This is a genomic window from Wolbachia endosymbiont (group A) of Urophora cardui (genome assembly GCF_964028435.1).
Lineage (GTDB): Bacteria > Pseudomonadota > Alphaproteobacteria > Rickettsiales > Anaplasmataceae > Wolbachia.
The window spans coordinates 461,373-519,043 of record NZ_OZ034774.1 but is presented as its reverse complement, the minus strand read 5'-3'; the positions used below and the strand labels follow the sequence as shown (position 1 = coordinate 519,043).

The 57,671-nt window shown below is 35.9% G+C and carries 52 protein-coding genes and 10 pseudogenes (2 of these 62 cut by a window edge); 23 read left to right on the top strand and 39 right to left on the bottom strand.

Annotation, left to right across the window (positions count from 1 at the left end):
- Positions 1 to 133, bottom strand: the 5' end (the start) of a protein-coding gene (gene purN / locus ABWU38_RS02530) for a phosphoribosylglycinamide formyltransferase (RefSeq protein ID WP_187297655.1). Its footprint begins 434 nt before the window's first position; the window shows 133 of its 567 coding nt (coding positions 1–133); the start codon lies at positions 131 to 133; the stop codon falls past the left edge of the window.
- A 1,308-nt stretch (positions 134 to 1,441) separates the two neighbouring features.
- On the opposite strand from purN, the gene ABWU38_RS02525 reads away from it, so the two are divergent.
- From ABWU38_RS02525 to pstB, 4 genes and pseudogenes are all read left to right on the top strand, one after another.
- Positions 1,442 to 3,235, top strand: coding sequence for a reverse transcriptase/maturase family protein (locus ABWU38_RS02525; protein ID WP_253309139.1), 1,794 nt, complete (start codon positions 1,442 to 1,444; stop codon positions 3,233 to 3,235).
- Between the two features lie 47 nt (positions 3,236 to 3,282).
- Positions 3,283 to 3,519 (top strand): annotated as a pseudogene (locus tag ABWU38_RS02520) (transposase); the annotation flags it as partial.
- Positions 3,520 to 3,989: 470 nt separating this feature from the next.
- Entirely contained in the window at positions 3,990 to 4,775 is a 786-nt protein-coding gene (gene dapB / locus ABWU38_RS02515; RefSeq protein ID WP_253307334.1) for a 4-hydroxy-tetrahydrodipicolinate reductase, read from the top strand.
- On the top strand, positions 4,772 to 5,530 hold the full coding sequence (gene pstB, locus ABWU38_RS02510) for a phosphate ABC transporter ATP-binding protein PstB (RefSeq protein ID WP_253307333.1): 759 nt from the start codon (positions 4,772 to 4,774) through the stop codon (positions 5,528 to 5,530). Before dapB ends, pstB begins: the two co-directional genes overlap by 4 nt.
- 206 nt (positions 5,531 to 5,736) lie before the next feature.
- On the opposite strand, the pseudogene ABWU38_RS08400 reads toward pstB, so the two are convergent.
- From ABWU38_RS08400 to ABWU38_RS02470, 7 genes and pseudogenes are all read right to left on the bottom strand, one after another.
- Positions 5,737 to 7,139, bottom strand: a pseudogene (locus ABWU38_RS08400) (hypothetical protein).
- A gap of 193 nt (positions 7,140 to 7,332) precedes the next feature.
- The gene (gene rmuC / locus ABWU38_RS02495; RefSeq protein ID WP_353272424.1) at positions 7,333 to 8,664 is read right to left on the bottom strand and encodes a DNA recombination protein RmuC; all 1,332 of its coding nucleotides are present in this window, start codon (positions 8,662 to 8,664) and stop codon (positions 7,333 to 7,335) included.
- A 434-nt stretch (positions 8,665 to 9,098) separates the two neighbouring features.
- Positions 9,099 to 10,298 (bottom strand): phage major capsid protein, encoded by a 1,200-nt coding sequence (locus ABWU38_RS02490; RefSeq protein WP_353272423.1) that lies wholly within the window; start codon positions 10,296 to 10,298, stop codon positions 9,099 to 9,101.
- A 579-nt stretch (positions 10,299 to 10,877) separates the two neighbouring features.
- The gene (gene pyrF, locus ABWU38_RS02485) at positions 10,878 to 11,546 is read right to left on the bottom strand and encodes an orotidine-5'-phosphate decarboxylase (protein ID WP_253307329.1); all 669 of its coding nucleotides are present in this window, start codon (positions 11,544 to 11,546) and stop codon (positions 10,878 to 10,880) included.
- A 36-nt stretch (positions 11,547 to 11,582) separates the two neighbouring features.
- A complete protein-coding gene (locus ABWU38_RS02480) occupies positions 11,583 to 11,723 on the bottom strand; it encodes a hypothetical protein (RefSeq protein WP_353272422.1) in 141 nt (46 codons plus the stop codon).
- Between the two features lie 212 nt (positions 11,724 to 11,935).
- Positions 11,936 to 12,691: a hypothetical protein gene (locus ABWU38_RS02475; RefSeq protein WP_353272421.1), complete on the bottom strand. Its 756-nt coding sequence runs from the start codon at positions 12,689 to 12,691 to the stop codon at positions 11,936 to 11,938.
- 443 nt (positions 12,692 to 13,134) lie between these two features.
- Positions 13,135 to 14,364, bottom strand: coding sequence for a hypothetical protein (locus ABWU38_RS02470; RefSeq protein WP_265017582.1), 1,230 nt, complete (start codon positions 14,362 to 14,364; stop codon positions 13,135 to 13,137).
- A 322-nt stretch (positions 14,365 to 14,686) separates the two neighbouring features.
- On the opposite strand from ABWU38_RS02470, the gene ABWU38_RS02465 reads away from it, so the two are divergent.
- Positions 14,687 to 16,819, top strand: a complete 2,133-nt coding sequence (locus tag ABWU38_RS02465; RefSeq protein WP_353272420.1) for an ankyrin repeat domain-containing protein — start codon at positions 14,687 to 14,689, stop codon at positions 16,817 to 16,819.
- A gap of 73 nt (positions 16,820 to 16,892) precedes the next feature.
- Here the strand turns inward: ABWU38_RS02465 and ABWU38_RS02460 are convergent.
- Positions 16,893 to 17,102: pseudogene (locus tag ABWU38_RS02460) on the bottom strand (IS256 family transposase); the annotation flags it as partial.
- Between the two features lie 111 nt (positions 17,103 to 17,213).
- Here ABWU38_RS02460 and ABWU38_RS02455 point away from each other — a divergent pair.
- Complete coding sequence (locus ABWU38_RS02455; protein ID WP_353272271.1) at positions 17,214 to 18,173, top strand: IS5 family transposase; 960 nt, start codon at positions 17,214 to 17,216, stop codon at positions 18,171 to 18,173.
- Positions 18,174 to 18,203: 30 nt separating this feature from the next.
- On the opposite strand, the pseudogene ABWU38_RS02450 reads toward ABWU38_RS02455, so the two are convergent.
- The 9 genes and pseudogenes from ABWU38_RS02450 to ABWU38_RS02415 all read right to left on the bottom strand — a co-directional run.
- Positions 18,204 to 18,984 (bottom strand): annotated as a pseudogene (locus tag ABWU38_RS02450) (IS256 family transposase); the annotation flags it as partial.
- A gap of 80 nt (positions 18,985 to 19,064) precedes the next feature.
- Positions 19,065 to 19,325 (bottom strand): type II toxin-antitoxin system RelE family toxin, encoded by a 261-nt coding sequence (locus ABWU38_RS02445; RefSeq protein ID WP_253303276.1) that lies wholly within the window; start codon positions 19,323 to 19,325, stop codon positions 19,065 to 19,067.
- On the bottom strand, positions 19,322 to 19,579 hold the full coding sequence (locus tag ABWU38_RS02440) for a hypothetical protein (protein ID WP_264688165.1): 258 nt from the start codon (positions 19,577 to 19,579) through the stop codon (positions 19,322 to 19,324). Before ABWU38_RS02440 ends, ABWU38_RS02445 begins: the two co-directional genes overlap by 4 nt.
- 40 nt (positions 19,580 to 19,619) lie before the next feature.
- Complete coding sequence (locus ABWU38_RS02435) at positions 19,620 to 19,853, bottom strand: hypothetical protein (protein WP_353272265.1); 234 nt, start codon at positions 19,851 to 19,853, stop codon at positions 19,620 to 19,622.
- Positions 19,853 to 20,464, bottom strand: a pseudogene (locus ABWU38_RS02430) (terminase gpA endonuclease subunit); the annotation flags it as partial. The pseudogene ABWU38_RS02430 and the gene ABWU38_RS02435, both read right to left, overlap by 1 nt.
- 304 nt (positions 20,465 to 20,768) lie before the next feature.
- A pseudogene (locus tag ABWU38_RS08395) lies at positions 20,769 to 20,903 on the bottom strand (DNA methylase N-4); the annotation flags it as partial.
- Positions 20,904 to 21,093: 190 nt separating this feature from the next.
- Positions 21,094 to 21,561 carry a crossover junction endodeoxyribonuclease RuvC gene (locus ABWU38_RS02425; RefSeq protein WP_353272419.1) on the bottom strand — a complete coding sequence of 156 codons (468 nt, stop codon included), beginning with the start codon at positions 21,559 to 21,561 and terminating at the stop codon, positions 21,094 to 21,096.
- A 289-nt stretch (positions 21,562 to 21,850) separates the two neighbouring features.
- Entirely contained in the window at positions 21,851 to 22,270 is a 420-nt protein-coding gene (locus ABWU38_RS02420; protein WP_264688160.1) for a hypothetical protein, read from the bottom strand.
- A 1,066-nt stretch (positions 22,271 to 23,336) separates the two neighbouring features.
- Positions 23,337 to 25,442 carry an AAA family ATPase gene (locus ABWU38_RS02415; protein WP_265016579.1) on the bottom strand — a complete coding sequence of 702 codons (2,106 nt, stop codon included), beginning with the start codon at positions 25,440 to 25,442 and terminating at the stop codon, positions 23,337 to 23,339.
- 221 nt (positions 25,443 to 25,663) lie between these two features.
- On the opposite strand from ABWU38_RS02415, the gene ABWU38_RS02410 reads away from it, so the two are divergent.
- From ABWU38_RS02410 to ABWU38_RS02380, 7 genes and pseudogenes are all read left to right on the top strand, one after another.
- Positions 25,664 to 25,807, top strand: a complete 144-nt coding sequence (locus ABWU38_RS02410) for a hypothetical protein (protein WP_353272418.1) — start codon at positions 25,664 to 25,666, stop codon at positions 25,805 to 25,807.
- 84 nt (positions 25,808 to 25,891) lie between these two features.
- Positions 25,892 to 26,179: a hypothetical protein gene (locus ABWU38_RS02405; RefSeq protein WP_353272417.1), complete on the top strand. Its 288-nt coding sequence runs from the start codon at positions 25,892 to 25,894 to the stop codon at positions 26,177 to 26,179.
- 51 nt (positions 26,180 to 26,230) lie between these two features.
- Positions 26,231 to 26,581: an AAA family ATPase gene (locus ABWU38_RS02400; RefSeq protein ID WP_410542150.1), complete on the top strand. Its 351-nt coding sequence runs from the start codon at positions 26,231 to 26,233 to the stop codon at positions 26,579 to 26,581.
- A 224-nt stretch (positions 26,582 to 26,805) separates the two neighbouring features.
- Positions 26,806 to 27,381, top strand: a pseudogene (locus ABWU38_RS02395) (AAA family ATPase); the annotation flags it as partial.
- A 12-nt stretch (positions 27,382 to 27,393) separates the two neighbouring features.
- Positions 27,394 to 28,230 carry an AAA family ATPase gene (locus ABWU38_RS02390; RefSeq protein WP_265016580.1) on the top strand — a complete coding sequence of 279 codons (837 nt, stop codon included), beginning with the start codon at positions 27,394 to 27,396 and terminating at the stop codon, positions 28,228 to 28,230.
- Positions 28,231 to 28,260: 30 nt separating this feature from the next.
- Positions 28,261 to 28,758: a hypothetical protein gene (locus ABWU38_RS02385; RefSeq protein WP_265016581.1), complete on the top strand. Its 498-nt coding sequence runs from the start codon at positions 28,261 to 28,263 to the stop codon at positions 28,756 to 28,758.
- A complete protein-coding gene (locus ABWU38_RS02380; protein ID WP_353272416.1) occupies positions 28,755 to 30,008 on the top strand; it encodes an AAA family ATPase in 1,254 nt (417 codons plus the stop codon). The genes ABWU38_RS02385 and ABWU38_RS02380 overlap by 4 nt, the downstream gene beginning before the upstream one ends.
- On the opposite strand, the gene ABWU38_RS02375 is transcribed toward ABWU38_RS02380, so the two are convergent.
- The 7 genes from ABWU38_RS02375 to ABWU38_RS02345 form a co-directional block, all read right to left on the bottom strand.
- Positions 30,009 to 30,389, bottom strand: a complete 381-nt coding sequence (locus ABWU38_RS02375; protein ID WP_353272415.1) for a hypothetical protein — start codon at positions 30,387 to 30,389, stop codon at positions 30,009 to 30,011. It abuts the gene before it with no gap.
- A complete protein-coding gene (locus tag ABWU38_RS02370) occupies positions 30,340 to 31,974 on the bottom strand; it encodes a recombinase family protein (protein WP_353272414.1) in 1,635 nt (544 codons plus the stop codon). Before ABWU38_RS02370 ends, ABWU38_RS02375 begins: the two co-directional genes overlap by 50 nt.
- Entirely contained in the window at positions 31,961 to 32,179 is a 219-nt protein-coding gene (locus tag ABWU38_RS02365; protein WP_341819653.1) for a hypothetical protein, read from the bottom strand. The genes ABWU38_RS02370 and ABWU38_RS02365 overlap by 14 nt, the downstream gene beginning before the upstream one ends.
- Positions 32,180 to 32,283: 104 nt before the next feature.
- Positions 32,284 to 32,541 carry a hypothetical protein gene (locus tag ABWU38_RS02360; RefSeq protein WP_353272413.1) on the bottom strand — a complete coding sequence of 86 codons (258 nt, stop codon included), beginning with the start codon at positions 32,539 to 32,541 and terminating at the stop codon, positions 32,284 to 32,286.
- A 233-nt stretch (positions 32,542 to 32,774) separates the two neighbouring features.
- The gene (locus ABWU38_RS02355; protein ID WP_353272412.1) at positions 32,775 to 33,425 is read right to left on the bottom strand and encodes a hypothetical protein; all 651 of its coding nucleotides are present in this window, start codon (positions 33,423 to 33,425) and stop codon (positions 32,775 to 32,777) included.
- Positions 33,370 to 34,212 (bottom strand): hypothetical protein, encoded by an 843-nt coding sequence (locus tag ABWU38_RS02350; protein ID WP_353272411.1) that lies wholly within the window; start codon positions 34,210 to 34,212, stop codon positions 33,370 to 33,372. The genes ABWU38_RS02355 and ABWU38_RS02350 overlap by 56 nt, the downstream gene beginning before the upstream one ends.
- A gap of 31 nt (positions 34,213 to 34,243) precedes the next feature.
- On the bottom strand, positions 34,244 to 35,203 hold the full coding sequence (locus tag ABWU38_RS02345; RefSeq protein ID WP_353272271.1) for an IS5 family transposase: 960 nt from the start codon (positions 35,201 to 35,203) through the stop codon (positions 34,244 to 34,246).
- 102 nt (positions 35,204 to 35,305) lie between these two features.
- On the opposite strand from ABWU38_RS02345, the gene ABWU38_RS02340 reads away from it, so the two are divergent.
- Both ABWU38_RS02340 and ABWU38_RS02335 read left to right on the top strand, forming a co-directional pair.
- Positions 35,306 to 35,536, top strand: a complete 231-nt coding sequence (locus ABWU38_RS02340) for a hypothetical protein (protein ID WP_353272410.1) — start codon at positions 35,306 to 35,308, stop codon at positions 35,534 to 35,536.
- A 614-nt stretch (positions 35,537 to 36,150) separates the two neighbouring features.
- Complete coding sequence (locus ABWU38_RS02335) at positions 36,151 to 38,796, top strand: 2-oxoglutarate dehydrogenase E1 component (RefSeq protein ID WP_265016484.1); 2,646 nt, start codon at positions 36,151 to 36,153, stop codon at positions 38,794 to 38,796.
- Here ABWU38_RS02335 and ABWU38_RS02330 read toward each other — a convergent pair.
- On the bottom strand, positions 38,789 to 39,388 hold the full coding sequence (locus ABWU38_RS02330) for a TIGR02217 family protein (RefSeq protein WP_253307282.1): 600 nt from the start codon (positions 39,386 to 39,388) through the stop codon (positions 38,789 to 38,791). The genes ABWU38_RS02335 and ABWU38_RS02330 overlap by 8 nt on opposite strands.
- A 52-nt stretch (positions 39,389 to 39,440) precedes the next feature.
- On the bottom strand, positions 39,441 to 39,686 hold the full coding sequence (locus tag ABWU38_RS02325; RefSeq protein ID WP_253307281.1) for a hypothetical protein: 246 nt from the start codon (positions 39,684 to 39,686) through the stop codon (positions 39,441 to 39,443).
- A 102-nt stretch (positions 39,687 to 39,788) separates the two neighbouring features.
- On the opposite strand from ABWU38_RS02325, the pseudogene ABWU38_RS02320 reads away from it, so the two are divergent.
- Positions 39,789 to 41,019: pseudogene (locus ABWU38_RS02320) on the top strand (IS256 family transposase).
- Positions 41,020 to 41,021: 2 nt separating this feature from the next.
- The gene (locus ABWU38_RS02315) at positions 41,022 to 41,237 is read left to right on the top strand and encodes a transposase (RefSeq protein WP_373457553.1); all 216 of its coding nucleotides are present in this window, start codon (positions 41,022 to 41,024) and stop codon (positions 41,235 to 41,237) included.
- Positions 41,238 to 41,284: 47 nt separating this feature from the next.
- Here the strand turns inward: ABWU38_RS02315 and ABWU38_RS02310 are convergent, their stop codons facing one another.
- The 6 genes from ABWU38_RS02310 to ABWU38_RS02285 form a co-directional block, all read right to left on the bottom strand.
- Positions 41,285 to 41,503 carry a transposase gene (locus ABWU38_RS02310; protein ID WP_353272409.1) on the bottom strand — a complete coding sequence of 73 codons (219 nt, stop codon included), beginning with the start codon at positions 41,501 to 41,503 and terminating at the stop codon, positions 41,285 to 41,287.
- Between the two features lie 382 nt (positions 41,504 to 41,885).
- On the bottom strand, positions 41,886 to 42,764 hold the full coding sequence (folD, locus tag ABWU38_RS02305; RefSeq protein WP_253309370.1) for a bifunctional methylenetetrahydrofolate dehydrogenase/methenyltetrahydrofolate cyclohydrolase FolD: 879 nt from the start codon (positions 42,762 to 42,764) through the stop codon (positions 41,886 to 41,888).
- Positions 42,748 to 43,413 (bottom strand): UbiX family flavin prenyltransferase, encoded by a 666-nt coding sequence (locus ABWU38_RS02300; protein WP_253309371.1) that lies wholly within the window; start codon positions 43,411 to 43,413, stop codon positions 42,748 to 42,750. Before ABWU38_RS02300 ends, folD begins: the two co-directional genes overlap by 17 nt.
- Positions 43,406 to 43,672: a DUF2312 domain-containing protein gene (locus ABWU38_RS02295; RefSeq protein WP_064125346.1), complete on the bottom strand. Its 267-nt coding sequence runs from the start codon at positions 43,670 to 43,672 to the stop codon at positions 43,406 to 43,408. The genes ABWU38_RS02300 and ABWU38_RS02295 overlap by 8 nt, the downstream gene beginning before the upstream one ends.
- 13 nt (positions 43,673 to 43,685) lie before the next feature.
- Positions 43,686 to 44,969 carry an HlyC/CorC family transporter gene (locus ABWU38_RS02290; protein WP_253309372.1) on the bottom strand — a complete coding sequence of 428 codons (1,284 nt, stop codon included), beginning with the start codon at positions 44,967 to 44,969 and terminating at the stop codon, positions 43,686 to 43,688.
- Between the two features lie 88 nt (positions 44,970 to 45,057).
- Entirely contained in the window at positions 45,058 to 46,236 is a 1,179-nt protein-coding gene (locus tag ABWU38_RS02285; protein WP_253309373.1) for an aspartate aminotransferase family protein, read from the bottom strand.
- 274 nt (positions 46,237 to 46,510) lie between these two features.
- Between ABWU38_RS02285 and ABWU38_RS02280 the strand changes: the two genes are divergently transcribed.
- Positions 46,511 to 47,683, top strand: coding sequence for an NADH-quinone oxidoreductase subunit D (locus ABWU38_RS02280; RefSeq protein WP_353272408.1), 1,173 nt, complete (start codon positions 46,511 to 46,513; stop codon positions 47,681 to 47,683).
- 18 nt (positions 47,684 to 47,701) lie between these two features.
- Here the strand turns inward: ABWU38_RS02280 and recJ are convergent, their stop codons facing one another.
- Positions 47,702 to 49,441 carry a single-stranded-DNA-specific exonuclease RecJ gene (gene recJ, locus ABWU38_RS02275; protein ID WP_353272407.1) on the bottom strand — a complete coding sequence of 580 codons (1,740 nt, stop codon included), beginning with the start codon at positions 49,439 to 49,441 and terminating at the stop codon, positions 47,702 to 47,704.
- 127 nt (positions 49,442 to 49,568) lie between these two features.
- Between recJ and ABWU38_RS02270 the strand changes: the two are divergent.
- Together ABWU38_RS02270 and ABWU38_RS02265 are read left to right on the top strand one after the other, a co-directional pair.
- Positions 49,569 to 50,504 (top strand): annotated as a pseudogene (locus ABWU38_RS02270) (IS481 family transposase); the annotation flags it as partial.
- 90 nt (positions 50,505 to 50,594) lie between these two features.
- A complete protein-coding gene (locus ABWU38_RS02265; RefSeq protein ID WP_253309957.1) occupies positions 50,595 to 51,761 on the top strand; it encodes an aspartate kinase in 1,167 nt (388 codons plus the stop codon).
- A gap of 179 nt (positions 51,762 to 51,940) precedes the next feature.
- Here the strand turns inward: ABWU38_RS02265 and ABWU38_RS02260 are convergent, their stop codons facing one another.
- The 5 genes and pseudogenes from ABWU38_RS02260 to ABWU38_RS02235 all read right to left on the bottom strand — a co-directional run bounded on the left by ABWU38_RS02260 (position 51,941) and on the right by ABWU38_RS02235 (position 55,074).
- Positions 51,941 to 52,429, bottom strand: a complete 489-nt coding sequence (locus ABWU38_RS02260) for a transposase (protein ID WP_151807721.1) — start codon at positions 52,427 to 52,429, stop codon at positions 51,941 to 51,943.
- A gap of 212 nt (positions 52,430 to 52,641) precedes the next feature.
- Complete coding sequence (locus ABWU38_RS02255) at positions 52,642 to 52,881, bottom strand: transposase (RefSeq protein ID WP_353272406.1); 240 nt, start codon at positions 52,879 to 52,881, stop codon at positions 52,642 to 52,644.
- Positions 52,866 to 53,033 carry a hypothetical protein gene (locus tag ABWU38_RS02250; protein ID WP_264735643.1) on the bottom strand — a complete coding sequence of 56 codons (168 nt, stop codon included), beginning with the start codon at positions 53,031 to 53,033 and terminating at the stop codon, positions 52,866 to 52,868. Before ABWU38_RS02250 ends, ABWU38_RS02255 begins: the two co-directional genes overlap by 16 nt.
- Before the next feature lie 239 nt (positions 53,034 to 53,272).
- Positions 53,273 to 54,503, bottom strand: a pseudogene (locus tag ABWU38_RS02240) (IS256-like element ISWpi15 family transposase).
- 82 nt (positions 54,504 to 54,585) lie between these two features.
- A complete protein-coding gene (locus tag ABWU38_RS02235; RefSeq protein ID WP_253309502.1) occupies positions 54,586 to 55,074 on the bottom strand; it encodes a hypothetical protein in 489 nt (162 codons plus the stop codon).
- A 142-nt stretch (positions 55,075 to 55,216) separates the two neighbouring features.
- Here ABWU38_RS02235 and ABWU38_RS02230 point away from each other — a divergent pair, with 142 nt between their 5' ends.
- From ABWU38_RS02230 to glyA, 3 genes are all read left to right on the top strand, one after another.
- Entirely contained in the window at positions 55,217 to 55,378 is a 162-nt protein-coding gene (locus ABWU38_RS02230; protein ID WP_264735850.1) for a hypothetical protein, read from the top strand.
- 184 nt (positions 55,379 to 55,562) lie between these two features.
- On the top strand, positions 55,563 to 56,768 hold the full coding sequence (locus ABWU38_RS02225; protein ID WP_253307380.1) for an MFS transporter: 1,206 nt from the start codon (positions 55,563 to 55,565) through the stop codon (positions 56,766 to 56,768).
- 46 nt (positions 56,769 to 56,814) lie between these two features.
- On the top strand, positions 56,815 to 57,671 hold the 5' portion of the coding sequence (gene glyA, locus ABWU38_RS02220; protein ID WP_264688225.1) for a serine hydroxymethyltransferase. Its footprint extends 421 nt past the window's final position; the window shows 857 of its 1,278 coding nt (coding positions 1–857); its start codon is at positions 56,815 to 56,817; the stop codon falls past the right edge of the window.

Genomic DNA, 57,671 nt, shown 5'->3' with positions numbered 1-57,671 from the left:
CAGCAGCTTCGCTATTATTTGTGATAGCGCACACAACTTCTGCAGGAAAATTACGATTTTGACATGCCTCTATCAAGGCCTGCATATTTGATCCCCTGCCTGAAATTAGTATCCCAAGTTTCACCTTTTTCATTTTGTGCAATTGATTTGGTGTAATAATTAATGTTAACAAAATAACTCAAAAAGTAAATCTATACCTAAAGTGACTTAGGTTTACCAACGATTTGAAAAACAACAAATTCGTCATTCCGCTACTTGTTAGCGGAATCTATCCTTGGCGGTATGACGTAGGAAAACCTTTCTTGGGTTAGGTGTGCCGTAGAGACACAAAGAATGTTCAAGTAAGAGCAAACTAAGTGCAAAAGCTACGCAATAGATGAGGGTGGGCCCCTCGGAGCCGGTTTACAAGAGCAGGCTTCAAACAACTATAAGCTGCTTTGGCAAGGTAGTGAGCGTTATGGAAAAGGCACAATTATATGTCATGTAAGGAATGGAGAGATGAACGAAAGTGAACCACTGATGAAGTGTCGAAACCTTTTAAATGACGTCAAAACCAGGGGTCTAACTTAACCTGGGATAAATCTATCGGGAGCTTGTTTACCGGATAGGTGGCGTCCGGCATAGAGGTGGCGTGAATCTATTTTGGGCTATTGCGTGGAACTGCGGGAACCTGTCGTTTCGATGATAAGGGAGAAATCCAAGGAGCTAAACTCCAAGGGTGAGAGTACCGATGCGAAAAACAGGGGCGCGTAGTAGTGAAGAAGTCTCTGTAATGGAAATGGAGCGAAGGGATTTAGTTTTAATTGTTTTGTCAACCAGAAATGGGATGAGCAATTGATTAAAACAGAGTCCTTGATTATGCTATAATTAGTAGCAAGGGCCGAATAATGGGAGCTGTGTGAGTCGAGAGGGTGCGCCGTGGTACGCATTAAGAAATACTTAGCAGAGCTAAGCGGGGTTCAGAATAAATGGCCTCGAGGTGAACAACTAACTTTAACCCGAAAGGGAAGGAGGACAAGAGCATGTATGTAAAGCGAGAGTTATCTGAAGATGTGTAAGATAACGGCTTGCAACACCTGATCAATATGGTTAAAGCTAAACTGCTTGAATTCTAATCTTCAGGGGTGGGACTTCACATCCATGGGTATCGCATTTAAAACCCCATGTCTACGGTAAGCACAGATTAAACTTTCGTTTGTGTGACATTCTGGCTGTAGAACGATAAGTAGTGAACTTATTTAAGAGGATGAATGGAAAACCTAAGTTGATCTAGAACAGTTCTTAGTGACGGAACATGGGATGACCTAAGGAACGCGAGTTCTATGGTTACGGAGTCATCGTAGTAGTCGTGAAAGTAACGAATCACCGGGGAGCGTGGGAAAGCCACATACAGGGCAAAGGGTGACAGATAATTGAATGTTGAAATTGGGAGGTACGCAAGATGCGGAAAGCTGAAACAATACTTAACATTATACGTGAACGTGGACAAAGAAATTTGCCGGTTAAAAACGTATATCGCCTACTTTATCAGCGTGATCTTTACCTTCGAGCGTATGGCAAACTTTGTCGTAATAAAGGTGCTATGACAGAAGGTGTGACAACTGAAACAGTTGATGGTATGTCTTTGGAGAAAATCGATAAAATCATAGAGGATTTACGCTATGAGCGATATCGGTGGACACCAGTAAAACGTATCTATATTTTAAAGAAGAGTGGTAAACGCAGGCCGTTAGGATTGCCAACATGGTCAAATAAGTTACTTCAAGAAGTAATCCGATTAATATTGGAAGCCTACTATGAGCCTAAATTTAGTGAATGTTCACATGGATTTCGACCAAAGCGTGGATGCCACACTGCATTAAGAGCAGTAATGCAAAAAGGCAGAGGTACAAAATGGTTTATAGAGGGAGATCTCAGTGCATGTTATGACTCAATTGATCATACTATGTTGTTGAAAATACTGAGTGAAAGCTTCCAAGATAACCGTTTTATTCAGCTAATCAATCGACTGCTAAAAGCAGGATATATGGAAAATTGGAAGTACAATAAGAGTCATAGTGGGGTACCACAAGGTTCTATTATTGGTCCAATTTTGAGTAACATATTACTCGATCGGTTAGATAAACATGTGGAACATATACTAATACCAGCAAATAACCGAGGTAAGCGAAGAAAGACAAATCCAAAATATTTAAGGTTAACCATGCAAGTATCGATGATGAGAAAACAAGGGAACTGGGATCAAGCAAAACAACTGCGTCAATTAGTGCAGGGTATGCCATCTAAGGATTCTTGTGATCTAAATTATCGACGTCTTTGGTATGTTAGGTATGCTGATGATATTCTGGTAGGGTTTGCAGGACCAAAAAATGAAGCTGAACAAATTAAAAATGAGATTGCTAAATTCCTCAATGAGGAGCTCAAACTTATGCTTAATGAAGATAAAACGCTTATTACACACGCGTGTGATAGCAAAGCCAATTTTTTAGGTTATAAAATACACGTCTTGCATGCAGATGATAAACATGATCATCGGACACAACGATGTATTAACGGTAGTATTGGGTTACGTGTACCACATCATATAAAGCAGAAAAAGTGTTCTGAATATATGCGTTGTGGAAAGCCTATACATTTACCTCAACGTACACTTGATACAGCTTACAGTATTGTTGCTCAGTATCAAACTGAATATCGAGGAATTGTACAATATTACAAAATGGCCTACAACCTTCACACACTAAGTTATTTGAAGTATGTGATGGAAGTATCATTAGTAAAGACTTTAGCATCTAAATACAAAACAACTTGCAGGAAAATTTATAGAAAATTTGGTGCAATGATTGAAAACGACGAAGGTGAAAAACGAAAAGTCATCCAAGTCAGAGTAGATCGTTTACCATCAAAGATACCATTAATTACACACTTTGGTGCTGTGTCACTAAAATGGAATAAATGGGTAAGTATAAGTGATAACCTTATACCAATATGGAATAAGCGTAGTGAAATAGAGCAAAGACTATTGGCACAAACTTGTGAATTATGTAAATCACAAGAGCAGATTGAAGTACATCACGTACGTAAACTTGCTGATTTGCTAGGTAAACGTAATACTGAGCTACCGAAATGGAAAAAGAGAATGATTGAACGACAGAGGAAGACTCTTGTTGTTTGTCATGAATGCCATAAGAAAATCCAATATGGAAAATATGATGGTGACTCCTTAAAACGTTAGATTATTGGAGAGCCACGTGATACGGAAACGATCATGCGTGGTTCGGAGAGGGGTTGTTGGAAAAGTACTTAACAAGTAACTCGCTGGCTGCCCACTCTACTATACAAAAAGGTATAGAGAAAGGAAAAATTGAAGGGAAAATTGAAGGGAAAATTGAAGGGAAAATTGAAGGGAAAATTGAAGTCGCAAAAGCAATGCTGGCTAATAATGTTGATGTCAACACTATTGTCAAGTTTACTGGCCTTTCTATTAGTGAGATTGAAGAATTAAGTGGAAATCTGTGAACGGTTACACTTGGAAAACCTTTGTGGCATAATTTAAGTGGGCAGCGTAGTCTACGATTACCGCATAATTTACTATATAGATATTCCAGAACATATAGACTTCAATTGAACACAGAAAAGATTCTTATCAAAGTTAATTACCCTTATTGTCAATAACTATTAGCTACAGACCAGTTCTTGTTAAGTTACAGTAAAGAAATGAGTCATATATAGCTAAACTGACTTAGATTTACCGACAATTTGAAAAACCGTCATTCCGCTACTAGTTAGCGCCGCGGCGGTATGACGTGTTGCTTGGGTCAGCTATAGCTAAAGTAACTTAGGTTCACCGACAATCTTCATTCCGCTACTAGTTAGCGGAATCTATCCGCAACGGCATGACGTGTTGCTTGGGTCAGCTATAGAATATAGATCAGAAGTGACAGAGCTTGAAAAAAGGCATAACATTCTTAATAAACGTAAAAAGCTTTATGAAAATCAGAGTTGGAGTAATAGGCTGCTTAGGCAGAATGGGCAAGAAAATACTCAATGAATTAATTACAAATGCCGAAGTGGAAATAGCAGGTGCTGTTGCCCGTTCAGGCAGTAAGTACATAGATTCAGATATTGGACCAATTATAGCCAATCTAGGAATCAAGGTTACAAGTTCTATTAGTGGCATATTTGAGTTATCCGACGTTGTAATAGATTTTACAACTAAAGAATGTATGTTAGACTGCCTTAAAGCAGCTGTAAAATTTAAAACACCGCTGGTTAGTGGCACAACTGGAATAGAAGGTGTCGATTTGAAAGAATATGCTGCTGAAGTTCCAATATTATGGTCAGCAAATATGAGTGTTGGGGTTAATGTGTTGCTGAAATTGGTAAAAAAAGCTGCTGAGCTTTTAGGTAATGAATATGACGTTGAGATTTGGGAAATGCATCATAACTTAAAAAAGGATTCACCATCTGGAACAGCTATAGAACTTGGCAAAACAATTGCTAACGCTTCAAAAGTGGATTTTCAGTCCAATCAATATTTACATAGTGGTTCAAACATAAGAAAAAAGGGGGGAATAGGTTTTGCAGTATCTCGTGGAGGTGGAGTAATAGGAGATCACAGCGTGATGTTTGTTAATTCTGATGAACGGATAGAACTAAACCACAAAGCAATTGATCGCACAACATTTGCTAGAGGAGCTGTTCAAGCAGCAGTATGGCTATATGAAAATAAAAGAGAAATTCCGGGGCTCTATTCAATGCAGGATGTGATATGAGCAATACACGTGCCTCTGTTAAAGATTTAAATCTCTGGTATGGCTCTAAGCAAGTTTTATTCGATATAAATTTGAATATTTATAAAAGAAAAGTTACTACTTTTATCGGACCATCCGGGTGCGGTAAATCAACATTTTTGCGTTGTTTTAATCGTATGAATGACTATGTACCTGGATGCAAAACTGTTGGTGAATTAGATATCGATGGGCTGGGTGATATATATTCACGCGATATGGATGTTGTGCTACTCAGAGCAAAAGTTGGCATGGTATTTCAAAAGCCAAATCCTTTTCCAAAATCAATATATGACAATGTTGCTTATGGGCCAAAACTGCATGGTATGGTGAAGGATAAGCAAAAATTGAATGAGATGGTGGAAAATAGTTTAACTAAAGTTGGCTTATGGGAAGAATTAAAAGACAGATTGCAAGATAGTGCACTCGATTTATCCGGTGGCCAACAACAGAGGCTATGCATCGCTCGCGCAATTGCAGTGAAGCCAACTATTTTATTAATGGATGAACCGTGCTCCGCTCTTGATCCAATGGCAACCAATGCAATCGAAAATCTTATACAAGAGCTGAAATTAAGGTTTACTATAATTATGGTAACTCATTCAATGAAGCAAGCTAAAAAGTTATCTGATAGTGTAATTTTCTTTCATAATGGCAGAATTGTTGAGTCTGGAAGCACTCAAGAAATATTCGAAAATGCTCAATCTCCCTTAACAAAGGAGTATATCCTGGATCATTAGGTTTCTGTCATCAAAGTAGCTTGGCTACTTTAAAAAATGTATCCGTATGCCGTATTTGTCATTCAGCATGGTAGCGGTTGGATCATTCAAAAAATACCACTTCATTCTTTTTGCTTCTAACTTTTCTATTTTTTACTGTAAATTTTTGCAGAGTTCTCTCACATTTACTCTCTGATTACCTTTTTGTCTTGCTTTGTTTATCTGTTTTAACGCTCCACTAAACGGATACCCAATTGTTCAACACTGTCTATTTCAATTTGTAAAGTGTCCTTTATAAACTTATCAGCCTGGTCTGTACTCATAAAAACTGTATGTTTATTGGGCATTAATTTTTCTATAGTGGCTCTATCTTTTTCGTCATATGTATATTTAAGAAGCTCATCAATTTCTTTGTCCTTCAGATGAGATGTGCAATTATAGCTATGCTTTTTGAGATCCAGAAATTTAGCAAAGCTATTACAATCGTTCTCATGGTGAAAGGTTACATTTATACCTACTATTTCGTCCGTTTCTTGCAACTTTCCATCTTTAGCTATCTGTGCCTTAGCAAGCGCAACTGTAGGTTTATGGCCATAATTTGCTCCAATAATCCTTCTTATTGAGTGTTCTATTGCCATTTTTTGCACTTTGGGATTTTCATCGAACTCTTTCAAAAAATTAAGGTGTAAGTTAATATATTCAGAGTATTTCAACCTGTGTTTTTTATGTATAGTTGGTTTGCAGGGCAGTTCATTTGTAGGTGACTTATAGCTTGCAAGAAGCAACTTTTGTTCATACTGTTCATTATATTCTTTTACCCCTTTAAAATGTCTTTCATATTGAGTCAATCCATCTTTTCCTTTTTCTCCATCCTTTTCAAGAATTCCTCTGCTGGCTCTTGTTTAGCTGGAATAATTTTGCGTATAAACGGAATTTGTTTTTGCAAGCCAACCCAATATGGTAAGCAGACAACTTTTGCATCTTTCGAAAATAGACCTTCTAATTTTTTCACTGCATTGTATAAGTTTGCTGATTCTGGTTTATAATGCCCACTATTATTGTCTATATAAGTTATTTTACCATTTACCACTTTTATTAAACCAGAACATAAAACTGGCCTACCACCTGCAAGAGTTGAATGACGATAAGCCCACTCGTTTTTATTAACATTAATATGTTCATGAGTTACCAATCTGCCATCAAGCGTGATCACATAAGCTACACAACCTTTTTTACCCTTACTAATTTTATCAGTTGTATCATATAGCTTGCCTTCTAAGTCGTATAACCTTAGTTCCCCATCTTCCTCACCAATAAATTTGCTTTGATCAAACTGTTCATCAGAGTTAAAATACTTAACCTTTGTATTAGTTCTAGGAATTTTTCTTCCTTTAACTCCAACTTCTGAAAATAAATTATAGCGTGGAAAAAAATATGTAAATTTACTTTCTATCCAGTGTAAAATTCTGTTTATAATACCAAAAACTTTTTTGTTACCTAAATCAATAGAGAGTTGCTGTTCTTTTGGTACTGTTTTATGATTGGACTTTGTACCAGATTTGCCAAATTCTTTGGCAGCATATTTAAACTTTTCTAGTAAATATTCCTTACGCTCTTTTGATACTGACATTTTTACCTCACCAACTATTATTTTATTTTATATTATCTTAGACAAAAAGTCAACTTTTTCCTTAATATATTAATAAATAGCTATTTCATTTGCAGCATTGAGCACAATACTATTTGTTTGTGGAGCAGAAGAACTTCCATGTTAGCGCAGGAAAACGCCTATGGTCTGGCTCTTGAATAGTTATGTAAGAAGTCTAATCCACTTTCAGTTCCTCAGTATGTAAATTGCGTGGTAAAGATTCTAATTCCTTTGCAGCACTTAAACTTTTATTTTTTGCATGTATACCAAGCTTATTGAATTCTCGGGCAGCAGGAAACACCCTTGCTTCAAGCGAACCAGCAGTTTTATTATAATGATCGACAGCACTTTTTAAGCTCCTGCGCAAATTATCAAAGTTTTCGCCCATTGTGCAAATGCGCTCATATAAAATATGACCTAGTTCACTGATTTTCTTTGCATTTTCAGCTATCATCTCTTGCTTCCATCCATATGCTATTGCTCTCAGCAATGCAATTAGAGTGATCGGTGTTGCAATGATCACTTTTTTTTCCACTCCAATCTCTATCAAAGCAGGCTCATATTCCAGTGCTGCGCTAAAAACCCCCTCCCCTGTTAAGAAAAGCACCACAAGTTCTGGCGTATTTTCAAATTGATTCCAATACTCTTTTTTACCCAAGTCATTTATGTGTTTTTTTATTGCCAGGGAATGATTCTTTAATTTCTCCTTTTGTATTTGCAAATCATTTTGTGATATAGCATCCATGTAAGAATCAAGCGGCACTTTAGCATCTATTATTATTTGCTTTCCAGATGGCATTTTGATTATTAAATCAGGACGCAATAAATTATCCTCGTTTTTATCAACCACTGACGGCTGAGTAAAAAAATCGCAATATTCAATCATTCCCGCCATTTCTACCACTCTCTTTAACTGCATTTCACCCCATTTTCCTCTAATGTGGGGCTTTCTCAAGGCATTAGCAAGGCTAGAAGTTTGGTTCATCAGCGCTCCAATTTGCTCCTTTAAACCTTCATAGGCCCCTACCCTCTCCTTTTCTAGCTCACGTATTTCGTTATCGAATTTTTCTAATTTTTCTTTTATTGGCGTTACAACTTCGTTGATCGTTGCTTGTCTTTTTTTGAAATCGCTTTCTGTTTCTTTTAATTTACTATCGATTACTTCCTTTGCTAAGTTCAGAAAATTATTGTTATTTGTCTGCAAAGCATCAAGAGAGAGCGCTTTAAAAGTGTTTGTTAATCTCTTCTCTGCTTTTGTTAGTAACTCTATTTCCTTTTTCTTTTCCTCACGTTCTTTTTGCAGAGTTACTTCAAGCTCTGCTCTTTTGACCCTTAAATCAACTATTTCTTCATTCTTTGTAAGTAAAGTTTGCTTTGTTTCTTGAAGCTCACGCTCTAATTTACATAAATTACCCTCAAGGTTTGCTTTCTTTTCGCTCAGTTTTTTTACAATAATGTAGAAAAATAGTAATAGAGAGACAACCAGAGCTATAGAATTGAAAAGCATCAGAATAAAAAAACTGCGTTTACAATTCTATATGATTTTTGTGTGTATAGCTATAAGTAACAACGTCATACCGCACACAACTGTACGAATGTCTAGTTTAGTTATAAAATGTATATAAAATATTAACCGCTGATGTCATCCCAGTGCGTGACACTGGGATCCAAATTTTTTAGACTGGATCTTATGGTCAAGCCCACAGATGTATGAACATTGTCTACCAGGAGGGTGTCATCCCAGTGCTTGACACTGGGATCCAGGAATTTTATTAAGTTGGTAAGCATAAAAGTAGCCGTTTTATGTTAAAATACAACGTTTTGATGATTATGAAAAGGCTGGATTCCAGACTGGAATGACAAGAAGAGGGCATGGGATGACAGGAGCGGAGCTATACAAAAAGAAGTAAAACGGCTCTAAAGATGATGCTATAGAAGTTTTTAGTACTTGCTCGCAACTTTCAACAATTTAATAGCACTGGTGTTTACAACCTCTCCGCCGACACGCTTAGTGACAAAAAACCTCACATAAGGTTTATTCGTATAAGGGTCTCGTAATATTCTTATTCCTCTGTTATCTACAATCTTATAAGCTTGTTTGAAATCTGCCATCGCAATTACCGGTAGCTGATTGTTTGGCACCGGTGGCATATCGGCAGATTGATATACTGGTATTCCCATTAAGGTATCTGGAGCTTCAAGCGACAAACTTGGTTGCCAAAGATATTGACCTGTTTGAGCTTTTAGTAGCCTAACATTCTTCAACGTACTCCTGTTCATCAAAAATGATGCATTTTTGGAATAATATTCATCCAGAGAGTAATACAATATCATTATTGAATCGCTATCCAATTTTTCAGTTTTAACTTGCTCTATTTTATTGTAGCCCTTTCCATCATCATAAGCTAAAATTCCTTTGGGTTGAAAAGTGCCATCACCCTTAATGAAGGCTTCGTTTTCTTTCTTACTAAAAGTCTCGGCAATCTTTTCCACCAGCCAACTCTCAACATCGACAAACGCATCATCGAGTAACTTTTGTGATATCTGTGGTTGAGCATATAACTCGTAAGTCGTGATAGAAATCTTTTGGATTTTAGGCGTGTCCGTATCTTTTGCAAAATCATACTTAGATTTATTGCCACCGTCCTCATCATCTACTGTTTCACTGCTCCAACCTGCACCGGCACGGTCAAAATCTTCTATAATGTAATCCAATGTTTCAGTAGAGATTCTTTGACTGGAGTATATTTGTCGCATTGGGGACGAATCAGTTACGCGCTTGTTTATGCGTTTTACAATATGCGGAGTAACTAGATACCCTCCGATATCATTATCATCTCCACTGAGGGTTTTGTGTGATAAACCGCTTTCCATTCCCTTGCGGATATAATCAGAAAAATATTTATCACTTGTGCTAAAATCTGTATTTACTTCTGGACGTTGAGCTGCAGTTTCGATCAAGTCTAAACGCTCTTTGCAACTATCAATGGCATTATTTACCTTGCATAGCTGCTCAATCGTTGCAGAATCAGCACGCCCTTTGCTCTCAATTTCCTTTAATTTGCGATCATTTATTAATTTAAATTGCTCCCATGATGAAGCGAGTTCATTGATACGGTGAGCGATATCGGTAAGTGACATAATAGCCTCCTTTGAAAATAAAATTAGAATGGAAATAAGGTAATAGGAATGGCACCCATAGATGTTTCCCACAGTTGTACGAATATTGCAATATGGTACATAGTAAACGATGTCATGCCAGTGTCTGGGCACATAACTGTACGAACATTGTAGTTTGGGAGCAATTCCCTACCAGTGGGGTGTCATCCCAGTGCCCAGACACTGGGATCCAGCTTCTATGCAACTTAATTAAAAACGTTTGTTTTAGCGTAAGACAACTACCTTTAGCTCATCAGCTCAGTTATAAGCAAAATTTCTGGATTCCAGACTGGAATGACATCATCTGTTGTGCAATTTATCTTCAAAAATGAATATTCGTACAGTTATGTGCCCAGACACTGGCATGACATCATTTGTTTATCTGTTGAAAATGTAAATCGGAAAATAGCGTGGCACTTTGTACCACGCTTAGTGATGTAAGCTTAATCCAGTAATTAAATTAAGCGAGGTAAAACAAAAGACAACAACAATATATAATGTTCGTTTTTTTATGTCAAGCACTTTTTTTATCTGCTTCAAACTTTTTTTTATCTGCTTCGATTAGATAAGGGATTTCAATATTAATTCTGCACTACTTGCAGTTTTTGTAATGGGTCTGCCAATGACGATATAATCAGCTCCTAAATTTATTGCTTCTCTTGGTGTTGCTGTTCTTTTTTGGTCGTCATGACCTGGATCTATACGAATTCCTGGAGTAATAATTTTAAAGTCTTCACCGCATTCTCGGCGCACTTCTTGAGCTTCTAGTGCAGAACAGACTATTCCATGGAGTCCAATCTTTTTTGCAAGCTTTGCAAGCAAAATTACCTGTGATTTTACCTCTCTTGCTACTCCAAGCTCGTTTAAATCCTCATTGCTCATACTAGTTAGCACTGTCACTCCAATCAGCTTTATTTTTGTGCCTTGCACCACACTTAGCGCTTCTTCAAGCATTTTTGTTCCGCCACTGATGTGCAGAGTTAACATTTCAACACTTAGAACTTTTATTACTTCAACTGTTTTAGCCACAGTGCTCGGAATATCATACAATTTCAGATCTAAAAAAATTGGTACATTGCATTTTGCAACTTCTTGCACTCCAGAGAGACCATGAGCAGCAAAAAATTCTAATCCCAGCTTTACCATGCCAACTTTACCACGCAGAGCATTAGCTAGAGAAATAGCCTTATTTAAGTCTTGTGTATCCAGTGCGCATATTATTGGGTTCATTATCTTGCATAATTTTTTTTATAATAAAGCTAATTATTATGTTTTGCAAATACCTTCACTCTGATTACGTTCATAAGATTCTGTCAATAGTGAATTTGGCAATTTGATCGGGGTGGATGAGCGACTGTTATATCCAGAATCTTCCTCGGATCCATATCCAGGATGGCTTTGTTGCATCGCTAGCTATGATGGATTAAAGATAAAAAAGATGGAGAATATCAGTAGCTTATTATTCTGGTATTTATAACAAGAACGGTCAGTGAATACCTAAATTTGAGTAAAAGAAATTTCACTACCACTCACTAATCCGGCTAAAATTCAAGAATTTCAATGCTTTAGCTATTTTCAATAGAATTAAGTTTATTAATATAAATAATAAATTACTATTCTTAAATTTGATCAGATTGATTGCAAAAAAACAAGATTTTCAATAGGTTGCTTATAATCCTAGCTATAGTTAGCCTTTCATAAGTAGCGATGCAACAAAGCCATCCAGGATCTCCTGCATGTAAAGGAACAGATGTTTCGTCTGGCGATGATGCATATACAAGATCTTCCAGCGAAGAAGAAGGCGTTTTGTCTGGCAAAAGCCGTGCAAATTCTTCTTGTAACGCAAACTTTAATATTTGAATCGTATTTAATATTGCTTTTCCATCATTATTTCTTATAGGTTCTTCTATATTGTCTGTTACGCATCTTATCAACAGTTGCACAAAATTCACTTGTTTTTCTTTCTCTTTCAAAAAATCTTCTATTTGACTGTCTCGTTCTAAAAGTGAATTTCTTAAACTTTTCACTTCGTTATTACAATCTTTTCTTATCCCATCTAACTCAAAAGATTGATTTTTAATTAAATCATCTGCTTTATATAGCTCTTCAAATTTCCTTTTTAATTCTTGAGATAAGTTTTTATTTTTCTGATTAATTTCTTTAAATTTACATTGTAATTCATCTAATTCTACACAAAGTTCTTCTTGTCTTTTATGTAATTCTTCTTTTTTTTCACATAATATATGTTTTTCCTTACACAATTTTTCTATTTCCTTACACAATTCCTCTTTTTCTTTAGATAATTTTTCTATTTCCTTATATAATTCTTCATTTTTTAATTCTGCATGTTTATTATTGTCTATTTTCCTTTTCAATACACAATATTAATAAATTAATAATATAGTCATTTCCAGCAACCGAAACCAGCTAGCGTGAGAACAATTTTGTTGGGAATGTGTTGGTCTACTGCTTGTTCTGTGCGAACTTTTCTATATAATAATTCTACTATATCGTAAAACCAGCTATATTAGCCTACTTTAGCCACATTTATATACGAATTAATTTGCCTAGCTTTGTTGCAATAATTTTACGTTTTTATTTTCACAACGCCGCTTTTGTTTAAATTGTTCTCACAAATATACGTACTTTTTTCGTGTTTTTGAAGAAAGTAAATAATGAAATTTTTTGTGACGCTAAAGTTAGGTGTTTCTTTTAAAGGTATTCTATCCACAAGAAGATATTGCCTTGTTGTGTTTTCCATCTGACAGTTTCACCCTCACACGTTTAAAAGACCATTATAAATAAGCCATAAACTGTATTAGTTGATTGGAGTTTGAGTGATATCTTTATAATTAAAGGCATTACACCCAATAGGATCATTTTCTTTTTTAGCACTATAGTAGTTTCTAATGCCATGGCTTAACTGCTTGGAATAATCAAAATTAAATGCTCCATCATCAAATGATTCTTCCTTTAGATTCCTAAACCAATGTTTTATTTCTTGTTCCTTTGCATGCTCTGGTGGTACTGATGAAGATTTCTCAGGATGTTGTGCTGTACTATGGCATGACAAACATGAAGATTTTTTATTATCTATTGGACCATTAAGTCTACCTAAATATCCTAAAGAACTTTTCATCACATCGGGATTTATCCAACATTCTAATAACCTTTTTCCGATTATATAATCTGCCGTAAAATAATTAGTGTCGTTACCCCAAGCAATACCCATTAACTTCATATTCAACCATGGATTTTTATTATTTATGGTACAATCATAAATAAACGTACCTGCAACCCATCCTGTTTCTTCTGATCTCTTATCTTTGACTAAAAAGTCAATTTGAAATAATCTCAGTTGCTTAAATACCTTTGGAGTTCCTTTTTCAGATTGATTAATATAGCTAGTCCAAGAGATACTGTTTTTAAGAGTTGGAATATCGTTCTGTGTTGCTTCTGTAAATACTAATTTTGCACTTACTGTACCATCTAAGAATTTACCTTTAGTAATATCAGGATTGTTTATATCTTGCCATACCCGTCCATATGTATAAGCTCCTCGCTCATTAACAATAGAAATTGCCCAATTCTGTAGCATAGATTTTTGATTGCTGTGTAATTCACCAGACTTAAAGGATCTTTCTCTTGTTAAACCATTAACAAATTCTCTACCAGTTATCCCATAATGCATCCATGGTGCATGATACCAATTAGCGACCTTATTACAATGTAAATCAAAATCACAGTTAATATTTCCGTCATATATGTATTTTAAAATTGTGTAAGCGTATTTTTGTGGTTCCTCTTTAAATGATATATATTCCCACGGGTTTTTTGCATTACTAATTTCAGTTGGGTAATCAGTCTTAATCCTAAAAACCTTACCATTATAACCTGAAGGTACTTTATCACATGAAGATATAACTGTTCTGTCAGCATATGTGAAACTACTATTTAGTATCAAAAGTGATAAGATTAATAAACTCCTAGTTTGTACTTTAAACCCTATATAATGTCTCTGATTTTTGCTGAGATTAAATCTTTTCATAGATATTGCCCTTCCATAAATTTCTTACGAACCGTCCTTTAAATTAACTATTCCTATAATAAAAGTAAACCAAAGATTTTGTTTATGTAAATTCAGCTTTGTTGCACAACCATTTATAGAGTAGATAGGTAAAAGAAATCCATGTAGCAAATTCAAAAGAAAGCGTACCAATGCCAGTGAAGTTTATTGAAGTAAAATGGGTATAGAAAGAAAAAAATATAAATTCTCTAAAAAATACTAAAGTTATAAAAATTATGCTTGCATTAGTTTTTTATGTGTATCATATAATGTCCTTATAGTTGTTAGAGAGGTAAATGCATCAATGATAGGTACTCAGGAATCTAAAAAGCTACACTTGGATAGTAAATATGAGTTAATAAAAGAATGTTTACAGCTGTCCCGTAGTGACGTTTTAACAGGTGGTACTCAAAGTTCATATGCAAGTAACTTAAATAATTTAGTACGTCTATTATTTGTTAAAGTATCTGATTTAACAGAAAATCAAAAGAAGTTAGATGAAGAATTATTAACTATTCTTAGCGACTGTCTATTTCTTCATCACTATTGCGATTACATTTACAGTGATATAGAAAGTTATTTTTGTTGTGAAGAAGATTATTTGCATCCTGACGAATATCGCTCTTATGAAGAAAAGTTAAAGCTTCATGATGCAAGCTTTGAAAGACTTGAGAAATTTTTACGAGATAATAAGAATAATCAAGATCTAAAAACTGTTCTTAACTTGAAAAGAGGAGAGTCTGGAACAACGATGTTTCATATGGTATCAGGTATAGGTGATGACGCATTAATGGGTTTACTCTTAAAAGCAGGGGCTAATCATAGTATAAGGGATAATAGAGGGAAGACACCCTTACATTATGCTGCTATTTGGTCTGATTGCATATCTTCTCTCATAAAAGCAGGAGTTGATCCTAACACACAGGATATTAAGGGGAAGACACCTTTGCATTATGCTGCTCATTCTGGTAATAGCAAAAATATAGATTTGCTCCTAGAAAACGGAGCTAAACGCGATATACTTGATAAACAAGGAAAAATCCCACTGCTAATTGCGGTTGATAATCGTAAAAACGATGGTGAACTGCACCTTATCACTGACAATCAATATCGGTTAACAAACGAGTTGCATGGGATAATTAAAGGACGTGGCGTTCGTAGTATTGATTGGTCAGATTACAATATTGAAGTTACTAAAAACCTGAAAGAGTTCTTAGACAAGCACAGAAATAATCAAGATCTAAAGGTGGCCTTAAATACTCGAAATCCACACGGACAGTCGGAAGTACTTAGACGTGCCAGAGATCATTTTGGTGATGGCAGCGAAATAGAAAACTTACTTTTAGAAGCAGGAGCAACTAACTATGAAAGGGATATATGTCATATTAAAGGATGTGGTAGTAGCGAAGGATGTTTGCACGAATCTAAGACTTTATGGAATAATTTAACACCATACCAACAGAAAATGCTAGGTAAATTCTTTGATATGGTGTCTCAAGTTCAAAATATGGGTAAACTAGAAGAAGTTGTAGATGAAGCCATAAAATTTGGGGTAAGGTTTAATTTTCCTCAACAAAAAATTTTGCAAGATGAGGCTACTGGGAAATATGTATTGGGGTATCATGTACTTAGATGTGGACCTGAATATAATTTAACAGATTATGTGATAAAAAGAATTAGTGAATTAAAAAAGGATCCTAAAGTTGCTAGTGATATAATATGTAAATTAGTATCAAAAGGAGCAGTGCTTTATAACAAAGATAGTATGGAAGTAATTAATGCATTGGAATCAGAGTTTAAAGACCATAAAACCAATATGAAAAAAGCTTATACAGATCATGTTAATCGTATTCAGAAGTTTATGGAAATTGTTGAAAGTGCGCATAATGGTAAGGTAAAAAATGCAAAAATGGATAATTCTACTTTTTACTTAGAATACTCAGAGGACAGTAAAATAGATGTTGCGAAGATTACAGATGGAGCAAGGAGTTTAGGACTAACTCAAGGAGAAATAGAATACGGAAGAGATATAATAAAGATCGGTAAAAGTGAGGTAGAAATTATAACGGCAAATGGCATAAGGCATTACACTGATCTTGCGGACAATAGCAATATAGTGTTAACTTTCTATACTAGTTTAGGGGAATTAGAAGTTAATTTATACCCTGGCAAGCAAGATAAAATAATAGTAGAAGTGAGTAATAAAAAGGAAATACTGGAAAAGTTCAAAAATTGTAAAGAAGAATTAGGTAAGAATTACTCATTTGGTGGGTATTTAGTATACGATGCTATTGAACAGGGATATTTTGAAAGGTCTGGAAAATTGATGCGTTCTGAAGCAATGAGTCAATCTAATGGAAAAACAGAAGAGAGTTGGTGTGAAAGAATAAGCAGAGTCTCAAACTCAGAACAAACAACAAGCCGTACTATAGGGTAAAATGGATGGTGCTATCAAGTTAATAGCTTAAGGAATTTTGGGAGTGTTAAATAAACTGTGTCAAACCGCATTTTTAGTTCAACTCAATTTTCAATCTGCCAGGAAAAAAAACATCAAGTTGAGAGATAGTTAATGCCCAATCATGTACAGGCATCGTCCACTTTTCCTCTGCCTTCTTTATAGCACAATATACCTGCTTATACAAGGCATTTATGCTGGTAAATGAGCCTTTGGTCTTAGTGAATTTCCTAATTTGCCTATGTAGCCCCTCTATGGGATGGCTTTGTTGCATAGCTAGTGTTGGTTGAGGTTATTGTAAGAAGAAAAGCTTTTTAATATATGGCTACTAACGCATTTTGTTGTAAAATAGGCATTTTTCAAACAAGTACAACTTATGCCACAAAAAATGAGAGTAAGTAACCAAAGAGAATATAACGAGTTTCTCAAAAAAAGAGGAAATGTTTTTCATTTTGTTAATCAAGCCATAGAAAATTGGTATGAAAATAGTCCAAAAGTTGCAGGTGGCAATAACACTTATAGTGATAAAGTTGTAATTTTAATACACATAATAGTTCATCTTTTTAGAATTGGCTTGAGACAAGCTGTAGGTTTTGTAAAAGGTTATATGGTACAAATAGGCAAAAAACTTAAGATTATCAGCTATACACAAGCTTCCAGAAGATTTAAAAAGCTTAATTTGAAGATTGATGACCATAGAAGCAATAAAGATGATCTGGAAAATGTTGAAATTGCCGTAGATAGCACTAGAGTTAGTATCTACAATAAGAACGGTGGGCATAGTAAGCTTAATATTCGAAAAAGAAAATACAGTGGTTATGGTCAAGTAAGAAAATTACATGTTGTTTTAAACATAAATGATAAGAAAGCAATAAGCATGAACTACACTAGTGGTGTTGCTGTAGACTATTTGCCGGTCTGCGATATGTTAGAAGAAGTCAGTGATAAATATAACATTTGTTCTATTCGAGCAGATGCGGCTTATGATATAAAAAGTGTGTATAAAGAATGCAGAAAATACAATATTGTGCCTATTATTCGCCCTAGGAAGGATACTAAAATTTGTTTAGCTGACTACTTATCAGAAAGAAACAAGTATATTAGTAGAATTAGGTCATATGAGAATTATGAAGATGGTATTAATGAATGGAAGAAAAAAGTTAAGTATGGAGCACGGTCTTATATTGAAGTCTTTTTCTATAGGTTGAAGCAAATATTTGGGTTTGGCTTGAAAAATAAATCAGAGGTAAATCGTGAAAAAGAGCTGTTAATTAAGTGCTACTTATTGAACAAATTTACTGATATAGGTATGGCTAAATTTAAATTAGCTGCGTAAATTCACTGTGATTTACATGCCTATCAGTGCTATGCAACAAAGCCGTTCCGAATTAGGAAAGACACTGTTTATAGCTGCAGGAAAGCTTTTCAGCCCATCAACGCAGGCAATAAGGATATCTTCTACTCCTCTTTCTTTGAGGTCATTTAGCACTCCCAACCAGAAGTTAGCTCCTTCACTTTCAGCCAAATAAAAACCTAATACTTCTTTTTTGCCATTTTGATCTATGCCTAATATGTTATACATGCATTTACTTACGCAATGCCCGTCCTCTTTGACTTTAAAAAACCATGAAAACTATCGGATATACAGACTGCAGCGGGCGACTACGCCATTCGTTGATTACTGGTAGCAATTTGTCAGTAATACTTGATATCTCTGCCACCGATATTTTGTGATCATAAATTTCCTCAACATGTGACACTATATCTCTATAGCCCATACCACTGGCAAATGTGCTCAAAATCTTCGTTTCAAGCTCTGGATGTAAGTTTGTTTGCCTTTTTTTGACTATTTGTGGTTCGAAACTTCCTTCCCTATCTCTTGGCGTCAAAAGCTCAAATGACCCTGCGCTTGTACGTAAAGTCTTTGCATTCCTCCCATTTCTTCGATTATTCTCTTCGCTTTCAGCCGACAAGTGGTTTTCTATTTCACCTTCCAGGCTTACCTCCAGCAACTTTTTTATAAACGGTGTTAATGCTCCATCTCTTCCTGTCAACGGTCTTCCTTCTCGTATAGACAACAGGATATTTGTTTCTAATTCTTTATAATCTACCAAACCGGTAGTTCTGTTTACTACTTTCTGACTCATTGTCAAACCTCCATTTTTTTATATCAATTTATTACTTTTTTTTCGGTTTGACACAGTTTATTTAACACTCCCTTTACCTCTTAATAAATGGTACTTCTGTGTCCTATTTCTGTGATGATTACTGTGTTCTCTAATTTATCTACTTTATAAATAATCCGATAATCGCCTACTCTTAATCTTTTACTTCCTACTAATCTACCACTTAATGGTTTACCAAGATTAATTGGATCAATTGTAAGCCGCTCGTCTATAGCTCTTCTAATTCTTGATCTTATTGTTGGTGGTAAAGTAAGGAAATCTCTCTCAAGAACCTTTTCTGAATAGATAATATTGTATTTCACTCATCTTTAATTGTCTTTGCAGATAATATTTTATCCCAATCGACATCCTCACTTCTGACCGTCTTTGCATCTGGCACATCACGTTCTTTTATAATTTCAGCCATCTCTTTCTCTGCTTCAAATTCTTCTTTCACAAGACACACTAAAACTTCTGGTATAGTTTTATTCCATGCTTTTGCGACCTCTGTAAGATACTGAGCAAATTCACCCTCGAAACTTACATTAATATTGAGCTTTTTTTGACTTTGAGCCATATGATTAACCAGAAAACATCAACTATAGACTATAACATTTTTACACAATTTTGTCAATCCCCTTACTCGTTGAAATAACAATCTTTCTCTTTGGCTTCACACCTGCAACTTTTAACTCTGCTTTGATTCGTTGTCTTAAATCCAATAGATCTTTTATCTGAACTTCCCCATACCTAACCACATGATCGCTGTACGCAATTGATACTACTCTCTCTCCGCTCTGTAGCTTCTTTATCGCTTCTTCTACTTGAGTTAAATATTCTTGGTTGTACATCAACTTTTCTCACTCAACCATTGACTTCTTCTCACTCTCTTTGACTTTTTAGCTTTTTCACCTGCTAAACTTTCCCATTTACTCTCTGGCCAACGATCAATCCCCAGGGCAATAGACGCTGCTCTTGCGTAAATTCGGCAATCTAGTACTTCATTTCGGTCTCTTATCTTTTGCCACTCTTGTTTGGTATATCCTTTTACTACCTTGGTAATTAGTTGCTCTGCGGTTAGCTGCTTAAAATATTCAGGTGGATATTCGGGAAAATGACAATACCCCCGCGCCCCTTCTGTTAAAACATTAAGTAGCTGAAAAAGCTCGGACTTTAATATCGATACTCCAACTGGCCACAGCTTCATTCCTCTCTTTAGCTTTTGTCCGCTAACTGTTACATCTACTCTACTTGGGCTGCTAAGTGGCACTAGCGCTTTGTTTGCACCTTTCACTGCCATTACCCTCCCAGAGCCCTGGTGACCTCTTACCCAGTTGTATACTTCTTGTGTTGCATATCCAGCATCTACCGCCATCATACTTATCATGTATTCAAGCCCATTTTCACCGATAAAATGATGATTGAGTAGCTCCGAAAGTTTTCCCCATACTTCTTCTCCTCCCGGATGGCTTTGTTGCATCGCTAGCTATGATGGATTAAAGATAAAAAAGATGGAGAATATCAGTAGCTTATTATTCTGGTATTTATAACAAGAACGGTCAGTGAATACCTAAATTTGAGTAAAAGAAATTTCACTACCACTCACTAATCCGGCTAAAATTCAAGAATTTCAATGCTTTAGCTATTTTCAATAGAATTAAGTTTATTAATATAAATAATAAATTACTATTCTTAAATTTGATCAGATTGATTGCAAAAAAACAAGATTTTCAATAGGTTGCTTATAATCCTAGCTATAGTTAGCCTTTCATAAGTAGCGATGCAACAAAGCCCTCCCGAATTGAAGCGCACATTCTGTTTACTACATCGTCATTCTTGCGAGGGTTGCGATCATATTCGACAAGATTTTCAATAGGATAGTAGTGTATTGCTAAATTCATATTCTTAATATTTTATTAAATTGCTATATTTAAATTCTTAACAACTAATTAAAAAGTTAATAATCAAAATACGTCTGACGCTAGAGAAGGTTTGGGCTTTTTGCTACCAAGTCAGCCTGGCTGGCGGGAAGGACCCATATTTCACTCTGGTCCTTTGTTATGAAAATCGTTATTTATAGTAGAATTAGTATTAAAACTCATTATGTAAAATATTAATATCACAGCATTCGCTAAAACTCATTATGTAAAACATTAATGCCAAAGCATCTGCTTCATTATCGTCTTGAGGAAAAAAACCTTTGCCTTTCACAGCTTCAATGACTTCACCCTTACTTGCATTGCCTTTGCCTGCTATGAAACGTTTTATCGTCTTCACCGGAACACCTTTGTATGGTATATGATGCTTTTCACACCAAGTAGCTAAAACAGCAAAGAAACCACCATAACAATGCGCAGCATCAGTTCCAAGGTGTCTTCTTACTTCTTCAAAATACACTACAGAAATGTCTTTCAAGGAATTAAGCCAATTACTAAAACTTAAGAAGCACATGCCACCTCCGCTGAAACGGCTACCATGAAAATTTTTGCTCCCACTTTGAATTACTCCATCTGTAAGAATAGCCCAGCCAGTTTGTTTGCCGAGGTCGAGTGTTAGCATTTGCTATAATTTTACTGTTTAAAACTATGAGTAGCCTGTTTGACAATCAAAAACTTGCTAATGCCCAATAAGCTGAGTTTCCTCCCCCTAATAGTTATATACAGTAAATGTAACTTTTTGTTCAGTATTAATTATCATTTTATTGCACAATTTGGTAAAGGTGTTTGAGATAATCTAAATCTTGATAGTTGCTCCACTACCTTATTTCTTTTATCCATTGTTTCTTTTTCAGTCTTTTCCACTTCATTTCTACATTTTTCAATCTCTTCTAAGTTTTCTTCTGACTCTTTTATCCTTTTATCCTTTTATCCAGTAGGTCAATGAAGGCATTGGTGTCAGATTTTAAGTTTTCCACTTCTTTTTTGTCTTTACTTTCTTCTATCCTTTTTTTTATCCGGGTTTCGATATCAGAATCTAAGTTTTCTTCTATTTCTCTTCTCTCTATACTTTTTTCCAGCAAGTTGATTAAGATATTAATATCAGATTCTAAGCTTTCTACCTCTTTTCCAAAAACTTTTATATAATCCAAAATAAGATCTAGTATAAATTTATCTCCTCTATAATTCAGCTCAGGTTGTATTGTCAATAGCCTTATGAGCTCAATCGTTGCTTCTTTTCTTTTTTCTACATAGCCATAGATTTCAGCCTCTTCTAAAAGTCTAAAAACATCAATATTGTCGCGCAAAAAGTCTAAGTTCCTTTTCTGCATGATTTCTCATATTTGTTAGTCTCAGCTTTAGTTTTTTTAGGCAAAAGCTTGTCTAAGTTGCTTTAAATCTTTATCATGAGTTGAAGAGTGCATAATGAACATAAGACGCCTAAGCAAAGAAACCTGTTATTGCTTTTGCATTAAAAGGGTTGTTGTTATCATCGAAATATTCCATGAGCCTCTCATCCGGTGTTTCTTCTTCTATGGCAGTAACTTCAAACTTTTTTCCTTGAGCTACCTCTACAATTTGCTGATTTCATCACTGAGAGTTTTGCAATTAATTGCTCAGAGATTTTAAACAAAAGCTGTTCTACTGACATACTTTGCTATACCGAAATTATGAAAACTGTTCACTTTTTTGAAAAAATATTTTACAACGAATAAAAAACGTGATAAACTAAAGCAGGGATTTTTTTATAACAAGTAAAAGTTTAAAGTAAAAAATAATTTAGAAATGCCTTGTAATCGAGTTTTAAGCTACTCTACATGAGCAACTTAGGTCTTGGTGGTATAATTGTACCCTGAAGTCGTAGAATCGTTTTAAAACCGCGCTAATTGTATCTTTCATTAAATGTAAATATCTTAATAATGTTTTGTGGCAACCTTTCTGGACTTCTTTTTTTTGCTGTTTAAGTTATTGTACTCTATTTGTGTTTTACTATTATTTTATATTATTATCGTTACTATTATTATTTATTACTATTATATATATATAATATATAAGGGTTTTAGGAACGTAGAATCCGCTATAATGGCTGACTTTAGATACATGATTTCTAGGAACGCTTTTAGGAATGTAGGTAAAAAAGCTAGCTCTCACGCAGAATTTAGATCCCTGATTTCTAATTACTGATTTAGGAACCTAGGAATTAGGAATGTAATACAATCATTGGCGGTGCTATTTCTTATATATTCTACCTATCTTTAGTTGAAAATTATATCGTAATCTTCAGTGCTAAGATTAGCGTTTTAGTTGAGTGGATGTAAATTGATAGTAGCTATAGATTGAAAGGGCAATAGAGAAAACTGGGTAAACTCTAAAATATTTTTACCCATAAAAAAAGACTTATCCTAACATTAAATTTTGCCTATAGCTAAAATCTTCAGCTCCAAGAGTGAACTTTCCTATACCACAAGCAAATGGTCCAGTTGGAATGTCAAGCCACTTATCCTCTTTTGAACCTGTAGACATCACTTTAACTAACTGCTTTACCTGTAAAAGTTCCTGTACCATACGCTCTAGTCTATCCCTTCCCATGCTGTGAAAAACTTCAGGTAGTCTATGCCGTTGCTTATATACTCCTGTGCTTCCTGTGTGAGTAAATGGGTGTCCTGCAACAGCAGATCGTGTAATTGCATCAGTAAGACATATTTTAAGGTCTTTTTCACTAGCATTTTTAACTGTTAGTTGTATTGTTATATCTTCTAGTAGCCCTGTTTCCTGATTTCTTAGGTAAGTTCTTACAGTGCGATCAGCTAAACCATTGGCCTTCACAACTGCCCCATGAAACAAAGCATTCTGTCTTGGTGTTTCTCCTACTGCCTTAAAGATTTCTAGCCTAGCTGTATTTTCTATTGGCCAAAAAGCGTATGAGCATCTAACACCATTAACAAGAGCAGAGGTACCTCTAATTGCATCGCGTGCTTGTTCAGCAGTTAATATCGGTTTTTCTCCTTTTGGCTTGCTCATGTGATGAGCAGTAATTATCGAAGCTCCAGTACTACATGCTAAATCAGATAATAAGCACATTAGATAATCCCCTACAGCAGGATCAGCATTTATATCTGCATGGATAAATGAAGCAAGTGGATCAAATACTATCAATTTCAGATCTTTAATTTCCTCGAGCTGTTTCATTACGGATTCGAATTCAGGAGAAACTTCGACGATTTTACCACGAACATTTCTGAGTATTGTAAGTGATCCTCTAACGTTTGGCAGTGGTACAATAAATAATTTATCTTTATGTTTCAACCTTTCACACTTAGGGTCGAGTCGTTCTAAGCGGCGGTGTATCTCACTTGCATCATCTTCTGCTGAAAAAATCACTACTGATCCATGTTCAGTAACAAGTGAACCAAAGCCACACATTTGATCTCTATTACTTGCAACTTTAAGTGCTAAATCAAGAAGTAGCATTCCTTTGCCTGTATCTCCCATTGCTGCTATTATTGAAGTAACACCTAAAGGAAATATCCCTTCAACAAGAAACTTTTGCTCTGGTACCGGACCTACAAAGCGCTCTGCACTCCAATCTAAAATGTTAAGTGGCTGTTTTGTGGATCTTTCTAAACTTTTCATATTTGAAGTATCAGTAGCTGGAGTATCAATAGTAAGTAACAGAGTTGAAGCTAAAAACTCTTTGACATCTATACCTTCCTCTACACAATCAGCAGCATCCCATTTCTCAGGTTTACCTTGCGGAATCTCAAGAACAGCAAGTGATGCAACTCCGATCTCTAAAAGCTTTTTTTCAACATTTTTAGCATATTTTTTACCTGCTTCATCATTATCTGGCCAAATGATAATATGCTTACCTTTAAGTGGTGACCAGTCTGTTTTATCAATTGGTGCGTTTGCTCCAGACATTGTTGTTGTAGCTGCAATCCCTTGTTCTATCAGCGCTTCAGCACATTTTTCTCCTTCAACCAGAATAACTTTATCAGACTTCAAAATGCCTGGAATATTGTATAGAGGCCTTATTTCTGGTGAAGCATAATTCAACGTTTTAACATCAAATGGACGATATTCTTTTCCTTCAGGTGGATCATATCGGTAAACTATAACAATAACTTGGTTGTTTTCATCGTAATAATTCCAGCTACAAGTCATGTACTGTTCTAGATCTTTGATACTCTTTTTTTCTCTAGTGTGTTGTTTGCCAAGCCATTCACTTATAGAAGCCATTACTTCAGGAAACTCTGTCCTGGCGTTTTTTCTATGCACGGCCGCCCAAAGATCGATAATGTCACCACCGTCCCCGGTTGCGAAATCATTCCATAACCCGGCTTTACTGCCACTTAGCTCTACTCTTAAACTTTTTCCTCTATTACCCCAGATATCCCCTACTTGAAACTCATTTCTGCAAAAAGTGCCATTAGGTAGTAAGTACGAAAGACACGATCTTATCTGCAACAATAGTTCTGCTTTACTGCTTAAACCGAAATTCATAGTTCAAAACCTTTAAATGTTCCCTATGTGCTCTATACCGTAATTGCTGCTTGTTGTGCGCCATCACCATTATTTAAATTGCTATCGCCATTATTCTCAGAAAAAAAGCGCAGAATATCAGTAGGTTAAAATCGCATCGCAATTATTTAATTTTGCTCCGCAATTACAATCAGTCTCCGAAAACGATCACTCTTGAAGAAGTTAATTATTCAAGAAAAATTATGAAATCGCAGAACTCTTACTCGGGAATTAATCCTATAGTTGTTAAGTACGTAAAGTATTATGCAAAATGTCTTAAACGCCTTAAATGTTTTGCCGATGAAAGCATTGAAGATATTGAACAAGAACTTTTTTTACTTGTTTAGCCAACAATTATTCAATATGACGAGAGTAAAAGTTGTTTTGTTGCTTTTGTTAAACAACTCGTTAAGTGCCGTGCCATTAACTTAGTGTATAGGCAATCATGCGAAAAGCGTGGTGGCAAACAAGGTATATTATACATAGATCATACTATTTTAGATAACATTGCTGATGAAAGGTGCCGTTTTGAAGATGAAATAGCAGACCGTAGTGATCTTGATTACATTGTCTCAACACTACCTCAAGAATGGCAAGTTCTATGCAGACAGCTAGAAATCTTCAGTGTTCCAGAAGTAGCTGAAATACGTGGAATAGCAAGGACAACAGTCTATGACATTCTCAGAAGAATAAGACGACATACAAAAAAAGTTTTCTAGAACCTCCGACAACAGAGAACCATTCCGGTATATAAAACATAGGGGGAGATTATGACTCTAAAAATAATAAGTAACGAAGAAAGAGTAAAAACAGTAACAGGTGTAAAAATGGTAATCTTTGGACCTTATGGAATCGGCAAAACTAGTCTACTTAAAACTCTCGATGAGTCGACAACACTCTGTCTTGATTTTGAAGCAGGGCTTTTAGCCGTGCAAGACTGGAAAGGAGATTCAATCAGCGTTCGTACTTGGAATGAGGCAAGAGATATAGCTTGTCTTATTGGTGGGCCAAATCCTGCACGGCTTTGTTGCATCGCTACTTATGAAAGGCTAACTATAGCTAGGATTATAAGCAACCTATTGAAAATCTTGTTTTTTTGCAATCAATCTGATCAAATTTAAGAATAGTAATTTATTATTTATATTAATAAACTTAATTCTATTGAAAATAGCTAAAGCATTGAAATTCTTGAATTTTAGCCGGATTAGTGAGTGGTAGTGAAATTTCTTTTACTCAAATTTAGGTATTCACTGACCGTTCTTGTTATAAATACCAGAATAATAAGCTACTGATATTCTCCATCTTTTTTATCTTTAATCCATCATAGCTAGCGATGCAACAAAGCCATCCTGCACTGAAGTCTGATCAAGCATATAGTCAAAGGCACTATGAGCATGTATCTGGCAAGTACAAAGATCTTTCTTCGGAGTTTTTTAAATATCATTGCATTTTTATCGATAGTATCACTGTTGCATCACGTTTATGCTTTTTATGGGCAAGAATGCAACCTGAAGCTTTTTCCGATAGATCGGGAAGAGAAGATAAAAGAGCTGCTTACGGCACACTTGCTCAGGAGATGATGGCTTGGCTCAATCAGTTTCAACATATTCGGGATAAAGACATCATCATAGTTGGCACTTTAGGTCAGTATCTTGATGATTGCAATCGTCCAACCTGGCTGCCTCAATGTGAAGGGGCTAAAACTGCCAGTGAAATTCCTGGAATTGTTGATGAAGTAATCAGCATGGTTGGAATCAAGAAAGATGATGGCACAGAGGTACGTTCATTTGTCTGTCAGACCATTAATTCCTGGGGATACCCTGCTAAAGATCGAAGTGGATGCCTTGATATGGTTGAAGAGCCGCATCTGGGAAAATTACTTACGAAAATCAAAGCTAAAGCCTTTTCTACTGCTGCTTAATGGAGAATAACTATGCTACAAAACATTTTCACTATTGGTCAAAAAGTCCCTTTTTTCAGCGTAAAAGAGTATTTAAGTGACAAAGCACCAATCCCAGAAGACATCATCTACCCAAGGATATTAACTCCAAGGGGTTTGTTGGTATTTGGCGGGCCACCTAAAATTGGTAAAAGCGATTTTCTAATTTCATGGCTCATGCACATGGCAGCAGGAGTTTCATTTCTGGGTATGACTCCAAGTCGTCCTATGAAAGTTCTCTGTCTGCAGACTGAAATTGATGATGGATATTTAAAAGAGCGTCTACAGGAGTTAAAACTTGATAAAGAGCTTTTGGATATTGGTGCAAACAACTTCATGATCACGCCAAGAGTACAACTATCGTTTAGTAGTGAAGAGATAGATGAAATAAAAAACTCTCTGGAGGAAAAAAGTTTCAAGCCAGATATTATCGCCATAGATCCTCTACGAAATATCTTTAATTCAGGTGAATATGGTAATGAGAACGATAACAGCGCTATGCTATTCTTCCTGCAAAAAACGCTTGAAAGACTGAGAAATGTTATTAATCCAGATGCCGGTATAATACTTACCCACCACACTAAAAAATTATCCAAAAAAATGCTGGAAGAAGATCCATTTCAAGGTTTAAGTGGTGCTGGGTCTTTAAGGGGATTCTACACTACAGGTATGGTGATGTTTCGGAAGGATGAAGAAAACAGAGAAGAAAACGGAAAAGAAAAAACCGCATGTCAAATAGTTTTTGAGTTACGCAATGGAAAGCATATCCTGCGCAAGAATGTCGACAAGATAGATGGTCGCTGGCAGTTTGTGGACCAATGGAATAGCTGATTCTTTTTCAATTTTATTATGGGGACATTTATGTTACAAGATTTAACTGATTTTAACACGGCAAAGTCGCAAAGTAATTTAATACCTAAAGGTACAACGGTAAAAGTCAAAATGGCTATTAAACCTGGGGGTTATGAATGCTGGCTCACTAAAAGTCCCACTACTGGTAGTATCTATTTAAACGCAGAATTTACCGTCATTGAAGGGCCATATGCAAAACGTAAGATTTATCAAGTAATTGGTATTAAAAGTGGCAAAGCAAGCGTTGAAAGAGAGGATGTTTGGGGAGAAATGGGTCGTGCTATGATTCGAAGCATTTTAGAGTCAGCACGCAATATTCATCCACATGATAATTCAGAAAAGGCAACTCTTGCTCGTAAGCTGAACTCTATTGCAGATTTAAATGGTTTAGAATTCAGAGCAAAGGTAGGTATTGAAGCTGATCGGTATGGAGAAAAGAACAAGATTGCTACAGTTGTTACTCCAGAGCAACACCAAAATACTGAAATTGATTGGGTGCCATTTTGAAGTACGACGAAGAGAAGCTCTGGATTGCTGTCATTGAGAGGGCTATCAAAGATGCAGTAGGAAAAAACGTAAAACTGAAAGAAGAAGCGATAAAATGGTTAAATTCAGAGTCTTTTGAAACTGTTTGTGAGCTAGCTAATCTCAGCTCTAAACGTATGAAAAACATGTTGGTAGGTTATGGGGGTTTTATGTCTAAAAAGGAAATAAAGGCGTCATTAATTGATAATATTAAGGAATGTGTGTCTCATCTAATTCCAGAAGGTAAGTTTTACCAAGAGAAGACTTATGTCGGCAGCTTAAATGGAGATACCATTATGGTTAAAATAGTAGGTAAAAAAGCTGGTAATTGGCGTAATTTTACCACAGGGACTAGTGGTGACATTATTGATCTTTGGACTTTAATCAAAGGTAATATAGATTCTGCCAAGGAGTGGTTAAATACTAAAAATACTGAGAAATTACAAAATAAAGAAGCAAAGGGGGCAATAAAAAAAGGGGAAAAGGCGTTTTCTGTAAGACAGTATTTAAGCGATCAATCTCCAATGCCGAAAGATGTCATAGGTCCAGAGATCTTAACATCAGGAGGGCTTTTAGTTATAGGCGGTACTCCAAAGATTGGCAAAACCAGTTTTCTACTCTCTCTGTTAGCACATATGGCAGCCGGAATATCATTTCTTAATATGAAGCCTGCAAAGCCACTAAAGATACTATATTTACAGGACGAAATGAATCGTGACGGTGTGAGAAGGCGTGTACAGCAACTCAAGATTAACCAAAAGCTCATGGACTTAGTGAAAGAAAACCTAGTTATTACTGCAGAAATCAAGATAACGTTAAATGATGAAGGAATAGAGTGGATCAAAGATACTATCATGAAAAAATTTGGAACAAAGACGGTTGACCTTATTGCAATAGACTCGCTTACAACACACTTTATGATGCTGTCGTTTTTACAGAATGGAATTGAAAAATTACGCTCTGCAACTAACCCAGCAGTGGGAATAATCATGACCCATCACACTAAGAAAGTATCCACAGCTACACTGGAAAAAAATCCATTTCAGGCTCTGGTTGGAGCTAATGCACTCAGAAGTTTCTATACGTCTGGTATAGTAATGTTTCAACCGAGTAGACGTGAAAATATCCTACAGGTAGTGTATGAACTTGGAAACGGAAAACCTATACCAGCAAAATTCATTAGCAGAGCTAACGGATGTTGGAAAGCTTCTAAGATTGTGGCATTAGCTTGATTACTTTGTCAACACAAGTGTGAAGGGATTAAGGCGATAACCATGTTCCTTACAAATTAATTCTGGCCAACCAATGGTTTGAATAACATCATCACGTTCGATGCTCAATCCTGATTGGTTGGCCAGTTTTTCTTTTATTTGTCTTTGCATTTTATTCAGAGGATATCTTATTTGTTGTTCTAAATCTGTAATTTCTGAATGAAAAATTAAACTATCTGCTATTTTTTCGGTGCTAAGAGGTACATGATGTTTTAATGGTATACCATTTTCAAAATCATCGAGGAATTGTTTGAGTAAAACGCGAAAGATACTAATACACAATATAGCTCTTTTATTGACTCCTGCAACAATGTTGCAATAAACTTTGGTCCGCTTTTCCACTGTGTGTGAAAGAGTCTGGCAGCTCTTTTACTCGAAACACGATATGCACGTCTTCATGGTTAATCTCAATTCGCTTAACTAATGTTCTAATGATATCACGTCTAGTTAGCCAATCTGCGTTATCAAGACTTGAGTTAACGCTAGAAGAAAACTCTTCTAAAGTAGTCACCACTAGAGTTAAGTCTTGTTCAAGTCTTTTTTGATCAAATATCTTTTTCTTTTGCTCTCCGATCATTTGTAAGGTTTGTTTCATTGCTTTAATTCTTGGTTTAAACTCTTCTTCATTGATGTATCCTTGAGTATAGCCATCAATAAGCCTTGCAATGCCACAGTTTAATTGATCTTCTTTTTTCTCAAGAAAGTCACTTTTTTGATCTAATGGTGATTTTTTAATCTCTGAAAGTCTACGCTTGTATTCTTCTAATATCCGAGTAGGATTTTTCAATAGGTATTTTACCTCTTCCCATACAGCCACGTCTAATACATCTGTACGAATCATTCTATTATTACACATTTTATTGCCACCAAAGTGACCTCGCTCCGTACCAGTACAACGATAATATGTTCGACGAGCGCTAGAGCAAGTGCTAATACCATGATATCCATAATGACAAAGCTGACATACTGTTAAACCTTGCAACAAGTAATTTGCTCCCATTCGTCTTCTCCTAGCTATTCTTTTATTTTCAGTTAGCTGTTCTTGAACTATATCAAATAAATCTTCGTTTATAATATTAGGTACAGGAATATAAATCCAATTTTCTTTATCAGTACGAAAAGTAGAATAATTGTCTTTCGGTTGCTCACAAGAGCGTTTCTGTGGTCTTACGTGTTTTAATTTTACTCCTAGCTTTTTTTTACCGAATGCTGCTTGTCCTTTATAAGCAGGATTTTGTAATAGACGACAGACTACACTCCTATCCCAATACCTTTTTCCTGTTCGTGTTACGATGGACATAGCTCTTAATCTATGACATACTTCTCCAATGCTTACTCTTCCCCTTCCCACCCAAAAAAACATTTTACGAATGACTTCAGCTTCCTCTTCATTAATTTCAAAAAAGGCTTGTCCTCCTCCTATATGCTTATTTATATAACGATAGCCATAAGGAGCTCCACTCATTACATTTATACTGCCTTTATTGGCTGCGTGAATCTTGCCTCTACGACTTCGTTCCATAATTTTTGCACGTTCATATTCTGCTATCATACCCTGTATTTGTAATAGTAATTGAGATTCTGGATTATCGTCAATTTGACAATTCAAGAAAACTGTTTCTACACCCAATTTCTTAAATTCATCAACTAATAACATTTGATGTACATATTTGCGAGCCAAACGATCAGGAGAATGAATATAAACCTTATTAATATTACCTTCTGCTATTTGATCTCTTAATTTTTCTAAACTAGGACGTATTATATCAGAGCCACTATAACCATTATCAATAAATTTATATTCACTTAGTAATTTATGTCCATCAGCACTAATCTTATTCTCTATAGCAGTAATTTGGCTTGCTATTGTATCTCCTTGCACTTGTTTTCCTGAAGAAACTCTCGCGTACAGACTAACAGTTATCATTGCTCCCCCTTAAATTGATTCTATTGTTACATTCAAAAATTTTCTCCTTTTGGCTCCCATTTACTTGTTTATTTAATGCTAGTTTTTTATATGCATCTAATAAGTACAATTCTGCTAACCGATTAGGTTCATAACTATAGCTAACACGAACAGTCAGTTTCTTTTTTCCCATGAGCTTTCCTTGAAAATATATAAATATGTTCATATATCACTCATCGAAACAGATGGTCAGTTGATCGTTGGTTCTATAAGTGAAAACAACTCCTCGTTCTTTGAGTAGAAGCTGCCGGGAAATTATTTTTTTTAGTTTTATGTTTGTTGCAACATTGTTGCAGGGGTATTTACTACTTCAATGTCATTTACGTAGACCGTACCATGTGAGAACCCAAGTTGTAGAGTTTTCTTTGGTGATTTAGGTTTAACTTGTTTTAGTGAAATGACAGGAAAAATTTGTGTAGAGACATTAGCAATTAACTCTGGTATAGCTGCTTCAAGAAGTATTTCATATAAGGTCTTATTCTCACAAAAAAGATCAGACATTTTTACGATGGGCAAAACAACTGGCAAGTCCGGTAGGCTTTGTTGCGTCGCTAGCTATGATGGATTAAAGATAAAAAAGATGGAGAATATCAGTAGCTTATTATTCTGGTATTTATAACAAGAACGGTCAGTGAATACCTAAATTTGAGTAAAAGAAATTTCACTACCACTCACTAATCCGGCTAAAATTCAAGAATTTCAATGCTTTAGCTATTTTCAATAGAATTAAGTTTATTAATATAAATAATAAATTACTATTCTTAAATTTGATCAGATTGATTGCAAAAAAACAAGATTTTCAATAGGTTGCTTATAATCCTAGCTATAGTTAGCCTTTCATAAGTAGCGATGCAACAAAGCCAGTCCGGTATATTCTCTCTTACGGTAATTAAGACAGTGGGCTGGATTCTAAGCTTATCTATGGTTAAATATACGGTATCAGAGCAAAGATCAAGAATGATTATGCTAACAATACTGCCTTGGCTACTTATGTGATAAACTCCTTCTGCTGCTTTTTGCCAGATGAACTTTGAGTTGTTCAATAGACTCTCAAACCAATGTGCAATTTTTTCTAGGTTAAGATTGGTTGATAGTAGGTGAAATCGTTGCTTTTGATGAGTATTGGGTAGAATGTAGCGGCAACAATCTTCACAAAGCATGTCATCACATTCTTCATCAAAGTCTGGACTAATAGGAATTTCATTAGTGCAATCTGGATCAAATACGTGAGGCCAATCCAAATGATCCTCTTTACGAGAACAAATAACAAAATCAACTGCTTTTAGCTTAATAAAGCCAAGGCTAGATAAATAGATTGCAGTTTTCAAGTAAGCTTTGCTCGGGTCAATATAGGGTTCATTGGATTCCAGAACATCTGCAATAGTTTGCTTTTGGTAGGATTGTAAGTCCATAGCTCTCCTTCATTAATGACTTGAAATCTTCACGCTCTTTTTTATTGAGTACATGCTCTGAGTAATAAATAATGGTATAATGCTGATTTCTTTTAAAAAATAAAGTTACTTTTTTATTCTGAAACAAAACGCGAATGGACTCAACAACAGAATTATCTTGTGTTAATTTTAACATCTGTAATTCGCGAGCAATTGAGTTAAATGGATTAGTGGCTACAACTAAGTATGTATCTTTCTTGAGCTGAGTTGAACGGAACTTTATTTCAAAAGGGCAAATATGAGGGTCAGCCCCTTCTATGGAAGACTTTAAGAATGCTGCAACAAGAAGTGTACAATTTTGGTCTTGCATATCGATAAATAAGCACTCACGTTGAAAGTAACGACTTACGATACTATTTGCTATTTTTAGACTTTCATCAGAGTTTTTGGCAGAAAGATTTAACTGATTACCATGTAGAGAAAAATCGAGAATAATCCGATCTGGTCTATATCCATGGATAATACGGTTTGAATTAAAGAGTAAGTCCTTATTGCCAGCACGACGTATAAACACGTATATACGATCATGATGATAGAAAAAACCTTGTAGTTGAGTTTCAAAGCCATCATTTTTTTCAGCATCATATTTTTGCAGTAGTTCGTGAACAATTTGCTTTGATAAAAAGTTTTTAAAAGGAGTTTTCATCCGCCTAGGGGAATTTTGTAGAATAAAGGGAGAAAACCCTCTTTTTTGTACTCTGTCAAAATGGTAAACACACTTGATTAACTCTGGATGGCTTTGTTGCATAGCACTGATAGGCATGTAAATCACAGTGAATTTACGCAGCTAATTTAAATTTAGCCATACCTATATCAGTAAATTTGTTCAATAAGTAGCACTTAATTAACAGCTCTTTTTCACGATTTACCTCTGATTTATTTTTCAAGCCAAACCCAAATATTTGCTTCAACCTATAGAAAAAGACTTCAATATAAGACCGTGCTCCATACTTAACTTTTTTCTTCCATTCATTAATACCATCTTCATAATTCTCATATGACCTAATTCTACTAATATACTTGTTTCTTTCTGATAAGTAGTCAGCTAAACAAATTTTAGTATCCTTCCTAGGGCGAATAATAGGCACAATATTGTATTTTCTGCATTCTTTATACACACTTTTTATATCATAAGCCGCATCTGCTCGAATAGAACAAATGTTATATTTATCACTGACTTCTTCTAACATATCGCAGACCGGCAAATAGTCTACAGCAACACCACTAGTGTAGTTCATGCTTATTGCTTTCTTATCATTTATGTTTAAAACAACATGTAATTTTCTTACTTGACCATAACCACTGTATTTTCTTTTTCGAATATTAAGCTTACTATGCCCACCGTTCTTATTGTAGATACTAACTCTAGTGCTATCTACGGCAATTTCAACATTTTCCAGATCATCTTTATTGCTTCTATGGTCATCAATCTTCAAATTAAGCTTTTTAAATCTTCTGGAAGCTTGTGTATAGCTGATAATCTTAAGTTTTTTGCCTATTTGTACCATATAACCTTTTACAAAACCTACAGCTTGTCTCAAGCCAATTCTAAAAAGATGAACTATTATGTGTATTAAAATTACAACTTTATCACTATAAGTGTTATTGCCACCTGCAACTTTTGGACTATTTTCATACCAATTTTCTATGGCTTGATTAACAAAATGAAAAACATTTCCTCTTTTTTTGAGAAACTCGTTATATTCTCTTTGGTTACTTACTCTCATTTTTTGTGGCATAAGTTGTACTTGTTTGAAAAATGCCTATTTTACAACAAAATGCGTTAGTAGCCATATATTAAAAAGCTTTTCTTCTTACAATAACCTCAACCAACACTAGCTATGCAACAAAGCCATCCAGACTTAAAAGATCATTACAATAAAAGACCAGTAGATTATGCTGAACACAACAGTAAAGTTGGGCAGCTATTTGGTGCCGTTGATCGTGATACGGTGTTACTATACTCTGGTGGTATAGTGATTTTTCGCTTTTTAGTATCTGCTGCGCACTTGAGGCTGCAGTTGGAGATTTCAGAAAAGCAGATAAAATCGGGTTTGCCATTTTTACAGTAAGTACTGCTGCTGTTGCATTATATTGCGCATACTGTGCAATAAAAACTGCGTTTTTTTCAAAACCCTCACCAGATTTTACCGAAGCTAGAGCAGAATTTCTTAATAGTCAATCACCAAATCCAGCAGGTGCAGCTTAATAATTATAGCTAAAGTAGTCTAGGTTTACCGTCATTCCGCTACTTGTTAGCGGATGAGATACCGTGAATAAATCACGGTATGACGGTTCGCGGTGGTATAGTAATTCGTCATCCCGCTACTTGTTAGCGGGATCTATGCTAAGAGATACCACGGCGGTATGACGGTTCGCGGTGGTATAGTAATTCGTCATCCCGCTACTTGTTAGCGGGATCTATGCTAAGAGATACCACGGCGGTATGACGGTTCGCGGTGGTATAGTAATTCGTCATCCCGCTACTTGTTAGCGGGATCTATGCTAAGAGATACCGCGAATGAATCACGGTATGACTTAGATTGCTGATAAATCGTCATTCCGCTACTTGTTAGCGGATGAGATACCGTGAATAAATCACGGTATGACGTATAGAAACTAAAAAAGTTCTTTTTTAAAAAACTTAAGTTATACTTATAAGTATTTGATACTTTTTATAGTGATTATGTCGAATTTAAGCTGCCTTTATGGTGATAATGCAGAATTTGTGGAAGAAATGTATAGCCGTTATCTGCAGGGCGATAAATCAATCGGGGAAGATTGGTATAGAATTTTTTCAAGCAATTTAGAAGTTAATAAAGCAGAGCCCTGCAATGCAACTAAGGTAGATGATTCAGTTTCTAGTTTAGCAAATTTCTTCAGGTCCTATGGTCACTTTTTTGCAGACTTAAACCCATTGTCACCAAGTGAGAATCAATTAATAGATTACCAAAAATATTCAAATCTATCTCCGGCAAGTGACGCTGAAATCTATAGAGATATTTACTGCAAGAATATCGGTTTTGAATTTATGCATATCTCCTCTTATGAGGAGAGAATATGGCTGCAGGAAAAGATCGAAAATCAAACCTATACGCTGAGTTCACAAGATAAAAAGGAAATCCTGAGGCACTTGATCGAATCTGAGATGTTCGAGCAATTTCTCCATATGAAATTTCCTGGATATAAACGTTTTTCTATCGAAGGTGGGGAATCAGCTATCGTTGCTATTGAAAAAATTATTAGTGATTCTGCAGCTTTTAGTATTGAAGAAATAGTCCTTGGCATGGCTCACCGCGGACGGCTCAATGTTCTAACCAAAGTTATGGGCAAAGAATATGCGGCAATGCTATCTGAATTTCAAGGCAACCTTGCATACCCAAGTGGTCTTGAGGTGTCTGGTGATGTTAAATATCACCTTGGCTATTCTTCTGATCGAGCACTTACAGGTGGCAAAAAAATACATTTAAGTTTATGCCCTAACCCATCTCACCTTGAAGCGGTGAATCCGGTTTTGGCTGGAAGAATAAGAGCAAAACAGAATATAAGGTCCGTGCTTGGCATATCAATTCATGGTGATGCGGCTTTCATCGGTCAAGGTGTCGTTGCCGAGACCTTGAGCCTAAGCAACATTGAAGGTTATAAAGTGGGTGGTATTGTGCACATTGTTATAAACAATCAAGTTGGTTTTACTGCTAACCCATGCTGCGCACGATCCTCTTTTTATTGCACTGACATAGCAAAATCAATAGAAGCTCCGGTTTTCCATGTGAATGGAGATAACCCGGAAGCTGTGAGTTTTGCTGCAAGTCTGGCGATGGAATATAGGCAGAAATTTAAAAAGGACGTAGTGATTGATATAATATGCTACCGCAAATACGGCCATAATGAAGGCGATGAACCGAATTTCACTCAGCCACTTATGTATAAGCTGATATCAAAACATAAAACTCCTGGAACATTGTATGAAGAAAAATTGACTGCAGAGAAAGTATTAGATGGCGATGAAGTAAATAAATTGCGCAGTGAGTTCAGGGCAAAATTAGATAAAAGTCTTGCTGAATCAGTGACTTACACTCCAAAAAAAGCTGACTGGTTCGGTGGAGTGTGGTCAAAATTAAGAAGAGCAAAGCTGAACGATTTGAGCGAATACTACACGGATTCTGGTGTTCCGCCAGATGAGTTGAAAAAATTGGGTGTGCATATAAATAGCAATATTCCAAGTAGCTTTAACATTAACAATAAGGTTAGAAAAATACTCGATGGAAGAATAGACAGCATAAATTCTGGTAGCAATATAGACTGGGCAACTGCCGAAAGTCTTGCATTTGCGTCACTGCTTACAGAAGGAATAGGAGTGCGTTTATCAGGACAAGATTCTGGTCGTGGGACTTTCTCGCACCGTCATTCAAGGCTTGTTGATCAGGCAACAGAAGAAGCGTTTATTCCGCTAAACAATATAAATGAAAAGCAAGCTCACTTTGAGGTCATAGATAGCGCTTTATCAGAGTATGCTGTAATGGGCTTTGAATATGGATATAGTCTTGATTCTCCGTATTCACTGGTGCTCTGGGAAGGACAATTTGGTGATTTTGCAAATGGTGCACAAATTATGATCGACCAGTTTATCGCATCTGCAGAAACAAAGTGGTTGCGATCAAGCGGTCTAGTTCTATTGTTGCCCCACGGTTATGAAGGGCAAGGACCTGAGCATAGCTCCGCACGTATAGAGAGATTTTTGCAACTCTGCGCAGAGGATAATATGCAGGTAGTTAATTGTTCCACTCCGGCGAATTACTTCCATGTCTTACGCAGACAAATGCATAGAGACTTTCGTAAGCCTTTAGTAGTGTTTACACCTAAATCACTATTGCGTCATAAAAGAGCAGTTTCTAACCTATCTGACTTTGAAGGAAAATTCCTCACGGTAATTCCAGAATGTAGAACAGGTTTAGTTTCAAATAATGAAATACGTAAAGTTGTAATATGCAGTGGTAAAGTTTATTACGATATAATTGAAATGCTTGAAACACAAAAAATAAACGATATAGCAGTGATACGTTTAGAACAATTCTATCCGTTTCCAGCCGATAAATTAAGCAGCGAACTTGAAAAGTACAAGAACGCTGAAATTATATGGTGTCAAGAAGAACCAAAAAATATGGGGGGATGGTTTTTTGTCAACCCATTGATAGACGAGGTGTTATCTGACCTCAATATTCAAGCAAAAAGACCTAAGTGTATCGCAAGACCTGCTGCTGCATCTCCTGCATGTGGTTATGCTAGTGTTCACACTCAGCAACAGGAGGAAATTTTAAAGCAGCTTAATTAAACTTCACCTCTACTAGTGGAATGTTATTCCAGCTATTGCTTCCATAGTCATCAATAGAAGCGTTTAAGTAATCTGTATCAAAGCGCACGGGCACATCAAATTCGAAGCTAGCAGTGATTATCGCATCTTTTACTGGTGGCTTCATAAATGTTATTTCTCCCGTTGAATAATTTACTGAATATTCACTCTCTTCTTTACCATTTAAATAAATCTTTACTGTCCCATGTACTGGCTTTTTGATCATGCGTATATGCTTATCTTCCCCACTTACATAAGTTTTGATTAGCTGAAAAGTCGTTTTTTTGTTATCTCCTATACCAATCTTTTGATTAATGGCTATAAAATCTGACCAATCCTTAAAACGAAACCCTATTGCTTTACCTTTTCGTGCATGAAAAAATGTTATGAGTTCTGTTAGCTGCTCGTTTGATCTGACCCCGTAAGCTATGTTGTATCTAGTGCGTGCATGAGACCAATTGATGTTGCGCTGTTCACAACCGTTATGAGTTGTTACAACGTCAGTGGAAAATTCCGGTCCTCCAGTGGAACCATAAGATATATTTTCTGGAAATCTAATTTCTGTGAATGACATATGTCCTCCTATGAAAGTAAAATTGAGGTGGTGTAGTAAAACAGGAAAGATCTTAAATTTTTAAAGTTGCTTTATTAATAAGACCGTGCATTTTTAATCCTATTTCTTCTAGAAAAGTAAGGGTACTATTTTCTTCTAACTCACTTTTCAGTTCGTTAATGTTCTTATGACTCTGCGTTAATTGATATACACAAACACATCCAACGACTAAAGCAATTCCAGTAAGACATGCAAAAGGAATTGCTTGAGTAATGATAGCAGCTATAGCAGATGCTGTGAATACTATAGCAGCTATCACAGCAACTGTGCCATAAACAGCTTCTTTCTTGGGAGTGTTAAATAAACTGTGTCAAACCGAAAAAAAAGTAATAAATTGATATAAAAAAATGGAGGTTTGACAATGAGTCAGAAAGTAGTAAACAGAACTACCGGTTTGGTAGATTATAAAGAATTAGAAACAAATATCCTGTTGTCTATACGAGAAGGAAGACCGTTGACAGGAAGAGATGGAGCATTAACACCGTTTATAAAAAAGTTGCTGGAGGTAAGCCTGGAAGGTGAAATAGAAAACCACTTGTCGGCTGAAAGCGAAGAGAATAATCGAAGAAATGGGAGGAATGCAAAGACTTTACGTACAAGCGCAGGGTCATTTGAGCTTTTGACGCCAAGAGATAGGGAAGGAAGTTTCGAACCACAAATAGTCAAAAAAAGGCAAACAAACTTACATCCAGAGCTTGAAACGAAGATTTTGAGCACATTTGCCAGTGGTATGGGCTATAGAGATATAGTGTCACATGTTGAGGAAATTTATGATCACAAAATATCGGTGGCAGAGATATCAAGTATTACTGACAAATTGCTACCAGTAATCAACGAATGGCATAGTCGCCCGCTGCAGTCTGTATATCCGATAGTTTTCATGGTTTTTTAAAGTCAAAGAGGACGGGCATTGCGTAAGTAAATGCATGTATAACATATTAGGCATAGATCAAAATGGCAAAAAAGAAGTATTAGGTTTTTATTTGGCTGAAAGTGAAGGAGCTAACTTCTGGTTGGGAGTGCTAAATGACCTCAAAGAAAGAGGAGTAGAAGATATCCTTATTGCCTGCGTTGATGGGCTGAAAAGCTTTCCTGCAGCTATAAACAGTGTCTTTCCTAATGCGGAAGTGCAGATGTGTATAGTGCATCAGATACGCAACTCACTGAAGTATGTGGCCAGTAAAGATGCGAAGAGTTTTTTGAGCGATTTAAAGAAGGTATATCAAGCTTCAAGCAAGGAAATTGCCGAGAATTATCTGTTGGAATTAGATGAAAAATGGGACACAAAGTACCCTATGGTTATAAAATCTTGGCAGAATAATTGGGAAAACTTGTCTGGTTATTTTAAGTATTCTGGTCCAGTTAGGAGGATAATCTACACCACCAATCCCATAGAGGGGCTACATAGGCAAATTAGGAAATTCACTAAGACCAAAGGCTCATTTACCAGCATAAATGCCTTGTATAAGCAGGTATATTGTGCTATAAAGAAGGCAGAGGAAAAGTGGACGATGCCTGTACATGATTGGGCATTAACTATCTCTCAACTTGATGTTTTCTTTCCTGGCAGATTGAAAATTGAGTTGAACTAAAAATGCGGTTTGACACAGTTTATTTAACACTCCCAATAGAAAGTGTTGGATGTAAAGTTTTATTTTTGCCGCCATACTCGTCTGATTTAAATCCAATTGAGAAGTTCTGGTTTGCCATCAAGCATGCCATAAAAAAAGCGCTGCCAAGCTTTTGGCCTGATATCAATTCTGCTATTGATTTTGTTTTTCAGTATTCAGGTAACCCTTTCTTGGGTTAGCTATAGGATCATCATCTATTCTTTTTTCTCTACAAGTATAGTATTTTCTAAAACGAATGATAAACGTCTAAAATGGTATTACCAACTAAAAGGTGTAAGTCTGTACATTGATGCATTAGAGGTCTGAGGCGACTTTTGATGTTGTGCCAACAATGCTCTATCGGATTTAGATCAGGTGAATATGTTGGAAGATAAAGCAAATGACAGCCAAAAGACTCTATTAATGACTTTGTTTTGGGAGTTTTATGGAATGTAGCATTATCCATAACTATGGTTGTATTACGCTGCAATTGTGGTTCGCTCTAACCATACATTAAATACATCTTTATTACACCCTCCTGTGAAGGTCATTGGTGCAATAAACTTCTTTTCAATCCATCCACCTATTATACTCACTCTTTCCCGCTTTTTTCCGGAACATCAGCATATATTTTTTCTCCTCTTGGAGCTCGTGCATATTCTCAGTATAGAATATATTATACCTTTATCATTCGCTTTTGAAAATACTATACTTGTAGAGAAAAAAGAATAGATGATGATCCTAAATATTTAATAAATTTGACTACTGAGGAATTTCAAAAATCTCAATTTTTTATTAATTGTGAGATGTGGTACATTCTATCTTCATATAGCTTCCCTCTTCATACCTCAACTAATGAAATTAGAAGCATCAACTCCCTTCTGCAAGCAAGCAGCAATAACAGTGTTCATCATTAGAAATGCAATTGTCATTGGGCCAACGCCTCCGGGTACTGGGGTAATAGCTTTGGCTTTCCCTTTTATTCCCTCAAAGTCAACATCACCTACAAGCTCTCCTACATTAACACTATTTATGCCAACATCGATCACTATTGCACCTTTCTTTATCCAGTCTGCTTGAACAAAATTTGGCTTTCCGACTGCTGCAACTACTATATCCGCTTTAGAGCAATATTCAGCTAAATCTTTACTCTGTGAGTGCAAGATGGTAGCAGTGCAATTTTCCTGCAGCAATAGGTGAAACATTGGCTTGCCCACGATATTTGACCTACCAATCACCACTGCGTTTTTACCGGAAAGGTTCTCTTCAATTGATTTAATTAAATGCAAAGAACCTTTAGGAGTGCAAGGTATAAGGCAGTTTTTTTCACCTTTAACTAATCTACCAACGTTTTCATCGTGGAAGCCATCTACATCTTTTTCAATACTTACTGCGTTAATTACTCTGCTTGCACTAATATGATTTGGTAAAGGCAACTGTACTAAAATGCCATGCACAGATCGATCTTCATTTAACTCATTGATTTTTTCAATCAATTCATCTTCTGAAATATTATTAGGCAAAACAATGGTCTCAGAACTTATGCCTATTGATTCCGCTTTTTTCTGTTTGTTGCGAACATAAACCTGACTTGCTGGATTGCTGCCCACGAGAATTACTTTCAGGCAAGGAAAAATGTTATACTCTCTCTTTAAAATATCAATTTTTTGTGATAGCCTCTCACATAGGTCGTTTGCTATTTTTTTACCATCAATAATAATTGTCACTTCCTTGCCACTCCTTAAAGTCAGGTAATTTGATATCAAATAAATCCAATACTTTGCCAACAGAATGATTAATAATATCATCCAACGATTTTGGTTTAATATAGAAAGCAGGCACTGGTGGAGCAATTATTGCTCCCATCTCCGTTAATTTTAACATATTTTGTAAATGCCCAAGATGTAGTGGTGACTCTCGCACCATAAGAATTAATTTTCTTCTTTCTTTTAGCGTTACATCTGCAGCCCTTGTCAATAGATTGGAAGTAACACCTGATGCAATTTCAGACATTGTCTTCATAGAGCATGGTGCTACAATCATTCCTGAGGTTTTAAATGAGCCACTTGCTATTTTTTCTCCTATTTTTTCTTCAGAATAGTAAAAATCTGCAAGTGATGTAATATCTTCAAGTTTTTCTTTAATCTCATGAGCTAGAGTTATTTTTCCAGCACGACTTATCACTAAATGAGTTTCATAACCAAATTTGCAGCGCGTGACGCTGGAATCTATATTTCTTTTTCCCTGGATCCCAGTGTCAGCTACTCGGATGACAGGGATAAGAGATCTATTAATATTTCTTAACGCCTCTAAAATACGTACACCGTAAATAGAACCAGATGCTCCACTTATTCCAATTACAATTCTGCTATTCACTTAACTCTTCTTCGTAGCTCATTCCCAATGCACGTTTATAGGTATCAAGCAATATTTCCTGTTCCTCTCTGTCATCATCATCCATCTTCCTCAGCCTAATAATTTGTTTCATCACTTTTATATCCCAACCTTCATCTGCGGCTTTTACATATACATCACGAATGTGATCTTGCACATCCCTCTTTTCTTGTTCAAGTTTTTCGATTCTCTCTATGTAACCCTTCAACTCTTCAGCCGTTATTTTTACTGTATCTTCCATGAAACTCCACTAATTAATTGCTGCTACTAGTATTACCAGTTTTTACTTGCACTTCAACAACAGTAATAATATTTTTATCTTTTTTTAAAATCTTAAAGCGAAAACCATACATGGAAAACTCCTCGCCTTCGTCAGGAATGCGCTCTATTTCATTCACAATCATACCTGCTAGAGTTGTAGCTTCTTCATCAGGGAGATTCCAGTGTAACTGCCTGTTAATGTCCCTAATAGTAGATTTTCCTTCTATGTGATACATATTGTCAGATATTTTCTTTATGAAATTCTCCGTGATCAAATCATGTTCATCCGAAATTTCTCCAACTATTTCTTCCAGTATGTCCTCAAGAGTTACAATTCCCTGCAGTGCTCCATACTCATCAATAACAAATGCAAGGTGTTTCCTGTTCTTACGGAAGTTATGAAGTTGCACGCTGAGCGGTGTACTTTCTGGTATAAACCAAGGCTTTGACATAACTTGGGTAATGTCAACTTCTTCCGCTTTATTATTCTTTTCACGCAAGGCATTTATTAGACCCTTCACGTGAATTACACCGATAATATCATCTGGTTCTTTTTGCCATAAAGGTATCCTACTATGACTGCTAGTTAAAATTTCCCTTATTAACTCTTCTTTACTTCGATTTATATCAAGAGAAAATAAATTTCTTCTATGGGTCATAATTTGTGATATTTCTGTCTCAGCCAAATCAAGTATGCTGCTTAGCATATCTAAATCCTGTTGTAACATAGTTCCTTCACTGCGGTGAAGAGTAATCATATTACGCATTGCATCCGCTGCAGATATTACTTCCTTATCTTTATGCAGCCCACATAATTTCAGGATGAGGTTAACAATAAATTGAATACCTAGCGTCAATGGAGAAAAAATCTTTACAAAAAACAATACAAAATAAGCAGAAAATGATGCAAATTTTTCAGGATTTTGAATAGCATAAGTTTTTGGTAGAACTTCGCAGAATAATAAAATACAAAATGTCATTATAATTGTTGATAGGAGAATGCCCTCATTTCCAAAAAGATTGATAAATATTGCTGTAAATAAAGCAGAGCAAGTAATATTAATAATTGTATTGCCGAGCAATACCGTTCCTATTGTCAATTCTTTCTTATTTAATAAGCGGTCTATTATCCTGGCTCTTTTGTTACCGTCTAGCTTTAGCTTATTAACTCGAGAACGGCTAATTGAGGTTAAGCCTATTTCTGCTCCTGAGAACAAAAACGATAAAATTAACAAAATAAAAATTGCTGATGATACTAAGACCAATAACCAATCCATTAAAGTACGATGTTATTGTGATAAAAAATAAAATTAATTTTACATGTTATGAGAGGTATTTGCAAGCCTGAATTTATATTGCCGAATTTTATATATCTTTAATCTTAAAAAATAAATCATAAAGCATATTACACGCCGCATTCACATGCTCATCCTCAATGATAAGTGGTGGGGTTATCCTTACTACTTTGTTGTTTGAAACCCTAGTTATTATTAAACCTTTATCAAGAGATCGACTAATAACTTTATCAGCTACAGGAGTTGCTAGTTCTATTCCCATTAGTAACCCTTCTCCACGAACTTCTGAAATCATCTCAGGAAATTCTTTAGCTAAAGGCAACAGCTTTTCTTTTAAATATTTACTAATTCTCTTAACATGATCAAAAAAGCCTTCTTTTAGCATTATATCGAGCACTGCATTACCAACAGTCATGGCAAGTGGATTGCCACCATAGGTTGATCCATGAGTTCCTGGAGTGATTGCTTCTGCTATGTAATCTTTTACTAAACATGCAGCTAGAGGAAAACCGTTACCCATAGCTTTTGCACAGGTTAGCATATCAGGTTCAATGCCGACATTTTGATAATAAAATAAAGAACCGATGCGTCCATATCCGCATTGCACTTCATCAAAGCACAAAATTATCCCTTGAGCTTTTGTTATTTTCCTTACTTTTTGAAGATATTCTACGTCTAGTGGATATACTCCGCCTTCGCTTTGTATGGGCTCTAAAAACACAGCAGCTGTTTCATTGCTGATTTTTTTCTCCAAAGCTTTAATGTCATTTCTTGGCACTTTATCAAAACCAGAAAGAAGCGGAGCAAAACCTTCGCGTGATTTTTCACTGTTTCCAGCAGAAATTGCAGCAATACTGCGGCCATGAAACCCTCCTTCAATTGTAACAATACGATTACGTTTTGCTTGCCTTTTTGAATAAAAGTAACGACGAATAAACTTAATTGCAGCTTCTGTTGCTTCAAGCCCACTTGAGCAGAAAAAAACTTTATCTGCAAAAGTAAGGGTTGTTAAACGGTCAGCAAGCCTTTCTTGCTCGGGAATAGTGAAAATGTTAGAGCAGTGCCATAGTGAGCTCAATTGCTCTTTCAGTTTGTCTGTAATGTATGGATGACAATGCCCTAAAGAAGTTGTAGAAATACCTGCAGCAAAATCTAAATATTTTTTACCATCTTTGTCAAAAAGATATGCCCCTTCTCCCCTAACTATAGGAGTGTCAAGTCTATTGTACGCATTAACAACATGATCCATTTTATAAGTATTGTGGTATTATCTGTATTATACCTGAAATGAATCCATTAACACAAAGCTTTTCCTTTAACCTCTTATGCTACCTCAACTAAAAATTTGGCTAATGCAAACCTTTTTTGTCATTCTATAGCTAAAGTGACTTAGTTTTACCAACACTTATTAGCATTGTAAAAGTTTTTGTTTCTATTGAATGACAGTTGTAGCCTATGCAAGAAGTCTATTGACTTTGAGCGCACTTTAGCCTATACAATTTTAATATCTTAAACTACTGGACATGCCCGATCTAAAGACAATGATGTTAAATTTTGGCCCTCAGCACCCAGCTGCACATGGAGTGTTGCGCCTTGTTTTAGAGATGGACGGCGAAGTGGTTGAGAGAGCTGATCCTCATATTGGGCTTTTGCACCGCGGTACTGAAAAATTAATAGAACATAAAACGTACCTTCAAGCTTTGCCTTATTTTGATCGCCTTGATTATGTATCACCAATGTCACAAGAGCATGCATATTCACTGTGTGTGGAGAAATTGTTGCAATGCGAAATTCCAATTAGGGCAAAGTATTTACGTGTCTTGTTTTGTGAACTGACGAGAATACTAAATCATTTACTGAACGTCTCTTCTCAAGCACTTGATGTTGGAGCAATGACTCCCCTTTTATGGCTCTTTGAAGAAAGAGAAAAAATACTGGAATTTTACGAAAGAGCTTCAGGTGCAAGGTTTCACGCAGCTTACATCAGGCCAGGTGGAATTGCAGCAGATGTTCCAGAAGGTTTGATTGAGGATATTGCAAAGTTTATAGAGCAATTTCCAAAGTATATAGACGATGTTGATGAACTTTTAACAGAAAATAGAATATGGAAGCAACGCACTGTAGGAATTAGTGAAATATCAGTAGCGCAAGCACTTGATTGGGGCTTTAGTGGCCCAATGTTGCGCGCTGCTGGGCTTGCTTGGGATTTGCGAAAAAGCCAGCCATATGAGATATATGATCAACTAGATTTTGATATACCGATCGGCCAAAATGGCGACTGTTATGACCGTTATCTAGTTAGAATGGCAGAGGTCAGGCAGTCTGTTAGCTTAGTGAAGCAGTGTATAGAGAAAATGCCTGAAGGGCCAGTAAAAACTGAAGATAGAAAAATTTCTCCACCGCCAAGAGCGGAGATGAAAAAATCTATGGAAGCTCTCATCCACCATTTTAAACTTTATTCGGAAGGGTATCATGTACCAAAAGGTGAGGCTTACACAGCTGTTGAGGCACCAAAAGGCGAGTTTGGAGTGTATATAGTTTCAGATGGTACCAATAGACCTTACAGATGCCGAATAAGAGCACCTGGCTTTGCACATTTACAAGCCTTAGATTTTATGGCAAAAGGACACATGCTTGCCGACGTTGCAGCAATTATTGGCTCACTCGATATAGTTTTTGGTGAGATTGATAGGTAATTATTGTAAAATAGCAACTCAACTAATGGTCAATACATCTTCTATTAAAAATTGTACAAATTCATTGCCATTCCAGTAATTCATAGAGATTTTACCCAAAATAGCTTTAACATTACCCTGCATGATAGCAGAGCCAAGATGAGTATTTGCAGAACGAAATGCAATAGCTCTTACCATAATATTATCATCAGCAATAAAACATTTTATATGGTCAACTCCTATAACTTCAGGCTTTCTTATCTTTGCTCCTTGGATAATAAACCTTGGTTCAGGATTCCCAACTCCAAATGGTCCCAAGCGTTGCAATTGATTCCATAAAGATAAATTTATTGCTTTAGCAGTTACTATACTATCAGCTTTTAAAGTTTTCTCATTTATAGAGTTTGAAAATCTTTCAGTAAAAAAATCATGCAAATCATTTATTTTGTCTTCTTTAATTGAAAATCCTGCCGCCATACTATGGCCACCACCTTCAATAATTAAATTTGTAAACTTTGCGGAAAGGACTGCAGCACCGATATCAACTCCCAAAATTGATCTACAGCTTGCTTTTCCTATTCCATTGTTTAAAGACATCACTATTGTTGGTAAGTGAAACTGCTCCTTTAGCCTCGATGCAATTATACCGATTATTCCCTGGTGCCAGTTGCCGCTTACCATTATAAAATTTACACCTAATTGGGCAAATTTTTCCGCTTGTGCTGTAGCTTCCAAGAGAGCCTCATTTTCTAACACTTTCCTTGCATTATTCAAATCTATTAATTTTAGCGCGATTGAATGTGCCTCTTCATCATCATCGGTGGAAAGCAACCTTGCACCGAGCGATGCTTCTCCAATTCTTCCTCCAGCATTTATGCATGGCCCAATACTAAACCCTAATCGTGAAACACTTGGTTTTTCAAGGATCCCCAAAGCATCAAATAAAACACGCAAGCCAACGTTTTTTCTTGCTGACATAACTTTTAATCCTTGTGAGACAAATGCTCTATTGAGGCCTGTAATCTGCATAACATCGCAAACAGTTCCAAGGGCAACTAAATCCAGCAGATCAAATAAATCTGGTTCTTTTTTGTTGGTAAAAAATCCTTGCTCACGTAGGCTTTTATTAAGAGCAATAATCAGCAGAAATGACACTCCAACTGCTGCAAGGTTAGTATAAGGAGAGCTTTCATCAAGGCGGTTTGGGTTAACAACTGCTACGGCGCTTGGTAACTTTTCCGTACCAAGATGATGATCGACAACTATAATATCAAGACCAAAGACCTTTGCATCTTCTATTGGTTGATATGCAAGCGTACCGCAATCAACGGAAATACATAAATCGATCCCGTTTTTTTTAAGTTGTAATAAAGCATCTGTGTTTAATCCATAGCCCTCATCAACACGATCTGGAATGTAGATTATAGAGTGTATATCGATTGCTCTCAGGTACCTGTTAATCAATGCTGACGACGTTGCACCATCAACATCATAGTCACCAAATATTGCAATGTTTTCATTATTCTTTATTGCCCGTATTATACGAGAAACAGCTTTATCCATATCAAGAAGGTGAAAGGGATCTGGTAATAGCGATCTGATTAGTGGATATAAGAAGTCGCTCGCATTTTCCATGTTAACACCACGAGTAACCAATATTCTTGCTAGTACTTCTGGCAACTCAAATCTCTGTATAAGAGTTAAGATTTCCCTTTGATCTGCTTCTTGCAACTTCCACAATGCATTTGTTATGCTGCGCTTTTCAATTTCAAGTAGCATATTCTTTGTAAATAAAACTACTTTACCAGAACTTTTAAACTTGTTCTATAATTGTATTAGATGCACAGTTCCAGAGTGTGATGGTATGATAAAATGTGAGAAAAAAATATCATCAAAGGGAGGAATTATGGGACAAGTATTACATGGGTGCGCCAGAACAACAGAGACAATTCGTAGAGCAATACAAAATAGTAAAGAGAGCATAGCAAAACTCTCCAAGTGTTATAACCTTAAACCAAAAACTATTATTAAGTGGAGAAAACGCTCATTTACCAAAGATGCTGGTATGGGTCCAAAGCATCCAAGATCAACTGTTTTAACTTTAGAAGAGGAGGCTATAATTGTTGCATTTCGTAAGCATACTCTATTGCCATTAGATGACTGTCTCTACGCTTTGCAAACCTCAATCCCACATTTGAGTCGCTCCAGCTTACATCGTTGTTTACAAAGGCAAAACATTAGCAGACTACCAGATGTCGATGGTGAAGTTAAATCAAGAAAGAAATTCAAACAATATCCTATAGGCTATTTCCATATTGATATCGCGGAAGTTAGAACAGAAGAAGGAAAGCTGTATTTGTTTGTTGCAATAGATCAAATTCACCTACGTTGAGTTGCACAAAAGTGCTACAAAACCCATAGCTGCTGAGTTTTTAGGTAATCTGATTAGAATTTTACCGTATAAAATCCACACTATTTTGACAGATAATGGCATACAATTTACAAATCAGAAGCGCCATAAATACGCCTTCCAACACATATTTGATAGAGTTTGTGAAGAAAATAACATTGAAATCGTCTGACAAAAGTTAGCCATTCTTGGACAAATGGACAAGTTGAACGTATGAATAAAACTTTAAAGAATGCTACAGTTAAGAAATATTACTATCGTTCGCATCAGCAACTTAAGGAGCATCTTTATGACTTTGTTATGGCCTACAATTATGCAAAGAGACTCAAAGCTCTTAGGGGTCTTACGCCTTTTGAATTTATATGTTCTCAGTTGACAAAGTCTCCTGAATTATTTATAATAGATCCACACCATCACACTCTGGAACCATACATCTTATACTCTACCTTAATTCTAGTTTCCGGACAACCTCTATCTCTACAAAAACTATATTTTTCTTCAGAAGAGAGTTATATTGTAACTATGGACAAAATAATCATAAAAAAATTTGGTGGGACTTCGCTAACTGATTTAAACCGAGTTGCAAATTTGATAAAAAACGATATTGAGAAAGGTTGTAATGTAATCGTTGTTGTATCTGCTGTTGCAGGATTTACTGACCAAATGGCTTTTCAGGCTAGGCAAATCTCAAATTTAAGTTGCAGACAAGAGTTATCAGAGTATGACGTTATGCTTTCAGCAGGAGAACAAATTTCTTGCGGTCTATTAGCTATCACTCTCCAATCGATCGGAGTTAATGCTAAATCGTGGCTTGCCTGGCAGTTACCGATTGTAACTGATGATTTTTATTCTGAGTCTAAAATAAAAACAATAAAGATTGACCGTGTGAAAAGATCTTTTGCTGAGGGTTATACTGCTGCGATCATCGCTGGTTTTCAGGGTATAAATGATGATAGAATCACTACTTTTGGAAGAGGAGGCTCTGATATATCAGCAGTTGCCTTCACGGTAGCCTTTGGTGTTAGAACTTGCGAAATTTTTACTGATATTGATGGAATATATACAGCAGACCCGAGAATTGTTCCAAAGGCACGCAAGCTCAAATTTATCTCTTACGATGAAATGTTGGAAATGTCGTCATCTGGTGCTAAAATACTGCATAATCGTTCAGTACAACTTGCAATGAAGCATAACATTAAAGTGCAAGTGCTATCCACTTTTAAAGAAGTAGAAGGCACCACAGTACTACACAAAAGGGATGTACTAGAGAGATACTTAATTACTGGAATAGCTTATAGCACTAATGAAGCTCTTGTAACTTTCACTAACCTTGCAAATAACTTGCGTACTTTAAGAGATATAGTAGGGGCAAACGTTAAAATTGATATGATACATGGGTCAAGTTTTGTTATCTCCAAATTTGATATTGATTTAATGGAAAAGTTACTGAATAAGAATGAAAATTATGCTATAAACGATAATGTAGCTAAAATTTCAATAATTGGTATTGGTGTTATGTCTAACACTGAAGTGATGCACCGCACACTCAAGGTTTTAAGCGAAAAAAAGATAGAAATACTTGCTATCACAACATCCGAAATCAAAATCAGTATAATTGTTCAAAAAGAATACGTTGTAGCTTTGGTCAAAGATTTACATACTGAGTATGAGCTTGATATGCAACACTAGGATAGGCTCTACGTCCACAACTGTACGAACATTGCAATTTGGGCCTACCAAGGAGGGTGTCATTCTCCTGTCATCCAAGTAGCTGACACTGGTTCCTTTATGACGGTGTCATCCCAGTGCCCAGACACTGGGATGGCTTTGTTGCATCACACTTTATGAGATGGTGATTTATGGTAAATTCATGTAACTATCTCAAATTTAGCCATACCAATATCAGTGAATTTATTAAGCAAATAGCATTTGATTAGCAGTTCTTTTTCTCGATTTATCTCAGATTTATTCCTAAAACTAAATCCGAATATTTGCTTTAATCTTGAGAAAAACCCTTCAATATAAGATCTTTTCCCATAATTTACTTCTTTTTTCCATTCTTTCATGCCATCTTCACCGTATAATTTTATTAACCTAATAGCAGCATTCCTGTCAGACATATAATCTATTTCTGGATGTTCTGCCGCATTGTTTATTGGTGGAATTTTTGTCTTTATATCATATTCGTTACACAACTTATAAAACTTGTGCCTATCACATGCTCTATCTGCATATAGTGCTTTTATGGCATGCTGAAAATCAACTTCTTTTAGCAAATCACAAGCTCCATAGTGATCAGAGTAGACACCGTTACTGTATTTTACAGCTATGGCTTTTTTGTTGTTTATATTCAACATTACGTGCAATTTTCTCGTTTGCTCATAGCCACGATATTTTCTGTCAGTGCTATTTTCCTTGCTGTGTGTTGTTGTATATACTAATTCCTGTACTGTCTATAGCAATTTCGATATCTTCCATATTATTTTTATCAATTCTGCAATCATTTATCTTAATATTAAGTTTCTTTTGATGCTTGTGAATAGCTGATAACTGCCAAATCTCTTCCTATTTATTGCAAATACCCTTTTATAAACCCGACTGTTTGTCTTAAACCAATTCTAAAGAAACTGACGATTATATGCACCAAAATCACAACTTTATCACTATAAATATAGTTGCCGCCCTGCATTTTTGGACAATTCTCGTACCAATTTTCTATGGCGTCATTGATATAACAAAAAATGCTTCCTCTTTCTTGGAGAAATTTGTTATATTCATGGCAGTTACTGACTCTCATTTTTTGTGGCATATTTTTTCTTCAACAGTTAAATGGCTATTTATAATGAATTTTGTCAGTAACTGCCAGTTCTTTTCACTTGAGCGATGCAACAAAGCCATCCCAGTGTCAGCTACTCGGATGACATCATAGGGGCGCTGGGATGACACCCTGACAATCGTCATCCCGCTACTTGTTAGCGGCTAAGAGATACCGCGGCGGTATGATGTAGGGGTTGCCGAGAACTTGTCATTCCAGTGCTTGACACTGGAATCTAGTTCTTATTGTACATTTACTTGGTGTAGAGTTAAGTTTCCTGGATCCCAGTGTCTGGGCACTGGGATGACAAAGGAGAGCAGTGTCAGCTACTTGCATAACACCATTTGTTGTGGGAGTGTTAAATAAACTGTGTCAAACCGCATTTTTAGTTCAACTCAATTTTCAATCTGCCAGGAAAGAAAACATCAAGTTGAGAGATAGTTAATGCCCAATCATGTACAGGCATCGTCCACTTTTCCTCTGCCTTCTTTATAGCACAATATACCTGCTTATACAAGGCATTTATGCTGGTAAATGAGCCTTTGGTCTTAGTGAATTTCCTAATTTGCCTATGTAGCCCCTCTATGGGATTGGTGGTGTAGATTATCCTCCTAACTGGACCAGAATACTTAAAATAACCAGACAAGTTTTCCCAATTATTCTGCCAAGATTTTATAACCATAGGGTACTTTGTGTCCCATTTTTCATCCAATTCCAACAGATAATTCTCGGCAATTTCCTTGCTTGAAGCTTGATATACCTTCTTTAAATCGCTCAAAAAACTCTTCGCATCTTTACTGGCCACATACTTCAGTGAGTTGCGTATCTGATGCACTATACACATCTGCACTTCCGCATTAGGAAAGACACTGTTTATAGCTGCAGGAAAGCTTTTCAGCCCATCAACGCAGGCAATAAGGATATCTTCTACTCCTCTTTCTTTGAGGTCATTTAGCACTCCCAACCAGAAGTTAGCTCCTTCACTTTCAGCCAAATAAAAACCTAATACTTCTTTTTTGCCATTTTGATCTATGCCTAATATGTTATACATGCATTTACTTACGCAATGCCCGTCCTCTTTGACTTTAAAAAACCATGAAAACTATCGGATATACAGACTGCAGCGGGCGACTACGCCATTCGTTGATTACTGGTAGCAATTTGTCAGTAATACTTGATATCTCTGCCACCGATATTTTGTGATCATAAATTTCCTCAACATGTGACACTATATCTCTATAGCCCATACCACTGGCAAATGTGCTCAAAATCTTCGTTTCAAGCTCTGGATGTAAGTTTGTTTGCCTTTTTTTGACTATTTGTGGTTCGAAACTTCCTTCCCTATCTCTTGGCGTCAAAAGCTCAAATGACCCTGCGCTTGTACGTAAAGTCTTTGCATTCCTCCCATTTCTTCGATTATTCTCTTCGCTTTCAGCCGACAAGTGGTTTTCTATTTCACCTTCCAGGCTTACCTCCAGCAACTTTTTTATAAACGGTGTTAATGCTCCATCTCTTCCTGTCAACGGTCTTCCTTCTCGTATAGACAACAGGATATTTGTTTCTAATTCTTTATAATCTACCAAACCGGTAGTTCTGTTTACTACTTTCTGACTCATTGTCAAACCTCCATTTTTTTATATCAATTTATTACTTTTTTTTCGGTTTGACACAGTTTATTTAACACTCCCTTCACTAAGGTTATCTTGAATGTTCTAACTTGTATTTTTCTATGGAAGGCATTTTTATTGAGTGAGCAAGTGTCTTTCTAATATTGAACTCCTCATTTTTTTCATTTCGTTGCAGTAAGTTAATGTTATTTATTTTATTTACTAAATCTTTCCCTTTCTCCAGAGTCTTTAAATCACTTTCGTTAATGTGATGTTCATTGTAAAATTCTGCAACAATTTCTTTTCTTTTCGGGTGAGTATTTAAAAATTCCGACACCTGATGTTTAGCAACAGCTTGAATAAATTTCTTATTAAATCTTGAATCGTTATATAGATTTTCCAAACTTTTGTCATAATGTTTTGCTTCGTTTATAGTGAGTTTTATTATCTCTTCTATACCACTTAGAAGTTCCCTATACAATTTGTCATATCTATTGCCTGACACATGTGTAGCGAATGTTTGTTCAATGTATTTTGTTATGTAATTTTGCAGTGTGTTGTCTATTGTGCTTATGTTCATCAACCTACCTCAATGTTATATTAACTATTTTACATGTAGAAAGGTTAATATTGAGTTAATAGGGTACTTCTGAAGTCAAATTTTACTGAAAATTATAGTATTTAATATATAATTGTTAGCATGAAATAAAAACATAAATAAAATGGATCTTGTAACAAAAGTGAAGCTCAAGATAAAGATGAATAAGGGCAAAATCATAAATATACTTGTCATTTGTGGTGTAATTTTTTTCATATACCTTATTCATGAGCCAGTTGTAGATATGGTAGAAAAAATTATAAGTAAAATAAAAGGTCTCTTTTAAAAATAGAAAAAGTGAACTTTTTCCATCATCCAAACTTGAACCTGGAAAATTTAGTTAATGCATAAACTACTTATGTTGGCTATGAGTTCAACTGTATAAAATTCCGGTAAATTAAAATAAGTATTCATAAAAATATTGTTTTCTATAAACAGAGTATCTATAATACTAGCTTTGGGGTAAAGTACTGCAGAGGAATTTTTTAATCTGGTTGTTGGCGTCACTGTTTTATGCGTACCAATATATATTACGCGTAATTCCAAACATAATTGCGCCTGGATTGATAACAAAATTTAACATAAGTATTACAGATGTTGGCCAGTTTGGTGGGTTATACTATGTAGGCTATACGCTAGCTCATATACCTGTTGGTCTTTTCCTTGATAGATTTGGGCCAAAATTTGTTTTGCCTGCTTGTATTGTTTTAACATTTACCGGAACATTACCGCTTATATGTTTTGATGAGTGGTATTATTCAATACTTGGCAGAATAGTCGTTGGAATTGGGTCGTCCGCTTCAGCAATTGGGCTTTTTAAAGTTGCAAGCATGTATTTTGCGCAAGAAAAATCAGCAAGAATGGCTAGTTTATCCATAATTATAGGAACTTTGGGGGGGATATGTGGCGGATTACCGTTAGACTTCTTACTCAATAAATTTGGCTGGAATTATGTTATCTATACCTTCTCAGCATTCGGGTGTTTACTTGCTCTGCTACTGTTCTTAGTAACGCCTGAAAGCAATGCTCAACAGGAAAAAGTTAGCATTAGAGACTTGAAAAACATACTTTTCAACAAGCATATTATTCTAATTAGCTTTTTTGGTGGACTCATGGTCGGTCCAATGCAAGGTTTTGCTGATGGTTGGGCGAAAGCATTCTTTTTTGAAGTATATGAAATGAATGAAGGCTTGGCATCTTCTCTCTCTTCCGTAATATTGATAGGAATGTTAACAGGATCATTCTCTTTGGCTTATTTATTGGAAAAGTATAAAAATAAGCATTATGAAGTAATAATTTCATGCTCATTTGCAATGATCGCCGGTTTTCTATTACTTTTTACTCAGATTGGTGGCTTGTATGTTGTATTACCTACGCTTTTTATTATCGGCTTTGCATCTGGATATCAAGTAGTTACAATTTATAAAGCACTAAGTTATGTAAATAATAACTTAGTAGGCTTAGCTACAGCTGTGTCAAACATGATAGTCATGGGTTTTGGCTATTTTTTTCACACTGGAATCGCAAAAATAATAAATTTGTGTTGGGATAGAACAGTAATACAAGGAAATCCTGTGTATAGTGCTGAATTGCTGATAAAAGCAACATCTATTATTCCTGTATGTTTGCTAATAGCTGTTTTTGGGCTCTTATGGTTAAAAAAGCAGGATAAGTAGTCTTAAAATTGCTTGTGCATCTTAAAATTAAAGCGAGGTTTGATCTATGATGAGTGTTTTAAAAAAAATCTGTGGCTCTAAAAATAGTTTAAAGTCTTTTGATAACGAGGTTTATCAGTTTATAGAAAAAGAGTTACAACGTCAAAAGTCACAATTGCAATTAATTGCATCAGAGAATTTTGCAAGTAAAGCAGTAATGGAAGCACAAGGCTCTTTTCTGACTAATAAATATGCAGAAGGCTATCCAGGAAAAAGGTATTACTGTGGTTGTGAGCATGTGGACAAAGTTGAAAGTCTAGCTATAGAAAGACTTTGTAAGCTGTTCGGTGTTAAATTTGCAAACGTTCAACCTCACTCTGGTTCTCAGGCAAATCAGGCGGTATTTGCTTCACTGCTTACTCCAGGCGATACAATACTTGGATTATCACTGAGTTGCGGTGGACATCTAACTCATGGTGCGGCACCAAGCTTTTCTGGTAAATGGTTTAAGTCAATTCAGTATACAGTTAACAAAGACACTTATCTGCTCAATATGGATGAGATAGAAAAGCTGGCGCTGGAGCATAAACCAAAATTGATCATAGCTGGTGCTTCTGCTTATCCGAGAAAAATGGACTTCAAACGCTTTCGCGAAATTGCAGATAAAGTTGGTGCTTATTTGCTTGCAGACATTGCTCACTATGCAGGGCTTATTGCAGCGGGCGAATATCCATCTCCTGCTGAATATGCACATGTTATGACTTCCACGACTCACAAAACTTTGCGTGGTCCTCGTGGTGGAATAGTGATGACCAATGATGAAATATTACACAAAAAAATTCAATCTGCAGTTTTTCCAGGATTGCAGGGCGGGCCACTTATGCATGTAATAGCTGCAAAAGCTGTTGCATTTAAAGAAGCATT

What these genes read in the sequence shown, in the direction of transcription:
- ABWU38_RS02525 (WP_253309139.1), top strand. Translation starts at nt 1,442, where the DNA reads ATGCGGAAAGCTGAAACAATACTTAACATTATACGTGAACGTGGACAA.
- dapB (WP_253307334.1), top strand. Translation starts at nt 3,990, where the DNA reads ATGAAAATCAGAGTTGGAGTAATAGGCTGCTTAGGCAGAATGGGCAAG.
- pstB (WP_253307333.1), top strand. Translation starts at nt 4,772, where the DNA reads ATGAGCAATACACGTGCCTCTGTTAAAGATTTAAATCTCTGGTATGGC.
- rmuC (WP_353272424.1), bottom strand. Translation starts at nt 8,664, where the DNA reads ATGCTTTTCAATTCTATAGCTCTGGTTGTCTCTCTATTACTATTTTTC.
- ABWU38_RS02490 (WP_353272423.1), bottom strand. Translation starts at nt 10,298, where the DNA reads ATGTCACTTACCGATATCGCTCACCGTATCAATGAACTCGCTTCATCA.
- pyrF (WP_253307329.1), bottom strand. Translation starts at nt 11,546, where the DNA reads ATGAACCCAATAATATGCGCACTGGATACACAAGACTTAAATAAGGCT.
- ABWU38_RS02480 (WP_353272422.1), bottom strand. Translation starts at nt 11,723, where the DNA reads ATGCAACAAAGCCATCCTGGATATGGATCCGAGGAAGATTCTGGATAT.
- ABWU38_RS02470 (WP_265017582.1), bottom strand. Translation starts at nt 14,364, where the DNA reads ATGAAAAGATTTAATCTCAGCAAAAATCAGAGACATTATATAGGGTTT.
- ABWU38_RS02465 (WP_353272420.1), top strand. Translation starts at nt 14,687, where the DNA reads ATGATAGGTACTCAGGAATCTAAAAAGCTACACTTGGATAGTAAATAT.
- ABWU38_RS02455 (WP_353272271.1), top strand. Translation starts at nt 17,214, where the DNA reads ATGCCACAAAAAATGAGAGTAAGTAACCAAAGAGAATATAACGAGTTT.
- ABWU38_RS02440 (WP_264688165.1), bottom strand. Translation starts at nt 19,579, where the DNA reads ATGGCTCAAAGTCAAAAAAAGCTCAATATTAATGTAAGTTTCGAGGGT.
- ABWU38_RS02435 (WP_353272265.1), bottom strand. Translation starts at nt 19,853, where the DNA reads ATGTACAACCAAGAATATTTAACTCAAGTAGAAGAAGCGATAAAGAAG.
- ABWU38_RS02425 (WP_353272419.1), bottom strand. Translation starts at nt 21,561, where the DNA reads ATGCTAACACTCGACCTCGGCAAACAAACTGGCTGGGCTATTCTTACA.
- ABWU38_RS02420 (WP_264688160.1), bottom strand. Translation starts at nt 22,270, where the DNA reads ATGCAGAAAAGGAACTTAGACTTTTTGCGCGACAATATTGATGTTTTT.
- ABWU38_RS02415 (WP_265016579.1), bottom strand. Translation starts at nt 25,442, where the DNA reads ATGAATTTCGGTTTAAGCAGTAAAGCAGAACTATTGTTGCAGATAAGA.
- ABWU38_RS02410 (WP_353272418.1), top strand. Translation starts at nt 25,664, where the DNA reads ATGAAATCGCAGAACTCTTACTCGGGAATTAATCCTATAGTTGTTAAG.
- ABWU38_RS02400 (WP_410542150.1), top strand. Translation starts at nt 26,231, where the DNA reads ATGACTCTAAAAATAATAAGTAACGAAGAAAGAGTAAAAACAGTAACA.
- ABWU38_RS02390 (WP_265016580.1), top strand. Translation starts at nt 27,394, where the DNA reads ATGCTACAAAACATTTTCACTATTGGTCAAAAAGTCCCTTTTTTCAGC.
- ABWU38_RS02385 (WP_265016581.1), top strand. Translation starts at nt 28,261, where the DNA reads ATGTTACAAGATTTAACTGATTTTAACACGGCAAAGTCGCAAAGTAAT.
- ABWU38_RS02370 (WP_353272414.1), bottom strand. Translation starts at nt 31,974, where the DNA reads ATGATAACTGTTAGTCTGTACGCGAGAGTTTCTTCAGGAAAACAAGTG.
- ABWU38_RS02365 (WP_341819653.1), bottom strand. Translation starts at nt 32,179, where the DNA reads ATGAACATATTTATATATTTTCAAGGAAAGCTCATGGGAAAAAAGAAA.
- ABWU38_RS02355 (WP_353272412.1), bottom strand. Translation starts at nt 33,425, where the DNA reads ATGGACTTACAATCCTACCAAAAGCAAACTATTGCAGATGTTCTGGAA.
- ABWU38_RS02350 (WP_353272411.1), bottom strand. Translation starts at nt 34,212, where the DNA reads ATGCAACAAAGCCATCCAGAGTTAATCAAGTGTGTTTACCATTTTGAC.
- ABWU38_RS02345 (WP_353272271.1), bottom strand. Translation starts at nt 35,203, where the DNA reads ATGCCACAAAAAATGAGAGTAAGTAACCAAAGAGAATATAACGAGTTT.
- ABWU38_RS02340 (WP_353272410.1), top strand. Translation starts at nt 35,306, where the DNA reads ATGCAACAAAGCCATCCAGACTTAAAAGATCATTACAATAAAAGACCA.
- ABWU38_RS02335 (WP_265016484.1), top strand. Translation starts at nt 36,151, where the DNA reads ATGTCGAATTTAAGCTGCCTTTATGGTGATAATGCAGAATTTGTGGAA.
- ABWU38_RS02330 (WP_253307282.1), bottom strand. Translation starts at nt 39,388, where the DNA reads ATGTCATTCACAGAAATTAGATTTCCAGAAAATATATCTTATGGTTCC.
- ABWU38_RS02315 (WP_373457553.1), top strand. Translation starts at nt 41,022, where the DNA reads ATGCGGTTTGACACAGTTTATTTAACACTCCCAATAGAAAGTGTTGGA.
- ABWU38_RS02310 (WP_353272409.1), bottom strand. Translation starts at nt 41,503, where the DNA reads ATGGATAATGCTACATTCCATAAAACTCCCAAAACAAAGTCATTAATA.
- ABWU38_RS02295 (WP_064125346.1), bottom strand. Translation starts at nt 43,672, where the DNA reads ATGGAAGATACAGTAAAAATAACGGCTGAAGAGTTGAAGGGTTACATA.
- ABWU38_RS02290 (WP_253309372.1), bottom strand. Translation starts at nt 44,969, where the DNA reads ATGGATTGGTTATTGGTCTTAGTATCATCAGCAATTTTTATTTTGTTA.
- ABWU38_RS02285 (WP_253309373.1), bottom strand. Translation starts at nt 46,236, where the DNA reads ATGGATCATGTTGTTAATGCGTACAATAGACTTGACACTCCTATAGTT.
- ABWU38_RS02280 (WP_353272408.1), top strand. Translation starts at nt 46,511, where the DNA reads ATGCCCGATCTAAAGACAATGATGTTAAATTTTGGCCCTCAGCACCCA.
- recJ (WP_353272407.1), bottom strand. Translation starts at nt 49,441, where the DNA reads ATGCTACTTGAAATTGAAAAGCGCAGCATAACAAATGCATTGTGGAAG.
- ABWU38_RS02265 (WP_253309957.1), top strand. Translation starts at nt 50,595, where the DNA reads ATGGACAAAATAATCATAAAAAAATTTGGTGGGACTTCGCTAACTGAT.
- ABWU38_RS02260 (WP_151807721.1), bottom strand. Translation starts at nt 52,429, where the DNA reads ATGTTGAATATAAACAACAAAAAAGCCATAGCTGTAAAATACAGTAAC.
- ABWU38_RS02255 (WP_353272406.1), bottom strand. Translation starts at nt 52,881, where the DNA reads ATGCCACAAAAAATGAGAGTCAGTAACTGCCATGAATATAACAAATTT.
- ABWU38_RS02250 (WP_264735643.1), bottom strand. Translation starts at nt 53,033, where the DNA reads ATGACGATTGTCAGGGTGTCATCCCAGCGCCCCTATGATGTCATCCGA.
- ABWU38_RS02235 (WP_253309502.1), bottom strand. Translation starts at nt 55,074, where the DNA reads ATGAACATAAGCACAATAGACAACACACTGCAAAATTACATAACAAAA.
- ABWU38_RS02230 (WP_264735850.1), top strand. Translation starts at nt 55,217, where the DNA reads ATGGATCTTGTAACAAAAGTGAAGCTCAAGATAAAGATGAATAAGGGC.